The 57,671-nt window shown below is 51.2% G+C and carries 22 protein-coding genes and 3 CRISPR repeat arrays (1 of these 25 running past the window's edge); all 22 genes read right to left on the bottom strand.

What is annotated here, in order from left to right:
* Positions 1-883: 883 nt before the first annotated feature.
* Positions 884-2,602 (bottom strand): H(+)/Cl(-) exchange transporter ClcA, encoded by a 1,719-nt coding sequence (locus LKE88_RS12970; RefSeq protein ID WP_105325918.1) that lies wholly within the window; start codon positions 2,600-2,602, stop codon positions 884-886.
* A complete protein-coding gene (locus LKE88_RS12965; RefSeq protein WP_118287189.1) occupies positions 2,599-3,876 on the bottom strand; it encodes a diaminopimelate decarboxylase in 1,278 nt (425 codons plus the stop codon). Before LKE88_RS12965 ends, LKE88_RS12970 begins: the two co-directional genes overlap by 4 nt.
* 1,744 nt (positions 3,877-5,620) lie before the next feature.
* Positions 5,621-6,274 carry a putative 7-carboxy-7-deazaguanine synthase QueE gene (gene queE, locus LKE88_RS12960; RefSeq protein WP_231086390.1) on the bottom strand — a complete coding sequence of 218 codons (654 nt, stop codon included), beginning with the start codon at positions 6,272-6,274 and terminating at the stop codon, positions 5,621-5,623.
* Positions 6,264-6,590 carry a 6-carboxytetrahydropterin synthase QueD gene (gene queD / locus LKE88_RS12955; RefSeq protein ID WP_105325921.1) on the bottom strand — a complete coding sequence of 109 codons (327 nt, stop codon included), beginning with the start codon at positions 6,588-6,590 and terminating at the stop codon, positions 6,264-6,266. The genes queE and queD overlap by 11 nt, the downstream gene beginning before the upstream one ends.
* Positions 6,565-7,290: a 7-cyano-7-deazaguanine synthase QueC gene (gene queC / locus LKE88_RS12950; protein WP_105325922.1), complete on the bottom strand. Its 726-nt coding sequence runs from the start codon at positions 7,288-7,290 to the stop codon at positions 6,565-6,567. Before queC ends, queD begins: the two co-directional genes overlap by 26 nt.
* Entirely contained in the window at positions 7,283-7,747 is a 465-nt protein-coding gene (queF, locus tag LKE88_RS12945; RefSeq protein ID WP_105325923.1) for a preQ(1) synthase, read from the bottom strand. Before queF ends, queC begins: the two co-directional genes overlap by 8 nt.
* 227 nt (positions 7,748-7,974) lie before the next feature.
* A complete protein-coding gene (locus LKE88_RS12940) occupies positions 7,975-8,571 on the bottom strand; it encodes a class I SAM-dependent methyltransferase (RefSeq protein ID WP_105325924.1) in 597 nt (198 codons plus the stop codon).
* The gene (locus LKE88_RS12935; protein ID WP_105325925.1) at positions 8,568-9,098 is read right to left on the bottom strand and encodes a hypothetical protein; all 531 of its coding nucleotides are present in this window, start codon (positions 9,096-9,098) and stop codon (positions 8,568-8,570) included. The genes LKE88_RS12940 and LKE88_RS12935 overlap by 4 nt, the downstream gene beginning before the upstream one ends.
* Positions 9,099-9,163: 65 nt before the next feature.
* Positions 9,164-10,751: a CRISPR direct-repeat array (repeat unit 35 nt; unit sequence ATTTCCGTCCCCTTTCGGGGAATCATTTAGAAAAT).
* A gap of 220 nt (positions 10,752-10,971) precedes the next feature.
* A complete protein-coding gene (gene cas2, locus LKE88_RS12930; protein ID WP_105325926.1) occupies positions 10,972-11,253 on the bottom strand; it encodes a CRISPR-associated endonuclease Cas2 in 282 nt (93 codons plus the stop codon).
* Entirely contained in the window at positions 11,253-12,245 is a 993-nt protein-coding gene (gene cas1 / locus LKE88_RS12925) for a CRISPR-associated endonuclease Cas1 (RefSeq protein WP_105325927.1), read from the bottom strand. Before cas1 ends, cas2 begins: the two co-directional genes overlap by 1 nt.
* Before the next feature lie 24 nt (positions 12,246-12,269).
* Entirely contained in the window at positions 12,270-13,595 is a 1,326-nt protein-coding gene (csm6, locus tag LKE88_RS12920; protein ID WP_105325928.1) for a type III-A CRISPR-associated CARF protein Csm6, read from the bottom strand.
* The gene (gene cas6, locus LKE88_RS12915) at positions 13,592-14,365 is read right to left on the bottom strand and encodes a CRISPR system precrRNA processing endoribonuclease RAMP protein Cas6 (protein WP_231086389.1); all 774 of its coding nucleotides are present in this window, start codon (positions 14,363-14,365) and stop codon (positions 13,592-13,594) included. The genes csm6 and cas6 overlap by 4 nt, the downstream gene beginning before the upstream one ends.
* Positions 14,358-15,572: a type III-A CRISPR-associated RAMP protein Csm5 gene (gene csm5, locus LKE88_RS12910; RefSeq protein WP_231086383.1), complete on the bottom strand. Its 1,215-nt coding sequence runs from the start codon at positions 15,570-15,572 to the stop codon at positions 14,358-14,360. Before csm5 ends, cas6 begins: the two co-directional genes overlap by 8 nt.
* Complete coding sequence (gene csm4, locus LKE88_RS12905; RefSeq protein ID WP_270441181.1) at positions 15,565-16,581, bottom strand: type III-A CRISPR-associated RAMP protein Csm4; 1,017 nt, start codon at positions 16,579-16,581, stop codon at positions 15,565-15,567. The genes csm5 and csm4 overlap by 8 nt, the downstream gene beginning before the upstream one ends.
* Positions 16,578-17,291 (bottom strand): type III-A CRISPR-associated RAMP protein Csm3, encoded by a 714-nt coding sequence (csm3, locus tag LKE88_RS12900; RefSeq protein WP_353937247.1) that lies wholly within the window; start codon positions 17,289-17,291, stop codon positions 16,578-16,580. The genes csm4 and csm3 overlap by 4 nt, the downstream gene beginning before the upstream one ends.
* A 40-nt stretch (positions 17,292-17,331) precedes the next feature.
* Positions 17,332-17,736: a type III-A CRISPR-associated protein Csm2 gene (csm2, locus tag LKE88_RS12895; protein WP_231086378.1), complete on the bottom strand. Its 405-nt coding sequence runs from the start codon at positions 17,734-17,736 to the stop codon at positions 17,332-17,334.
* 17 nt (positions 17,737-17,753) lie between these two features.
* Positions 17,754-20,291, bottom strand: coding sequence for a type III-A CRISPR-associated protein Cas10/Csm1 (gene cas10 / locus LKE88_RS12890; RefSeq protein ID WP_270441182.1), 2,538 nt, complete (start codon positions 20,289-20,291; stop codon positions 17,754-17,756).
* Between the two features lie 1,044 nt (positions 20,292-21,335).
* Positions 21,336-23,635: direct repeats of the CRISPR family, unit length 35 nt; unit sequence GTTTCCGTCCCCTTTCGGGGAATCATTTAGAAAAT.
* Between the two features lie 179 nt (positions 23,636-23,814).
* Positions 23,815-24,450: a CRISPR direct-repeat array (repeat unit 35 nt; unit sequence GTTTCCGTCCCCTTTCGGGGAATCATTTAGAAAAT).
* Positions 24,451-25,143: 693 nt separating this feature from the next.
* Positions 25,144-25,989 carry a type II restriction endonuclease gene (locus tag LKE88_RS12885; protein WP_270441184.1) on the bottom strand — a complete coding sequence of 282 codons (846 nt, stop codon included), beginning with the start codon at positions 25,987-25,989 and terminating at the stop codon, positions 25,144-25,146.
* Positions 25,976-26,773, bottom strand: coding sequence for a DNA-methyltransferase (locus tag LKE88_RS12880; protein WP_270441186.1), 798 nt, complete (start codon positions 26,771-26,773; stop codon positions 25,976-25,978). The genes LKE88_RS12885 and LKE88_RS12880 overlap by 14 nt, the downstream gene beginning before the upstream one ends.
* Before the next feature lie 12 nt (positions 26,774-26,785).
* Entirely contained in the window at positions 26,786-27,691 is a 906-nt protein-coding gene (locus LKE88_RS12875; protein ID WP_270441188.1) for a DNA adenine methylase, read from the bottom strand.
* A 3,023-nt stretch (positions 27,692-30,714) separates the two neighbouring features.
* Positions 30,715-31,146: a YbjN domain-containing protein gene (locus tag LKE88_RS12865; protein ID WP_118286965.1), complete on the bottom strand. Its 432-nt coding sequence runs from the start codon at positions 31,144-31,146 to the stop codon at positions 30,715-30,717.
* A 2-nt stretch (positions 31,147-31,148) separates the two neighbouring features.
* On the bottom strand, positions 31,149-57,671 hold the 3' portion of the coding sequence (locus LKE88_RS12860; protein ID WP_276803852.1) for a hypothetical protein. 3,825 nt of this gene lie beyond the right edge of the window; the window shows 26,523 of its 30,348 coding nt (coding positions 3,826-30,348); its start codon lies beyond the right edge, outside the window; the stop codon is at positions 31,149-31,151.

Here is a 57,671-nt window from a genome sequence, read left to right as displayed (position 1 = left end):
GATTACGAACGTCTCCTTCAAGCGTGAAGGAGATACCGACGTAGTCGGCAGAGGAAGTTTATCCAGCTTTTCTGCGGCCGCCGGCCGCTTGCCTTCTCCGCACAACAGCAGTCCAAGCGGGGAAGGTGGGGCGCGGAGCGCCTCGGATGGGGCCTGCACTACCATTCTTCTAGAACTAGCCTTTTGCAAGCAACGAAAGCATTCCTGTATTCAGCTTTCTGCCTCATTACCGACTGAAATCAATTAGCAAAAATTGATTTCGGTCCTGTGATTGCGAAGCAATCACAAATGAGGAAGTCGCCACGCCGCGTTCCTCGCAAGTCTGGTGGGTCGTCTACAGTTCCTTGGAACGCGGGGTGGCGAAAGGTGCTCTACGCCCCACCGCCCCGGAGGGGTGCATACACACGTACCATTCTTGCGCAACGTGACTGCCTCTCCGTAGTGTCCGAGCGACAAGATGCCCCGCCAACCAAGATTCCAAGAGACGGGGTTCTGTGGCGCGAGGATACGACAGGAGAGCAGCGCAAACGCACTATGGTGACTGCAACAACTTTGCCAGTACTAGCATTTAACCTCTCGCCTTTAGGGGAGAGGAAAGCATCACTACCTCTTTTAAAGGTAGTGATGCAGGAGAGTGGATACCCCGAGCCAGCACACTTCAGGTTCGCTGACCGCACCAACTGGTGGCTATGTTTTCAAAAATAGTCAGCGCTCCGTCGCTTTTTTGAAAATATACCCCAAAGAGAACGGAAAGGCAAACATTGCGAACAAGCACTCCAATTGCACCCATTTTAGTAACGCCCCACCCCACCCTCTCCCTTCAAAAAAAACGACTTGCGCCCTCTCCCGAGTTCGCAAGTCGTTTTCATATTCTTCTTTGTTTTTACTTCTTCTTTTCTTCCTTCGCCGCTTTTCCACCCTTACCATTCTTCCCTGCTTCAAGCGTTACTGGAGGTACCGGGGATTCTGCAGCGGCTTTCTTCTCTCCGCTTTCCTCCCCCAGCTTCCCAGCCCACTCAGGCCGTTCTTCCACCCGTGCGCGGAACAATCGTGCCAGTTCCCGCAGTTTGGCGTGGTTGGGGATGAGATACACATAGTCGCCGGCTAGTAACCGTGTATCTCTCTGGGGAATCAGGTCCTGGTCGCCCCGGCGGACGCTGACTACCAGCGCTCTGCCCGGGAAGCGGATTTCTGCCAGGGTCTTGCCCTCCACCGGGGACCCGCCTTCTACCGCTTCTTCCAGCAGGTTCTGCTGGGCGGGGGCCACCAGGTTGTTCTTGTTCCGCTCGTGCTTGTCGATGATTTTCTCCAGCATGGCGTCAAAGATCGGGGTGTCGTGGCAGAGTTCGCCGGCTGCATAGGCAAACAGGGACACGATGCCCAGGGGCACCAGGTGATAGAACCGTCCTGTCAGTTCCAACAGCAGCAAAATGGCGGTAACGGGGGCCCGGACGCAGCCGGTAAAGAACCCGGCCATGGCAAAGACCACCATGTGGAGCCGGTATTCGGGAGGCAGCCAGCCCATTTCCATGGCTACGTTGCCGTAGATGGCACCGCAGACAGCGCCCAGTACCAGCATGGGCTGGAGGCTGCCGCCGGGGGCTCCGGACCCGGTACTGAACAGGGTGAACACAAACTTGCCCACCAGCAGCACCAGGAGAATGGCCAACGTTCCCTTCAGCTCCACCATATCCTCGATGATATTATCCCCGGCGCCCAGCACTTCAGGCAGGAGATAGGTCAGGGGAATAGTTAGCAGCAGGGGGAATGCCAGTTTCATCCAATGGTAGCGGAAAATGGGCAGGCCGTAAAAGCGCCCCATGTTCATGCTGCCCTTGTTGAAGGCCACCCCCATGAGCCCGGTAAAAAGCCCCAGCCCGATCAGGAGCGGCAGGTATTCCACCGGCATAATGGGCATTTTGGGAATCAGGAACACCGTTTCCCAGCCAAACACCGAATGCACCAGCACCGTGGCCACAATACAGGCCATCAGGGTGGGCACCATCACCATGGCGGACATATTCTTGTGGATGGTTTCCATGGTGAACATGACCCCCGCCATAGGGGCGTTAAAGGCCGCAGCCAGCCCTGCCCCGGCACCGCTGCTGATCAGCGCCCGCTCCTCCAGATTGGTGTTATTGAGGAGGCGGCTAATGCCCTGGCCGGACATGGCCCCAATCTGTACCGAAGGCCCTTCCCGGCCCATGGACAGCCCGGCACCAATACCCAGGGACGTATCCACCAGTTTGACAAAGATGACCCGGGCCCAGTGGGGACTTTTGGTCAGTCCCAGCACAATGCCCCGGACCTGGGGAATGCCGCTGCCGCCTGCCATAGGCGCCCAGCGGACCAGGCCGCCCATGATGATGGCCAGCACCACCAGGGCCCCTACCCATAATAAGACGTACGCGGGAGGCACGTTCTGCAGAAATTCCACCATGGAATCCCGCCGTTCAGCCACAAAACCCAGCCCCAAACGCAGGAGAGTGATCAATAAGCCGGCCGCCACTCCCACCAAAATGCCCTCGAAGGCCAGACGCAGCTTCAGACCGGGTATGTGCAGCATACCCTGCAGCGTCTTTTCCCGCTCGCTTTTATTCACTCGTACTTCTTCAGATCGTCGAACAGGCCGGTGAAGTCCAACGTAGCAAAGTAATCTTGAGGAGTCTCGGCACGGCGCATCATTTCAATGCTGCCGTCTTCCTTCAGCAGGAATTCCGCACACCACAGCTTGCCGTTGTAGTTGTAACCCATGGCGGAACCGTGGGCCCCGGCATCGTGGATGAACAGATAGTCGCCCTTTTCCAGTTTGGGCAGCGGACGGTCCACCGCGAACTTGTCGTTGTTTTCGCACAGACCGCCGGTCACATCGTATACCGTATCGCAGGGTGCGTCTTCCTTGCCCAGCACCGTAATGTGATGGTAAGCCCCGTACATGGCAGGCCGCATCAGGTTGGCTGCGCAGGCATCCACCCCGGCGTATTCCTTATAGATATGTTTGAAATGCAGCACCTTGGTGATCAAAGCGCCGTAAGGGCCCGTCACAAAACGGCCCATTTCGGTGAACAGGGCCACATTGCCCATGCCAGCCGGAACCAGCACCTCGTTGTACACCTTCTCCACCCCGGCACCAATGGCCAGAATGTCGTTGGGTTCCTGTTCCGGACGGTAAGGAATGCCCACGCCGCCGGACAGATTGATGAATTCCACGGCCACGCCGGTTTCTTCCTTCAGGTCCACAGCCAGCTGGAACAACTGCCGGGCCAGTTCCGGATAGTAGTCGTTGGTCACCGTGTTGCTGGCCAGGAACGCATGGATACCGAAATGCTTGGCACCCTTTTCCTTCAGGATCTTGAAAGCGTCCCGAATCTGTTCCCGGGTCATACCATATTTGGCGTCCCCAGGATTGTCCATGATCCCGTTGCCCAGGCTGAACACCCCGCCCGGGTTAAACCGGCAGCAGATGGTTTCCGGAATGCTGCCAGCCACCTGTTCCAGGAAGTCAATCATGGTAAAGTCATCCAGGTTGATGATAACCCCCAGATCACTGGCCAATTTCATATCTTTTACTGGCGTATCGTTGGAAGAAAACATAATATCATGCTTCTTGAAACCACATACATCGGACATAATCAATTCCGTGTAGGAAGAACAATCCGTACCGCAGCCCTCTTCCTGGAGAATCTCCAGCAGCTTCGGCAGCGGTGTAGCCTTCACCGCAAAATATTCCTTGAAACCCTTGTTCCAGGCAAAAGCCTGACGAATCTTCCGAGCCGTCTCCCGGATACCCTTCTCATCATACAAATAAAACGGAGTGTCATAGGTCTTGGCAATCTCCAGGACCTTTTCTTTCGTTACAAAAGGAACTTTCTTCATTATACGAATATACCCCCCTCAGGTTTATATGTGTATTGTACACTGTATTTTATTTTACCATTATCGGGGGAGAGAATGAAAGAGTTTTTTCCCGAAGAGAATGTGTATTGGAGGAAATGAGACAGATCTTACACATTTTGTGAACGAGAAGGAGTTTTTCTAGGTGAAAGTACGTAAGTTAGGGCGAACAAGGGGGAATAGAGTATGGGAATAAGGAGGAAAACCTACACTTTTCTGCGAAAAGTGTAGAGGTGTTTTTAAGAATATATAGAGCCCGCCTAGGCGGGCTTGGAAACCCCTATCGGCACCTGTGGTGCCGCTTTCCCCAAATGGGGAAAGGCCTGTCCCCTTTTGGGGCTAGTGCGGACCGTTATGTAGTCCAACTACAGAAAAATTGCCTACGGCAATTTTTTGCTGTAGAAAACTCTGTACCGGATTTTTGGTCGACGTTCTCAACGGGTGTAGTGCTGGCCTAGGCAACCTGATTTTGAACCCCATCCGCCTTCCTAGCGTCAGGCACCTTCCTCTTTACCAGTGCACGCCAAGCAGTGCACTGGTAAGTGGAAGGCATATGCGGCGCTAGCGCCGCGAAAAAGCGGTAATTAAACTTCTATCGGCACCTACCGGTGCCACTTCCTACAGCGGTTCGCCGTATTCCATTCGCCATCGCCTTGCAGGCTTGGCTCCTGGACGGCTGTCGCATGGGCCTTATTGACCAAACATCCTTTGGATGCCTGTGGGGATGTTTGGATGCGGCCGCAACGCTTACAGGAAGCGTTCTATGCCGCTGCTGTTCAAGTTCTAGATGTGGTTAGATGTAGAATTTTTTTACCTATCATAATTCTTTTCTCAAAACCCGTTTAGCACATGACTCGTATGGGCCTAAGGCCGGCCCCTTCAAGCGTGAAGGGGCTGTCAGCCCAGAGGGATGACTGAGGAAGTTCACCCATATTTTGCGGCCGCCGGCCGCTTGCCTTCTCCGCCCAACAGTGGTCCAAGGCGGGGAAGGTGCCGGCAACTCGCCGGCGGATGGGGTCTTGTACGACCAAGGTTCTTGCACTAGAGTATTGTAAGAAACGGGAACGTCACCTCAAGTTATCTGCCTCGTTGCGGCATTTTCCAAGCCCCCTTGGAAGATGCCCTGTGATGAGCGCAGCGAAGCACCAACGAGGAAGTCGCCACCGTGCGTTCCTCGCAAGTGTAGTGGGTCGTCCACAATTCCTTGGAACGCACAGTGGCGGAAGGTCCCCTCGCCCCCGCTACCCCGGAGGGGTGCATACACACGTACCAAACTTGCGCAATGTAACTGCCACTCCGCAGTGTCCTGGAGTCTTCATCGTCGTCCTGATAGGCCCTTGCGGGTCCCGCTTTTGGTAAGGTGTCGGCACTTCAGAGGCCCATGCCCAATGTAAGGACACGATAGAGGGGCAGCGCAAACGCACTAGGGTAGCTGCAACAAATTTGCCAGTACTAGCCTGATTACAGCTTGTGGTACACCGTTTCTGCGGGGTGTGTTTTCAAAAACAGTCAGCGCTCCGTCGCGTTTTTGAAAATATACCTTAAAGAGAACGGAAAGGCCAACATTGCGAACACCATCCCAGTCCCCGAATGGGCCTGCACCCATTTAAGTAGCGCCCCGCACCAACCCAATTCAGAATGCCCGAAGGGCCCCTTCTTCTCATCAAAAAACCAGGCTTTCGTCCAATCCGAAAGCCTGGTTTTCCCATTTTACATCATATTCCCACTACACCCCGCGCATGGCCGGGTCCCAAATCACCTTATGCAGCTGTACCTGGACGCACACATTGGCCAACTTGTGCTCCCGGACGAACTCCACCAGTTCCTTGGGCTCTATCTCCCCATACACCGGGGACAGGTACACTTTGGCGGTAAAGGGGTACTGTTCCAGTACCTTGACCATATCCGCCAAATCTTCCTGGCTGCCCACCACGAACTTCACCACGTCGTCTGCGTTCAGCTGGGACAGGTTGCCCATGAGCATCTTTTCCCGGGCGCCGGAGGACGGGGATTTCACATCCATGGTATAGAACAGCCCGGCAGGCCGCGCCCGCAGCAGGGGCACGGCGCCGTTGGTCTCGATATTCACCTCGTACCCTTCCTGGCTGAGGATGCCGCACAGCTCCTCCAGGGGCTGGAGCAAAGGCTCGCCGCCAGTAAGGGTCACTTTCTTCCAGGGGTAGCTGTGGATCCGGTCCAGCAGCTCCGCCAGGTTCAGCACCTCCGCCGCGTCCTTCACGTTCCAGGAGTAGGCCGTATCGCAGTAGCTGCAGCGCAGGTTGCAGCCGGCAAAGCGCACAAACACCGCCATATAGCCGGTGCGCTTCCCCTCCCCTTCCACGGAGTCAAAAATCTCTACCAGGGGAAACTCAGTCTTCATAAATCGCCACGTTCCCTTCCGATTCCTGGACGGAAACCCGGGTGCAGTAGGGAACCCGGTCGTGGATCCATTTGGCGATGTTTTCCGCCGTAGGGTTGATTTTCACCACATCGTTGATGAACGCATGGTCCAGGGCCATGACCACTTCCTTGATCTTGCCAAAATCCACCACCATGCCGTTTTCGTCCAGCTCTTCCCGCTGACAGGTCACATCAATGATCCAGTTGTGGCCGTGCAGGTGGGTGCATTTGCTGGTATAGTTCAGGTCCAGTCGGTGTGCGCCGCTGACTTCAATTCTTTTTGTTACTGTGTACATCATATTCCTCCAAAGCTGGGTCCGGGACCCCGTTGGCCGCAAAAGCCCTGGCCCGGTCGATACAGGTGCCGCAGGTGCCGCAGGGACGGTCGCCGCCCTCGTAGCAGCTCCAGGTGAGTTCATAGGGGGTCTTCAGTTCCAGGCCCCGTTTCACCACCCCGGCCTTATTCAGCCCCGCAAAGGGCGCTTCCAAATGACATTGGTTGTAGGTGCCGATGGAAATGGCCTTCCCCATGGCAGCCACAAACTCCTCGCTGCAGTCCGCATAGGCGTTCCCTGCTGCATCGTCCGCATGAGCCCCCAGGTAAATGGCCACGTCATCGTTTTCGTACAGGCTCATAGCCAGACTGGCCACCGCCGACAGCATCAGCCCATTCCGGAAAGGCACGTAGGTAGAAACCTTCCCCTCCCCGTTTTCCGCAATCTGCTGGTCGTAGCTCTTATGGACAATCTCCTCCGTGGAGCCCTGGAGCAGGGAGCAGTTGGAATACTGGAAAATCCCGGACAGATCCAGCTCATAATGGGGCAAACCATAGTACTCCGCCACCTTCCGGGCCGCTTCCAGTTCCTTTACGTGCTTCTGGCCGTAGAAAATGGAAACCGTGGACACGTTTTCCTTCCCGAACGTCTCCACCGCCACCGACACACAGGTGGTAGAATCCACCCCGCCGCTGGAAAGCACCAGTGCTTTCTTACTCATGGATGAAAGCCTCCATTCTCCGCTTGGCCATATCCTGGTAGTCCGGCTGGGCATACACCGCAAAGGGCAGAATGCTGATGCCGCCCCGGGGATTAAAGTACCCCGCCACCTCCAGATATTTGGGGTGCAGCAAGTTCACCAGGTCGTTTTTGATGATATTCACACAGTCCTCGTGAAAATCCCCGTTGTTCCGGAAAGAGAACAGGTACAATTTGAGAGACTTGCTTTCCACCAACGCATGGTCCGGAATATAGCTGATCACAATCCGGCCAAAATCCGGCTGCCCCGTCTTCGGGCACAGACTGGTAAATTCAGGACAATTCAGTTTCACCATATAAGGCGCTTCCTCGTGCTTGTTGGGGAAGCATTCCAGTACGCCGGGATTGTAGGTGTTGGCATAAACAGTCTTGCCGCTGCCCAGTTCCGTAATCCCTGCCAATTCTTCTTTCGTTCTCATAATAACCTCCTAAAAACATTCCCCTTAGGGTTGTCAATATCCTATTATATAACATCTTGCCTCGAACGTCTAACCGTAAAAACAAACAAAAGCCCAGGGCAGCACGCCCTGGACTGGCAATCCACGCCCCTTGTGAAAAGGGGCGACATAACGGATAATAATTATCCGTTAGTTCAATAATAATTTCAACCCACGCTCCTTTTGATTGGAGCGACTGTAAAGCATCCTTACTTTTTCGCCAGCACATTCACCCAGCAAAATCCCTGCCGCTGCAGCAGGTCCCCGCTTTCCCACAGCTCCAGCAAGTTCAGCCCACTTCCCTGCACCAACTGCCGGATCTCCTGGGGGGAATAATTGGCAAAATACCGGCCTTCCCCGTCCATCCCTGTTACGATACCACATTTCAGGGAAAAATAAAATATACCTTCCGGCGCCAGACAGTCCCCCACCCTGCCCAGGAACTTCCGGCATTCCCCTTTCGTCAGGTGGAGCAGCACCGCATTGGCCCAAATGCCATCATACAGTTGCTCCCCCTGCCAGTCCTGGAGCCGTTGGCATACCACCCGGACCCCTGCGTGCTGCCCAGCCAGCCGGCACAGCACCTCCGAGGCCTCCAGCCCCTCAGCCGCAAAACCCCGTTGCCGGAAAACCGCCAGATCCCGGCCGCTGCCTGCCCCCAGGTCCATAATGCGCCCACCCGGCTGGACAAGCCCCAGGAACCGGTCCCGGTTGGCAGCCATATCTACCCCCACCGTCCGGGCATAGTAGCTTTCCCCCTGGGCATTGTAGTAAGCAATGGTCCTGTCGTTTTCCCAGCTCATCATTTCCCCCTGGCCCAGGCCGCTTCCACTTCACCCCAGCGCTGCTCCACTTCCAGCAGCAGCTGCTGCACATTCCCCTGCCGCACCAGCTGAAACAAAGCCTCCGTCAGCACAATACCCTTGCTGCTGCCCACAAACCGCTTTTCAAAAAACCGCACCGGCACCGCTTCCCCGTTTACAATGTGGAAAGCGTCAAGAACATTGTTGAACCCGTACTGCACCACCACCTGCAGCAGCGCCTCCTGGTTGATTTTGCCCGCATTGAACTCCTCACAGCTGCGAAACACCGTACTGGAACGACTGGTGAACTGCCGAGGCGCCCTGGCCGTGTGGATACACAAGTACCAGGCATAGGGCACCGCCAACTCTTCCAGCGAGACCCGTTTCTGCCCCCGCTGCGCCAGCTCCAGCAGACACCGCGCCAAAGCAAATTTGTAGGTAGCAGAATGCTGCCCGTAGAGAACAATAGCAGCCCAGCAGGCCTGCACCCGGGGGAACTGCTGCTGTAAAACCTTTAGCTCACTGGTCATCGTGACGCCTCCAAGGGAAAAAGCTAAAAAAATTGTCTTTGCTATAGGAAGCTCATATAGCAAAAATTTCCGTCCCCTTTCGGGGAATCATTTAGAAAATTCATTTCACCCGGTATGTAGATATGTTACAGCGTGTGGACCAATTTCCGTCCCCTTTCGGGGAATCATTTAGAAAATGCTACTATATCAGTGTAGCGAGGCCACGAGGTCACGCTGGGATTTCCGTCCCCTTTCGGGGAATCATTTAGAAAATAAATTGTAGGGACCAAGGATTAAATTATCTATACCCTGAAGATTTCCGTCCCCTTTCGGGGAATCATTTAGAAAATCTATCAGAATGAAAAGGAGGAGTATAAAAATGAAAAAAATTATTTCCGTCCCCTTTCGGGGAATCATTTAGAAAATTATGATAAGAGCATCAAAGAGTTACCGCAAGGCAAATTTCCGTCCCCTTTCGGGGAATCATTTAGAAAATCATATCGGTTGACACTAAAGAGGTTTCCGTCCCCTTAATTTCCGTCCCCTTTCGGGGAATCATTTAGAAAATAGTTTTTATCTAGTTCATGGCTGACTTTGACACTACTATAATTTCCGTCCCCTTTCGGGGAATCATTTAGAAAATTAGTATGAGCACCAAACGTCATATTACCACGTGGAGCGGTACGCAATTTCCGTCCCCTTTCGGGGAATCATTTAGAAAATGAATTACAAGAAAACTTTGAGCACCTCAAAAAACTTTATGGATTTCCGTCCCCTTTCGGGGAATCATTTAGAAAATCCAAAAAGATTGCAGCTTGTTATGCTTTGTATCTGTACATTTCCGTCCCCTTTCGGGGAATCATTTAGAAAATCATGGTGCGAATTGGCTACAACCATGGGCTTTATGCATTTCCGTCCCCTTTCGGGGAATCATTTAGAAAATAATGAAAAAGATTATTAGAGGATTAAAGTACGACATTTCCGTCCCCTTTCGGGGAATCATTTAGAAAATCAAAATCATCCAAAGGGTATATGATTAAGTCAACAAAAGATTTCCGTCCCCTTTCGGGGAATCATTTAGAAAATCTTACGAGTGACAGCCGTAAAAGGAATAAGTCTTAAGATTTCCGTCCCCTTTCGGGGAATCATTTAGAAAATGACGATATTCATATAGATGAACGAGTGACCACACGTTTGCGATTTCCGTCCCCTTTCGGGGAATCATTTAGAAAATAGAAAAACCACCAGAGACACGGGGAAAACGGTGGACATTTCCGTCCCCTTTCGGGGAATCATTTAGAAAATAATAGCAAAATTGAGTATCTGTAAAAAAGGAGAAATGAATTACATTTCCGTCCCCTTTCGGGGAATCATTTAGAAAATTATATAATCAAATATGGGTATCCATTGGGTATCCATAATTTCCGTCCCCTTTCGGGGAATCATTTAGAAAATCCAGTATGTCGAAGATGAAGATGGTCAGATGATTTAAATTTCCGTCCCCTTTCGGGGAATCATTTAGAAAATGAATCATGGAAATTACGAAAATCGCTGAAATGCTCAGGAATTTCCGTCCCCTTTCGGGGAATCATTTAGAAAATTAATTGATATTGATAATCATTCCGTTATTTCTGCCAGAATTTCCGTCCCCTTTCGGGGAATCATTTAGAAAATCCTAGCCCCTGGAAGCCGCTTTCTGCCTGGCTGAAAACAGGGAAAAACGGCGCTGTTGGTAAAATTGGAGGAAATGGGTGCACATAGCAGCGGTAAAATACCTGCAAAGCCAGACCCCATGCGGTCCGGCGCTGTTTTACTATCAAGTGCAGAACAACTGCTTTTTAGTATAACAGGACTTACTGTCGTCCGTAAAGAGAATTTTGCTTATTCTCTTAGCTTACAAAATCACGCAGTCTTCTTCTTTCCGTTCGCCCAGTCCCCAGGTGTAGACATTCACAATAGAATCAAGAATATAGATACGCAAGGAATCTGTTGCAGGGTCGATTATACGATGGCTTTCATCAATTAATCGATCATACTTTTTGCGTCCTAAAAGTGCCTCAAAAGCAGATTTCTGCACTCTCACGCCGTACCGTTCCAAACACTTTACCATTTTATTCCGTTTCTTGTTATCTACGATGTCATAGATAATCAGGACGATACATTCTTTTTCTCTCATCAGAAAATCTCCAGGGGTTTATATAAGGCAAAATCTTCATTTTTAAGTGCTGCTGCATAAGCCCTGCACTGCTGGGCAATGGATTCCCGGTAACTATGAGCCCCTTCAATATATTGATTGTTCGAGCAAAGTTTTTTGTGATACGCCTGAAGGAAGATTTTTCGTCCTTCTGCATTCAAAAAACAACCCTCTTCTATCGTGTCAAAACAGTCCAGATTCACCATATGCTTTCTCACTAAACTCAGCACCAACGAATCCACCAAAGGAGCTCTCCATTCTTCAATCAAGTCGGAAACCAAGGCTGGATGGCCTTTAGCCAGGGCATGGCAGAAGCCTACATAGGGATGCAGACCTTGGCCTACAACTGAACTAAGAATCTCATTAAAGAGCATACTATAGCCCATGCTCAGCATAGAATTGAAAGGATCTCTTGGTGGATGTTTGGTACGCTTGGAAAACGCAAATTCCTCGGGAACAATCTGCCCCAACGCATCGAAATATACCCTACTGATGATTCCTTCATAACCCATCAGTTCTTGCACATTTTCGGTTCTGAAAATACGTCCCCGCAGCGTAACGATATTATGAATCTGCGATTCCAATAATCCTTCAGCTACATTTCGCTGATATCGACGCAATATCGTTAACTGGTTATGTGTCTTGGCAGCTATGACTTTTTTAGCCAGCTCAAAATAGAAACTTCCATTTAACAATAGTTCAAACTGTTTCTGCTGCTTAAAAATATCCACCTGCTGGGTATTCACCAATGTACCAAAATATTGTCCTTTTCCAGAAAGCCAGGTAATAGGAATTCCGCGCTGAATTAAATCAGTGAGTAAATTGGAGGAAATTTGGACATGATCTACCACAGTAACATCTTCCACCTTTTCCAAGGGAACTTCCATCAAGACTTCGTTATTCCGCCCAATGCTTACATGGCCGCCTATGCGCCGAATAAAAGCGCCGCCTTCAGTTACATACAGAGACGTCATCCCGTTGCCTCCTCTAAAAAATGATTATACCTGAGCTTTCAGCAGTTCTTCCAGTTTTTGGTTCAGCTGATCATACACCATTTCTTTAGGCACCCGGTAATGATCCCCCAGAACAAAATAAAAAACCGCCTGAATGTCCTGATAGATTTCCTGCATGGATTTTCCCACTGCAGCTTTCACATCAGCATCGGTCAGTGGCTGAATCTGATGGGCTTGTTTATTGCGGATTTTGCTTTCTACGTTCCGCAAGGTCTGCAACGTTTTCTTGATAGCCTCCGGTACTTCCTCTCGGGTCTGCAGGAACAGTTCCAGATAATAATAGGACAAATTCTGCCCATCCCGCAGGGGATAAGGTAAGGTATCCTTAAGCTTCTGGTAATATTCCGGAAAATTCTCTTTGATTTCAGAAAGCTGCATTTTATCGTAGTTTTTCTTGCCGGTGAATTTTTCCAATGGAATCTGGAGCTTTTTGGTAATATAAAAACAGAGCAGTTCATAGAGAAATGGGCTCAGCTTGACAAAGAAGTCCTGCTTATAGTCCTGTTTCAGGCGAATTTCCATGACCCACAGGTATTCCCGCAGCTTAATGGCAGCTTTGTCCCGTACCTGGGGAAAGAGAAATTCCTCATAGGCAGGATACTGACTCAAGGTTTTCTCTGCTGCCTCGTAATCCAGGTTGGAGCGTTCATAGGCGTGCTGCACCAGGTCCAGTACTTCCTGGGACAGGATATCCCGGTTTTTATTAGCCAGTTCCACGGCATTCTTGTAGCTGTAGGCCTGGACCAGTTCCACCAGTTCCCGGGCCACCTGCCGGTATTTGATAAAGCGCAGTTTGGGTTCTGTACAGCGATTTTCACATTCTTCGGGGAGATTGTCCAAATTCCCTTCGATAATGTCTTCTACCGGAGTAGTATCCAACAAATGCTCAGTATTGCGGTTGGAGCCTTTTTGGGGAGAAGAAACCTGGATGGCCTTGGCCTTGTCATATTCAATGGCCAGAACAGCCAAAATCATCTTCATCTGGGGAGTACCGGAGCTGGTATTCAGCAGGATTTCTGCCTCCGGATAGGCATCCACCAGGCGGTAGAACTCATCGGTCATCCGGTACAAAGAATCCAGTTTGTGAACGTCCACAATATCGGTTTTGATCAGTTCAAGCTCACAATCCGGTTTTACCGCTAGGATAGGCTTGGTGTACCATTGGCGTGCTTCTTCCTTCTCGGTCATTTCCTTGCTCAGAAAGAGCACGGCCTTATCCGGCTGGTACCAGCGGACAATATGAAGGATGGCTCCATCCCGCAAATCCCGGATGGGGTCCGTATCTCCTACAGCTGAGTATAAAATTTTCATCGCCACAGCTCCATTTCTACCTGGGTGCCGCCCATGCCCAGGGCTGTTTTGATACCCACGCCGGAAAATTGGGCGTAGTCAGCCAGAAGGGCTGCAAGCCGGCGTAAGATGATATTATTTTTTAAAACTACGGTATAATTGCCCCGAAAGGCCTGGACCCGGGTGCCCTCCAGGGCAAAGGGATGCAGCTTCAGGTCATAGCTGCCTACAAAGAGATTTTTTACCAGCTCCTGTACAGCATCCGGAGCATCGATGACCTCACTGTCGCTAAAGTAGTTCCACCGCTGGAGCAGGCTGTGAAACAGCAGTTCCAGCTCCGGATAAAGGGCGTAGGTGCCATTGGTTTTAAAGGTGGTGGAGGTCAGAAAAGCAAAATGAAGTTTTCGGTAAGTTGCCTCGCCCCCCAGATAGGTATTGGCCAGGGTGTCATAATCTGCTTCTCTGCAGCATTTCCGCTGGGTAATCTCCACGGTTACGCCCTTTTGTTTCAGGCGAAAGGTATCCGGCAAATTCCAGGCGGGTTCCAGCAGTCTTTGGGCTGCCTCCTGGTTCAGGCTGGAAAGCCGCCACTTCAGGGTGTGTTCCTGCCTGTCCACATAAAGGTATTGGCTGTAGGGCCGCAGGTTCTCCAGGTGCAATTGAGAGGCATAGGCGGGTTCAATAGCTTCCATCAGAACTCCCTGAAGCAGGCTGCCGGCAGATTGGGTCAGTTTGGTTTGTTCCTTGGGCTGAAGCGTCAACTCAATAGTGGTTAAGGGTTTGCTAAACACGGGAAATTCTCACTCCCCCCATCAATACCAGCCGGTTTGACAGCCTGGTGCCCTTAAGCAGCCGGGGAGAAATGGTCCGGTCCGCCTCCAGGTGTTTATGCTTCCAAAACTCCTTATTCAGCACGGCCCGTACCACCGGGACCGTTTCCCGGGGAGAATCGGCTAATGCCAGAACAAAGGTCTTGTGCAGAAAGCCATTATTGCGGCCTAAATAGGCATTACCCTTGGCCAGTTCTGCAAAGAGGCTCTTCTGATTGGGAAAGGCTTCTTGCAGTACTTTGTTCAAATATTGGTAGAATTCCTGCAAAATCTGTTCCACCTCAGCAATGGAATGGATGCCAATCCGCTCCAGCATACTTTTTTCCAATGTCAAGGAAAATTCAAATTGGGTTCCCGGCATAATGGCTTCAAAGAAGATTGGCAAGGCTTTTTCTCCCCGCTGCCCCAGGTCCACCTTTTGCAAAAGGGCTGTGGGGCTTTTTCCCTGGTCGGCCCCTGCCTTGTCCCTTACCAACAGGGCATCCCCGCAGCGCAGGCCGCGCAGGGCATCGTTTAAGGGAGCATTTTTTTCGTCACAGCCCAGCACACACAGGAGCTCCCTTTCAATCTGCGCAGCTATTTTCTCCAGCTCTCTGATGCAGGACTTCTCTCCCCTTCCATCACGACTAGCGCTGGCCCTTTCCAATTGAGGCACAATTTTTTGGATTTCCTGCCAATGGGCTTTTCTGCGGCTTTCCCACTTTTCCTGCCGAATCAAATGAAAGAGGATGGCCGTCCGCAGCAGCCCTTTCAGGGAACTGCCGGGAATATACACCGTACCATCGGCCTGATGCAGGCAGGGAATAATATCATTGACATTTTTCCTAATCCCCGATTTTTTTAAATCCACCTGGACCTCCATGGAGGTCCGAATGGCCTTTCCCAACTGTACCGGGTTCACATTCCGCGAGCCCATAGTTTTTTCCAACCATTCAAACGGCGTTTCTGAGGAATTTTCCTGCAGGTACCGCTCAAAGAATGGCAGGAGTTTCTTTCCATACAGGTATTTGAACCATTCTTTTTGGTTCAGCAGGTATATCTTTCCCCGGCTGCGGTCATACAAATATTCTTTGGAATTCAGCGTATGTCCTGCACCGATGCTGACAGGGGTCAGCACCTGCAGCCGCAGGGTACTTTGTTCTAAAAAATCATTTCTGCTGTTATGCATCGTGCACCCCCACAAACAGCCCTAAACCATTCCTATAAACAGGGTGAGCTAAGCCAGGAACCTGGAACTGAAGCATCCGGCCTGTCAGCGGCTGTGGAAAACAGGAGCCTTCCACAAGAGTATAGTAGCTGTTCCGTTTTACAGCATTCGCCAGCTGGGCAGAGCTGACGAAACCGCTGCGTTTGCGAAGCTTATACGTTCCTTCTGCCAATTGGGAAATGGTCTTTTGGTCAGGGGCCAAAGCTGCAATAGTCATATAATAATCACCTTGCTGCTCAATAAGCATATCTAACAATGCCTGGGTATCCTCAAAAAGGCAGGGATAGGCTGGGTCCATTTCTTCCTTATCAGCAGCCAATTCGAATTTGCCGCAGCCGCTGCTTCTTTCACCGCCAATGCCGGAATAACCCAAAAGTTCCAACAGCTGGTCAAACTGGTCTTCTAAGCTTTCCTGTCCTTCCTCAAAGCCTGCAAGGAAATACAGGCCGGCGCCGGGAGCAAAAGTGTAGGCGCCGACAAAATAGGGCAGACCCGGTTCCAGCCTGCGGTTCAATTTTGCCACTGTTTCAAATTGGCCAAAATTGGGCTGTTCCAGGATAGCATTTTCCGTCTTTTCGCTGTTTTTCTTTTCCAGCAGCGAGGCCCGCACGTACCGGACCTTCTTCAGGGCTTTTCTGCGGGTAGCCTCTGCCTTGGTGGCTTGATAGCTGTGGGTTTCCAGCTTTTTGTTTTCCAGCCGCAAAGGCCGGGGCAGATAGTATTCCCACTGGCCGGTTTCCTTTTCCCGGTCGAAAAACGGAAACAGACTGGAAAGAACCATTTTCCCCTGCTCCACGGCCGCAAGGAGCGTCTGCAGCAGTTCCGGGGCCTGGGCAGCTTCATTACACAGGGCGCTGAAAAAACTGTCAGAGGAAAAGGATAGCTCCACATTTTCCAGCGTTCCACCTTCTGCCGTGTTGCCAAAATGGACGGGCGTTAGAAAGTGTAACGAATATACGTAGTACCTCATGGTTCAACGCTGCCTTCCAGCCCTGCAAAAACATTTTGGCAGACTTCTTCCAGGCTGCTGTTTTTCATACCTACAAATTGGGGCTGCAATTGGGAGAAGGCAATGCGGCCGTAGCCCCGGGAACCATGTCCGCCCAGATAGTCATAGGTCAAAAGCTCCAAGCCTTCCTTCAGGGTTTCCAGATCGGTCTGGAGTTCCGCTTCATCATCACTTTCCACGTTGTACACCAATTTAAACGCAAATTCCATGCCTGCCGGTACCCGTTCAATTTGGCGGGGCATGGCGGCGCCGGAAAGCCGGTTAATGGTATTTTCGTACTTGACTTCCCCCATGTAGGTATCCGTGTCCAAACTGGTAAAAAGCTCCTGGCTATTTTCAGTGACAAACAGATCGTAGAATTGCAGGCGGGCCGGTCGTACCTTATCCTTTCCTGCCATACCAAAAAGACGGGCAATGACTTTGTCATCCTCCTCCACACTATTTAAGATATAACCTTCCACTCTATTTTTGGCCAAAAGGGTTCTCAGCTTGCCTTTCAGGGAACTGCCGGGAATAATGGGCGCATGGGTCAGGGGGTCCCGAACAAAGGGACTGTCCACGGCACCAATGGGAGCATAGTCCGAGCCTGCGCCAATATGCAAGCCAGTTTTGACTGTTAAAATTCCGTTAATCACAATTTTTCCTTTTAATGCTGCCTGATTTCCTTCCATCATAAAGCCTCCTCTAAGCTATTTTTGCATTTACCAGTTCTTAGTCAGCGCCGCCATAATATTTGTGGAAGGCCACCAAAGCTTCAATGTATTTGCACAGTTCATCAAATTTTTTGTAGTCCTTGCCCACGCCATCGATTTTGGAGATCAAATCGCTCTGTTTTACAAAATCGTCCACGAATTTATCCCGGCCTTGTTCCCGGCCTGCCTGATACAGCAGATTGGCTTTCAGCATCTTGACCTCCAGTGCTGCATCAGGTTTCAATTCTGTGTTTTTCTGTGCTCCTTTGGCAATCAGCACTTCGTTGCGGATGGCATTTACGGAGGTCAGAAATTTACGGATTTGAGAGGTTTTCAGGCCTATGTGTCCCCATCTATCTTTTTTCAACTTATTGATAACGCTCTCCGCTTGATCAACGATATTGGTTGCTTCTTTTTCGCTCATGGCACTCTTCTCCTCACTTAGATTCCCTGATTATCCCGCAGGTAATAAATCGCCAAATGCAGGGCTGTCAGCAGTTCCTTCCGGTCCGTTTCGTTCTTCACCCACTGGTACAATTGCTGCGTGACTTGGTTGTACAGGTCCAGTTGCTGCTGGTACTTTTCCCGGTCTTTTTGCTTGGGTGGCTGCAGCCGCGCCAGTGTGTACAAAAAGCGGGCCAGATTGATCTTGTTTTCACCAGTATCCAAACCTTCCAATAGACCTTTAAGTTTGTACAACATGGTTTTTCCCACAGGAAGCCCTTTGGTATTTTTCCCGGTTAAGTTGAAAGCTTCTTCCAAGAAGTTCAGCTTTTCCCCGCATACTCCTTGGGTAAAGCTGCTCCACTTATGCAAATGCTGGCATTGCAGCTGATTTCCGTGATTGTTGGTATCTATGCCAAATAACGCCACTGCGTCCTTTCCCGGCACCTTCTTGGCCATATCCTCCAATTCTCCAGCAATAGCAGCCATGCTATGGACTGGATAGGACGGGGAGAAAAAGGCAATGCCAGCAGAAAGGGTTAGTTTTCCCTGGGTAAAGACCCGGAAAGCTTCCCGGATTTCTACGGCCAATTCCAGCACTTCCTGCCAGGCTCCTACAATAAATACATCGTCACCGCCGGAATAGATAATATGAACAGCCCGGGGGCCGGACTCTTTTTCCTGCCAGATGGAAAAGGGTTCCAGGGCAAAACCACCCTGCCCTGTTAGTTCACCCTGAGCCAGTTTATTCACGCCGGCCTTGAAAAACAGGGATAAATCCCTGGATAGATCCGCATAACGGGACAGGGTGGCATATCTGGTTTCATCACCTTTTTTATCACTGATATAACCGCTGATAAAGGCTGCGCCCAGGTTGTCCACATCCGCCCGCAGGACGGCAATCCGGTGAATGCCCTTCCCCTCGGCATCAGCACTGCAATCGGCCAGCTGGGAAAAATCCAACACCTGGTTATGGGGGCCCTGGCATACATAATCGGCCACCCAGAGCCGCTGCTTGACAAATTCGCCGGTAACAGCCTTATTTTTCCCATAGATTCTCAATATTTCATGGTTCTTGGCAAAAGCTGCAAGAGCCTTTTCTGACACCACATAGATTGCCGCTTTGCCTTCTTTGGCATACATAGGAACGCCATCAAAAGCGGCATCCACCAGGCCTTGGGCAATGACAAAACAGGTATCTTTGCTGCCTACCAGTTGGCTGCCCAATCGGAACAAACCTGCACACATTGGGCAGGCTTCCTGGCCGGAGCCTTCTTCCCCATAGGGTTCCAGCTCGGCAGTGGAGGTATGACAGATGGCGCATTCCCGGGTGGCATCCTGCACCGTATTCAGCGAACTGTTTTCATCAAACAAGGCCTGCAGGGTTTCCGTATCGTAGCGCTGGATCTTACTCTTGCTCACGGCACGGCTGGTCCGGGCAAATACATTGCGCTGGGTATCAGAGTGAAGCAGGTCTTCTGCAGAGCAGGGAGCCATCCCCATGGCCAGGTACAAACGGGTGCCCAGCTGCTCCAGCAGCCATTGGTTCACGTTTTTCTGGTGTGCTTTTACCCCAGTTCTAGCTGCAGGGGTGTTAGGCAGCAGGGCATAAAAGTGACCGCCGCCGCTGTACAGCAGGTTTACCCGGGAAAGGCCCAGGGATTCCAGCAGCGTATCGATAACATTTTCCATGAGGATTTCCAAATAGAAGGACCGTCCGCGCAGGGATTTCAGGGCCCCTTTGGACGGGATTGTGTAGATAAAATCCTGAATGCCGGACAGGTCCCCAGATACCAGCAGGAAGGCCTCTTCCTGGCGGAACACTTTGTTTTTCTCGAAGCAAAGTTCTTTAACGTTGGTTTTTCCGTTGGCGGCAAAATAAGCTGCCATACAGGCGGCAACCCCTGCGGTGACCTTGGAATGCATATAGAGGGAAATATCCCCCAGCTCGGCCTCGTTGGTACTGGAGGGCGCATAAGCGGTCACATCTTCATAAATCCGCAGCAGTTCGTTGCAGGCCATTTCATTGAGCTTTTTCTGCTGAAAATTTTGTTTTAGGACATTGACCAGTTCCTGATACTTATCGCTGGAAGCCTGCAGTTCTTCTTTGACAGGATAATTAAACTTTTCTTCTTCATTAAGCCCCCGCAAGTAGTATTTGGCAAAGGGCTTTTGGAGAGTACCGCCAAAAGCAGAGAAAACAGAATGGAGCGGCAGGGTTTTATCAAAGCCCGTGCCCTCCCCTTCTTCCAGTTCTCTCCGGTCCACCCCAGAAGCAATATTATCGGCTTCATACACAATATAGGCCAAATCATCATTTTTTAATTTGGCACGATTGAGTTCCCTGCCATGATGGTACCGGACGCAGTGCAGCAGCGCCTCCGTGTCTGCCGTGCCAGCCTCCAGATAGGGCTTTAAAAATTCCGCCCCTCTCTGGGAATGCGTCCCTGTCAGCGCATTGGCACGATAGACCAATTTCCCCACATCATGCAGCAGAGCACCCTTAACCAGAGTGTCATACCCACCTTGTGACATATAACTCCTCCTCACCACTTGAGATATTCCAATCTTACGATTATTTAATTTCTTTTGCTTAGACCGAGTTTTTGCCTATAAAAATAAATAATAAAACAATCCTTGCCATTTACTGCCTTGCTGAGATTTCATTCCGCAGTTGCAGGCTTGTTTTAGGGAAAATCGATTTTTTGGCAATGGCCTAATGCACATGGTTTTATTTTACCATAGGGCTTGTACAAAAATCATCCCCTGATGGAACTTTTATTAAAGATTGTTTTTGGAAGTTCTAAATTCGAATGCTGGAAAACATAAAACAGCAGGCTGTACCATTGCTTATTGTTAAGAATGGTACAACCTGCTGTTTTCGTTTGGATATTAGATTGGTCCGTCCCCTTACGGGGAATCATTTAGAAAATAAGAATTTATACGTTTAGTTGGGAGGCACTACCTTGAATAGCGTTTCCGTCCCCTTGCGGGGAATCATTTAGAAAATTCGATTGCGTATTTGCTAATAATGGGTGCTATTGTGAGAAGTTTCCGTCCCCTTTCGGGGATAATTTTTAGTAACGCCTTAGGTTTTACGTGCTGCAAAAACTGGGCACGTGCAAAAAAGATTCCGTCCCCTTACGGGGAATCATTTGGAAAATCAACACTATAGACAAGTCTATCACTTGCAAAAAATGTCAGTTTCCGTCCCCTTTCGGGGAATCATTTAGAAAATGGCACACAATAAAAAGGAGTGTTTGACAATGTACAAGTTTCCGTCCCCTTACGGGGAATCATTTAGAAAATAAGAATTTATACGTTTAGTTGGGAGGCACTACCTTGAATAGCGTTTCCGTCCCCTTGCGGGGAATCATTTAGAAAATTCGATTGCGTATTTGCTAATAATGGGTGCTATTGTGAGAAGTTTCCGTCCCCTTTCGGGGATAATTTTTAGTAACGCCTTAGGTTTTACGTGCTGCAAAAACTGGGCACGTGCAAAAAAGATTCCGTCCCCTTACGGGGAATCATTTGGAAAATCAACACTATAGACAAGTCTATCACTTGCAAAAAATGTCAGTTTCCGTCCCCTTTCGGGGAATCATTTAGAAAATGGCACACAATAAAAAGGAGTGTTTGACAATGTACAAGTTTCCGTCCCCTTACGGGGAATCCTTTAGAAAATTGATTGAGAAAATCACATTAACAAGAGAAATTTTACACGAGTTTCCGTCCCCTTACGGGGATTCATTAAATAATACTATCAAAAAGGGCTTTGTGATTAACTTTTCTTGTGAAACGCTGTTTCCGCCCCCTTGCGGGGAATCATTTAGAAATGAATTATTGGAATGGTGTATAGATAATGGTTGGATTGAAAAGTTTCCGTCCCCTTACGGGGAATCATTTAGAAAATTTTTTCGAAGAATGGGAAGGGGAAGCATGGGACTTGTAAATTACGTTTCCGTCCCCTTTCGGGGAATCATTTAGAAAATCCCCAAAAGCCAGTACAACAACTACGGCGGCTATAATTACCGGTTTCCGTCCCCTTTCGGGGAATCATTTAGAAAATCAATTTTACTTACTTAGCTATGAGCGGTCTTGTCCCGACTGAGTTTCCGTCCCCTTTCGGGGAATCATTTAGAAAATCGCAGAACTGGATGGTATTCAATCGTATCAAGTTTGGGTTTCCGTCCCCTTTCGGGGAATCATTTAGAAAATATTGAAATGAAAAACATGCAATTAGAATTTGCATTTTGCCAAAGTTTCCGTCCCCTTTCGGGGAATCATTTAGAAAATTTCTGCAATGAATGGAAGAACCTTCAGGAATACAAGGCGTTTCCGTCCCCTTTCGGGGAATCATTTAGAAAATACATTTATTTCCCATGGAATATTGATTACCGTGGCCGATGCTAGTTTCCGTCCCCTTTCGGGGAATCATTTAGAAAATGCCGACTAAATTTTATTTTGAAAAAGGGAGTGTTTTAAATGTTTCCGTCCCCTTTCGGGGAATCATTTAGAAAATCAAATGGTTTTAACAAATTCTTTTGAAAATCGTGTTGTTTGTGGTTTCCGTCCCCTTTCGGGGAATCATTTAGAAAATAGTTTAAAAACGGGAAAGTGTACTTGTACGGCGTACAGCGTGTTTCCGTCCCCTTTCGGGGAATCATTTAGAAAATGATAAAAAAAAGATTGAAGAGGTGTTAAAGGGGGCTTCTTATTGTGTTTCCGTCCCCTTTCGGGGAATCATTTAGAAAATGACGGCGGACGAATGGAAAAAGGAAAGGAAGTAAAAAAAATGGTTTCCGTCCCCTTTCGGGGAATCATTTAGAAAATCAAACAGTAATCATCATTAAACGCCAACAGGAGGCGATAGTTTCCGTCCCCTTTCGGGGAATCATTTAGAAAATAAAATGCACTCCTGAAGATGGGAGAAGGACTGAAAGAACAGAAAGTTTCCGTCCCCTTTCGGGGAATCATTTAGAAAATTTGAACATTGAGGAATTATTAACCAACATCTTTATGGCATTGAGTTTCCGTCCCCTTTCGGGGAATCATTTAGAAAATGGCGTCCTATCGTGACCATGCACTCACGAGGTACCTTTCAGGTTTCCGTCCCCTTTCGGGGAATCATTTAGAAAATCAGCTGGACGAAGTTTGAGGACCCAGAAATTGTAAAAATTGGGTTTCCGTCCCCTTTCGGGGAATCATTTAGAAAATAGTAGTTGTGTTTGAGTATCACGGAAATGCCGGTGCCCCTGTTTCCGTCCCCTTTCGGGGAATCATTTAGAAAATATAATCATGAAAACCATTAAAGGACTTAAGCATATGCGTTTCCGTCCCCTTTCGGGGAATCATTTAGAAAATAAAGGAAATGGGCTGGTGGAACAACGGCTATTCCCGGTTTCCGTCCCCTTTCGGGGAATCATTTAGAAAATGACATGCGGTCCCGCTAAGGTACCCCAGGTAACATCAACAGGTTTCCGTCCCCTTTCGGGGAATCATTTAGAAAATTATGTGAAGAATAAATGTGACTATAAACAGTCTGGACTCTTTGTTTCCGTCCCCTTTCGGGGAATCATTTAGAAAATGCACATCAAATTGATTATATTGATTATTCCGTTTTTGGTTTCCGTCCCCTTTCGGGGAATCATTTAGAAAATCTGAAGGATAAATCAATTAATATCCAATGGATACCCATGTTTCCGTCCCCTTTCGGGGAATCATTTAGAAAATCAAATTTCCCGACAATGAAACGACCGGCGCCGGAATTATGTTTCCGTCCCCTTTCGGGGAATCATTTAGAAAATTGCAAGATGGTATCCCGTGTTGTCCAACCCGGGCAATGTTTCCGTCCCCTTTCGGGGAATCATTTAGAAAATCCTAGCCCCTGGAAGCCGCTTTCTGCCTAGCTGAAAACAGGGAAAAACGGCGCTGTTGGAAAAATTGGAGAAAACGGGTGCACATAGCAGCGGTAAAATGCCTGCAAAGCCAGCCCCCATGCGGCCCGGCGCTGTTTTGGTTTTGGAAGAGCTGAAACAACAATATATAGAGATGGCCAAGGTTTCCGCCCCTTGCGGGGAATCATTTAGAAAATGGGAACCAATCCAGCGTATACAAGGTTATCCCGTTTGCGTAGTTTCCGTCCCCTTTCGGGGAATCATTTAGTAAATTCGGAACTGGGAAGAACTGGCACTCCGGCTGCGGTGTTCGTTTCCGTCCCCTTTCGGGGAATCATTTAGAAAATACGGCGACTATAAAACGCACATCATAGACAAAGATACACCGTTTCCGTCCCCTTACGGGGAATCATTTAGAAAATCAGATGAACCGTTTGATAATGACACGGCGTTTGAATGTTTTCGTCCCCTTTCGGGGAATCATTTAGAAAATTGTTCCTGTTTCTGTACGATTATTAGTTTATCAAATTGTTGCCAGTTTTCGTCCCCTTTCGGGGAATCATTTAGAAAATTTACATATCCCTTGGGACGGCAATAAGCTGGCTGACCAAGTGTTTTCGTCCCCTTTCGGGGAATCATTTAGAAAATTCCTAGAATCAGAGAAGCTGAAAGACTCCTGAGGGAAAAGAATGTTTTCGTCCCCTTTCGGGGAATCATTTAGAAAATAAGGGATCACATTCGGTATTAGCATTCCTTTCGGAAGTTTTCGTCCCCTTTCGGGGAATCATTTAGAAAATCCTAGCCCCTGGAAGCCGCTTTCTGCCTAGCTGAAAACAGGGAAAAACGGCGCTGTTGGAAAAATTGGAGAAAATGGGTGCACAGGGCAGCGTCAAAATGCCTGCAAGCCCTGATTCCATGCGGCCCGGCGCTGTTTTGGGGTGATGAAATACAGTACTACTATAAGTATAACGAAAAAGATGTGTGCGTGTAAAGGGAAACATTTTATAGGTAAGTGCAGAGGCTAGTGCGGCCGATTCCTCCTGGAGTCGCTTTGCTGGCCGCTATCACATGGATCATATTAACCAATTCTCTGCGCCTTATGGCCTTGATAAATCGTATAATATTACCATTCTCTTTTATAACTGATTATGATGATAAATAAGGCAAAAAGTAATTGCATGGCTCAATTGCTTGCGTAAATTCGCCATGCCCGCCTTTATCCCCCACCTAAGAGGTGGGGAACTTCTTGCGGATTAGGTAAATTTCTTGATGCCATGGAAGAAGCAGACTTTGAAAATTATGTGTATACCAAATTTACTGCCATTGTAGAAAACAGTAAAAACCAACCCTATGAATAATAAAAATCCCTCTTAGCAAAATGACATTCTGTTAAGAGGGATTTTTTATTTTTTCATGATTTTCCACTTTATTATGCGGTTTTACTTTTTATTTTATAGCAATATACCTATTTCATATGGAATAATGAAATTTTACCTGAACAACTTTTCCAATGCCCCATTTTCCATATCTGTAATATTATAAAGATTTTTCATGGTGTCGAAGGTTTCTTTTAGGTTTCTGCGGGCACTCTTCCAACCAGCACCATCGGTTACCCAAACAAATTCGACGCCTTTGGTCTTCTGCACTTCTTCTGCTATCATTTTATAGCTTCTGGATGTTTCATTTAACTTCGAACCACCACTGGCATAGAAATTTGTTTCAATCACATATATCGTTGATTTTGTTTTAACAACAAAATCCCAGCGTTTCGTTGAGGTTCCTTCTGCAGAAATTGCTGAAAGGTCAGCTCCCCACTTATTCTCGATTTCGGAAAGATACATTTCCTTATAGTATTCAGCACCCGTGTTTTTGATAAAACTTTCGACCAAATCTTCCATTTGGTGCCCGCCGCGATTTTTGCGTCCATTACTATCGAGCCCGGTTTCTACCCCCAGAACATAATCAACGAGGTTATGTACCTTTTGCCCTGCAATCAGGTTTAAAAGGCCGGTTTTCTTCATAAACACCAAATATTGATCAACCGAATAATTCATGTGCTTAAAGTCATAATTAAATGCCCCATCTTTATCTTGTGCATAAATTTCTGATGCACGAACGGCCAGCAAAATAGGAATACATTTAATAATTTCCGGGTATTTCTTCAGCATTTCCTCGAATTCAACTTCAATATTTTTTGACCCAATGAGGGCGTTCATAATATTGAGTTCAATTTTGATAGCGTCTACATTTTCATATACCTTTTCAAAATCCACATAGTAGCCGTACCCGTTTATGCTGGGCCGCATCTTTTGCAGCCAAGTGTCAAAATCTCTCATACTCCATTCTCCTCATCAATCGACGTTTAGAAAGCTCAATGTATTCTTGAACATTATCTATGCCTATATATTTTCGTTCCAGCATTTTAGCTGCAACACCCGTGGTAGAACTGCCACAGAAAGGATCTAATATAAGGTCATTTTTCTTCGTAGACGCAAGTATAATTTTTTCCAGAATATAAAGTGGTTTTTGAGTCGGATGTTTCCCTTCCGTTTTCTCTTTATTGGAAATTAGGGCCCCAGTCCAAACGTCTTTCATTTGTTTGCCGGCATTCATCTCTTTCATCAACGGATAGTTGAAATAATGCCTGGCCCCTTTGTCCTTCTTCTGTGCCCACAAAATCGTCTCTGTGCTATGGGTAAAACACCTACAGGCTAAATTGGGCGGTGGGTTGGTTTTCTGCCAGGTTATATTGTTTATAATTTTAAACCCTTCCTGTTCAAGGGCTACACCCACGCTGTAGATATTATGCAGGCTGCCGCTAATCCAAATGGTTCCATTCAGGGTTAATGCACTTTTGCAAAGCCGAATCCATCTGCGGTTGAATGCGTGCTTTTCTTCAAAAGAAGATATTTTATCCCAATCGCCCTTATTAACAGAAACTACTTTACCACCTTGGCAAGAGATTCCATTATTACTCAAAAAATAGGGTGGATCTGCAAATATCATATCGACTGTCCCTGGTTCGATTTTTTCAAGGGTAGAGAATGTATCACCAAGAATAAGCATTTCATTCTCTGTCTGGTAAAATGGTTCGATGTGTTCAGTAAAGATATTTTTCATACTTAGGCCACCTTAATAATTAGTTATAATAACCTCTTTTCCTTTTCTTTTAGAGGCGTCTCGATTTATCATCCGTGCAGCGTCAACATTTTCAATATGAAACCCCTCATAAAGCTTATGCACTAATTCTACGTCATTATTGCTCAGCATCACTTTTATGCCCTTGGCATCCAACTGTTTGAAAAGCCTTGCCAGGCGGCAATGCGCATCATAATTGAAACCTTCCTTCGTATAATCGGTGAAATTTGCCGTTGTGCTTTCTGGAATGTAGGGTGAGTCAAAATACACAAAATCTCCGGGTTCCACATCCTTGCAAGCCTCTTCAAAATCCCCCTTTCTAATTTCAACCTTGTTTTCATTAAGATACTGGCTAATATTCTTTAAATTCTCTTTATCCATGGAATTTCCATTCACTTTGTTATTATAAGGAACATTGAATAGGCCTTTTGAATTTACCCGATACAACCCATTAAAACAATGTTTATTAATCCAGATCATTAACGCCGCGCATTCAATATCCAGAGCCTGTAACTTAATTTTTTCATTGTATTTTTCCCGCATCTGCAAATAATATTCCTTATAACAATTACGAGCCTCCTCACAATCCCGCGCATTGGCATAATGACAAGTGTCAGAACACTCAAGAGCATCCCCGCAATAATAGGAATCATACTCTTCAATTTTACTGATCACTGCTTCTGCATTTGCTTTCAGTTGGGAATAGACGTTGAGTAATTGTTCATTCACGTCATTAATTACCGCTATATGTGGCTGAACATCTAATAGGAGCGCCCCTCCACCTATAAACGGCTCATAATACCGATTGTACTCTTTAGGCATGCGTTCTTCTAGTTTTTCAAGCAGCTGCTTTTTCCCACCAGCCCATTTTACGAACGGCTTTATTTTTAATTTACACATACTTAACCTTTCCTGTTAATGCATTTATATCAAGCGAACATGAATTCATTGCCTTATGGGTAATCTTTCAAGCTACTATACCCTATTATAAAGATTTAGAGCGAAACTGTAAATAATATGATAAAATTGCTCTCCTTTCCGTGTTTTTATGGATTTTTCCCATTCGATCTCTTATTTTTCCCTTTTATATTAGATTTTGAATCTTTAATATTTTTTTGAGTGAATTGTTCCAATTTTATAGGCATAATAAGTTGCAGGCAATTTGCAAACAACTTATTTCAAGCATAAATTGAAAAATCCATAGAAGATCTCTTCTGATAGAATGTAAGCGTCCAAACCAACACTCGGAGGAGAGAGATTTCTATAGATTTAGTATATTTTACCACAGATGCTCCTAAAAAGGAAAACAGCTTGCATTTGAGGGCGCGATCTCATCCAGATTCGTTGCAAAGACAATTCCCCCTATAAAATCGCTAAAGAGCTGGGCTGTGCACCAAATACTGTCCGCAAGGAAATCAAACGTGGTACGGTGCTTCTCTATGGAGGGAGTGGCAAACGGTACAAGGCCAAGGCGGGTCAGCAGACCTATGAGAGGAATCGTGCTGTCTGTTGCCGCCGCTATGACCGGTTTAAGAAGGATGCGTTCATCCAGTTGGCGAAACCGACCAGCGGCATTGAGCAGCTGCGCCTGAGCTTAAAATAACGGGCTGCCGCACTCCCCTGCCCCGCTTTCAGTAAGCTGGCAGCGTATCTTTCCAAAGCTTTTATACACACTTTGTATTTTTCTCAATTTAGTTATATTATTTTAACGAATATTTTCCCAATAATAAATTAAATTCCTCTTTTCAAGGACATATGCTGACAGAAGTTTAGAAATTCTGTTCGAAACTGTTTACCTGCCATACAATGGCCCTGGCCAGACCAGCTTTCAGCCGGGCTGCAAAGAACGCAGCAGTCTGGAATAGAGTGCCCTTCCGCCATGCGCTGTGGTCCTGCTTTAGACGCAAAAGCTGCCTCAAGGCCCGTTATTTCCCCTGTGAGGCCTCTGCGCCTTACCTGGGATATGGAAGTGGCCCAGGCAGAAAGCCCGGCTTAGACGGCCGCTGGCTGCGTCTCAGACGGTCACTGTACCCTGCGAAACCCTGGCAAAAGGATCCCCACAGCGCCGCCCCCATTTACCCGAATATGCCCTTGTCCAGAAAATAACGGGGGTATATCCGGCAAATACGAATGCCTCTATTACGCCCAAATTTGATTTCTGAGAGGCTTTTTGTATATAAGGCATATCCGTGTAAGCAAACCGGGGTTTAAAACCGTTAAAAACGATTTTTGAGCCGATTGAAAATTGACCACCTTCGCAGCAAACAGCGTCCCGTTACAAAATCGAGTTATCCACAGGCTGCGCTGTCACCCCCTAGTAAGTTACTATCGCCTAAGTAGGTTTACAATCACCTATCAAGAACTATCGCTCTGCAACTAGTAGTGTAGTACCACGATCCATCGCTCAACTAGGTTTTAAAGCTTTGACTTGACTTAAATTAGCTTAACTTGACTTAACTTATATTGGGTTGCCACTTGGTTGTCAATTGGTTGTCAATTGGTTGTCAGGAAAGACTGGAGACAAACGACGAAACATGAAATATGCAATATAACGATATTTTATCATATAAAATTTGCTAGTTTGAATTTATTTCTTTATTATATATTGTTGGAAAAGAACAAACTGTGTAGGTGAAGGGGCGGCGCAGTTGAACATCCCCATTGCCGCTTTGCGGCCTTTCCCCAGAGGGGACATGTTGGTCCCCTTTTGAGGCTAGTGCGGCGAGGACGGTAGCTGAACCAGGTCAAAGTTTCCAACGAAATTACTTTTAGCTGCAGAAAACTCTGTACCGGATTTTTGGTCGATGTTCTCAACGGGTGTAGTGCGGACATCCTACTTTTGAACCCCATCCGCCGGTGATTTCACCGCCACCTTCCCCTTTACCTGTTCGCATAGCGAACAGGTAAGGAGAAGGCATATGCGGCGCTAGCGCCGCGAAAACCGAATTGAACTTCTATCGGCGCCTTGCGGCGCCACTTCCTTCACGTTTGAAGGAAGCTTCCATAGCAATTACTGGTCATTTTTATTTCAGCACTTTAGATTTTACTCGACCAGTGGTGGACTGGAAGCCTACCACAAGCGTGTAGTAGGTGTCAGCCGCTAGGCTGACGGAGGAAGTTCACCCCAGCATTTGCGGCGTTAGCCGCATGCCTTCTCCACCCAACAACAGTCCAAGGTGGGGAAGGTGCCTGACGCCAGGAAGGCGGTTGGGGCCTGCAGAAACAGACTTCTAGAACTAGCCGATTGCAAACAACGAAAGTATTCCTGCATTCAGTTGTCTGCCTCGTTGCGGCAGTTTCCAAGTTTTCTTGGAAACTGCCCTGTGATGAGCAGAGCGAATCACCAACGAGGAAGTCGCCACCGTGCGTTCCTGGCAAGCGTGGTGAGTCAACTGCGGTCCATTGGAACGCAGGGTGGCGGAAGGTTCCCTCGCTCCCCCGCCGCTTCGGCGGGGCGAATACACACAAAACAAACTTGAGCAATGTAACTGCCACTCCGTAGTGTCCTGGAGTCTTCATCGTCGTCCTGATAGGCCCTTGCGGGTCCCGGTTTTTGTAAGGTGTCGGCACTTCAGTGGCCCATGCCCAAAGTAAGGATACGATAGAGTGGCAGCGCAAATCCACCCAAAGTATCTGCAACAAATTTGCCAGTACTAGCCTGATTACAGCTTGTGGTACACCGTTTCTGCGGGCTGTGTTTTCAAAAACAATCAGCGCTCCGTCGCGTTTTTGAAAATATACCCCAAAGAGAACGGAAAGGCAAACATTGCGAACACCATCAAGGATTCCCGAATGGGCCCGCACCCATATTAGTAGTGGTCCGCACCACCCAATCCAACCTCAAAGAGAACAAAATTTCAATACAAAACAGGCGGCCTCACGGCCGCCTGTTTCGCTTATTGCACTTTTCCTACAATATTCTCTTACTTCCAAATCAATTTCATGAACTTGGGATATGCTTCTTTCAAATGTTGATCCAGGCTTTGGAACAGGCCATAGACCAGGCCGCCATCTACTTTGTCGTCGGGAAGCAGGACGCTGACGTCCAGTACCAGGTTGCCGGCGTCGTCCAGGTAGTACTTGAAGGCTTTGTACTGGCGGTTGTACTGGTTGATCAGTTTCAGCAGGTCAGCTTCGTTTTCTTTCTTCTGGGCTTTGGGGGTTACCAGCAGGCGGATGATGCCATAGACGCTTTTGTCCAGGATCAGGATCACGGGGATCCGGGCTTCTTCCAGGGCCAGGTGGGAGCGGAACACGACGGTGTCCACGGGGTCTTTGGCGATTTCCTCACGGGTAAAGTCCTTCAGTTTTGCTTTGTCCAGATAGGCTTGAAAATTCTCTGCTTTCTTGTTCATTGTTAGTCCTTCTTTCCGTTTTGGTTTTGTTCTTCTTGCTCTTGGTCTTGCTCTTTGTCTTGCTCTACTACTATATCAACTCTGGCAGGTTCCATATCCATGGAAACTGCAGCGGTGACATCCATCAGGTCGTACCGGTCAGCCAGGGAGATTTCGGGGTGCAGGTACACGGTCCAGAAGTTGCTGCTGTCCTGATCCTGCATCAGACCCATGACTTCCACGACGCTGTAGCGCTGCGGGTACACGTAATTGTGTTCTCTCAGTTCTACCAGGTTGCCGTTGCTGTACTGGGTGTTGCCCTGGGCGTCGAAGTGGAGATACATCCACTTGCCATCCTTGCCGTACACGTTTCCGGTGTCCAGCCACCGATCCAGCTGGGAAGCGGGGTCGTTGAGCAGCACGTTGTTCCAGTAGGTGCTGTCCATGGTTTCATCAGGGATGGGCAGGGTGCCGTAGACCTGGGTCTTCATGACGCCGTTGCTGAAGTACACTTTATCCAGTACGTACAGTTTTTCGATGTCCAGTTTGCCCTTGGTGGCGGTAATGCTGCCATTGCGCAGCCACAGCTGTTTGAACCGGGCGCCTACGCTGGTCTGAATATCGTCCATTTGCAGGTATTCCACAGGCTGGTCGTCCCGGGCGCCTTTCACGTCGAAGACGATGTAACCGTCGCTGTCCTGACGTTGGGTGATCTTGTCTACGCCAATGTCGGAACCGGACAGGTCTACTTCCTGGCCTGCGTTGACGTTGCCTACGTCCATGGTCTTTTCGGGATTCCGAACGAACAGGGCCACAGGTTTGCCGTCCACAGTATCCAGGTACAGGTTGCCGTCCTTCACTTCCACGCCCACCTTCTGCAGGGCTTTCAGGCTGTAGAGGTCTACATCGCCGCTGCCGCTGTGGTTGATGGAAATGTTGCCGGCAGGGGCTTGTACATAGCCCTGGTCGCCGTTAGGCTGCCGGTTGTGGTCGGTAATGTCGCCGGTACCGGTGGTGGTCAGGTCCACGCTGCCTTCCGTGGCGCTGGCGGTGATGCCGGTGCCTGCGGTCAGGTGGTCACCGGTCTGGGTGACATTGCCGCCGGCTGCCTGGAGCAGGGTTTCAGTGCCGCTGTCCACGCTGCCTTTCAGGTCCACATTGCCGCTCTGGGCATCCAGGGTAGCGGCAGTACCGCTTTGGATATCGCCGGTGTAGTTCACATTGCCCTGGGTCTGGGTTTCAAAGGTGGCTGCGCCCTTGGTGTCGGTCTTACCAGTTACGGTAATGTTGCCGACAGCGGTCTGTACCAGAGCGTCTTTGCCGCTCTTGATGGCTTCCGGTCCGTAGGCTTCGGTGCTGGTCAGGTCAATGCTGCCGGTGCCGGTGGAGACTTTTACGTCCCCAGCGCCGGTGGTTTCCAGCTGGCCTTTCACGTCCACATTCCCTTCCTGGGCGCTTGCCACGGTAGTGCCGGTGGCAGAAGTGGCTTTGCCCTGGATGGCAATGTCGCCTACGGTGTTCTGCACGGTGGTGGTATTGCCGCCGGTGAGGAGTGTATCCGCACCTTCCTTGCCTGCCGTGATGGTGCCGTGGTCGGTGGTAATGGACAGGTCCTTGCCGGCCGTAGCGTTGCCGTCAAGCACGATGTTGCCTTGGCTATCATCCGCGCCGCTGTCGCTGGCCTTGATGGTAGCGTTGCCTGCGGTACCGGTGAGGTCGCCGGTGAAGTTCACGTTACCGTTTTCAGCCGCAATGCTGGCTGCATTGGAGCCGGTAACATTTCCGGTTACGGTGACGTTGCCCTTATTGGCATCTACGCCGTCCTTCTCGCTAGCCAAAATGGCTGCATCGCCGCCATTTGCGGTGAGGTCGCCCTTCAGGTCTACGGAGCCTTCAGCTGCGCTGAGCTCTGCGTCAGTACCGGCCAGTACATCACCGGTTACGGCCACATCGCCCTGGGTGGTGGTTTCTACCAGTACGCCGACTGCGCTGTCGATGGCCTTGTCTTTGCCCGCATTATCCAGGGTAATATCCCCGGTCTTGGTGGTTACGCTGACCTTGCCGCCATCATTGGTGACCAGTTCACCGGTTACGCCGATGTTGCCCTGGTTGGTGGTTTTCACCGTCAGGTCGGAACCGGAGGTAATGGTCACAGGAACAGCTGCGGCCTGAGGATCCGTGGTGGCTGCCGTACCCACCGCAATGTCGCCATTGTTGGTGGAGATGGTGGCCGTGGTTCCAGCAACCACATCCCCTGCTACGGTGATATCGCCATCGCCGTCATCATCGTAGGCAGTATCTGCTGCGGCAATGACTACCGCTGCATCACTGTTGACTACAGGGTTGCCAACTTCGCCCTTGGTAAGGGTTACCTGGCCTTCCCCGGTGGTTACCCGTACATCGCCGTTGCCGCCTTTAGCGGTAATCAGCTCACCAGTAGCCGCCACATCGCCGGAAGTAATGGCTTCCAGGGTGGTGCCGGATTGGGAAGTGGCCGTGCCTTTATAGGTCACATTGCCGTTATCGGTGCCCAGGTTGATGGTGGTGCCGGCATTCAGGTCGCCGGTGACAGCCACGTTGCCGTCGCCCTGGGGCTTGTACACGTCGCCTTCTTCGCCGTCCTTCACCAGTTCATAAGCGTGAACTGCTACGGACTGTGCTGCCGTGATGTCGCCGGTAATTTCCACATCGCCGACGTCGTTAGCAGTAGTTCCCAGATCCGTTGCCGTTACCAGGGCGTTGCCGCCGCTGGTGATGACCGGAGCATTGCTGCTGTCCTTATTCAGGGTTGCCTTGCCTTCGGTGGCTTTGACAACTATGTCGCCGGTGCCGGTGGTAACCAGTTGGCCGGTGACAGCCACATCGCCGCCTTTGTCCAAGGTTTCTACCGTGGTGCCGTCCTTGGAGGTGACGGTACCGGTTACGGTCACGTCGCCCTGGGTGGTGGTTGTGATAGCTGCCGTGGTGCCGGCGGTGATGGTTCTGGGCTCTCCAGCCTTGCCTACCGCAATGTCGCCCTTGTTGGTGGTAACCTGCACAGCGCCGTCCTTAGCGGTTACATCACCGTTCAGGTTGATGCTGCCGTCCTTGTCTGCGCCTGCTGCGTAGGTGTCAGCCGTGGCTTTAATGGTCGCATCGCCTGCACTGCTGATGACATTCTTTTCGTCGCCCACCTGGTTCAGGGTCACAAGGCCCTTGGTGGCGGTGACGTTTACATCGCCTTCTGCTGCGGTGGTCTCCAAGAGGCCCGTTACGGTGACATTGCCGCCGTTCTCCAGGGTCTGTACCGTAGTGCCGTTAGGCGAGGTTACGGTACCGTACACGGTCACGTCGCCTTCCTGGGACTGGACAGCTGCGGTATTGCCCGCGGTGATGGTGTTCGGGGCCTTCTCAGCACCTACATTGACAGCGCCTTTCTTGATATCCACAAGTACTTTGCCGGCGGCTATAATGTCGTCGCTTACCGTGATAGCGCCTTCAGTGCTGGCCTGTACCGTAGCGTCTGCGCCGCTGTTAATGACAGGGGTAACCGCTTCATTGCTCTGCAGGGTAATGCTGCCGGTATCCGTGGTGACGCTGACGGAGCCAGGAGTCTTGCTGCCAGTTACGGCAGGATCCGTAATCAGCTGGCCCTTGACGGTGATATCGCCGTTGGTATCGGTATTCACCGCTACCCCGGTGGCACCCGTGAGGATGCTTTGTTGCGTGGCATCGCCCACCGTAATGTTGCCATTCTTGGTGGTAACCAGTACGTCTGCAGCAGAGGAGGTGACGTTCCCTTCTACCAGGATGTCGCCTACCTCGTTCTCACCCGTGCTGCTGTCGGAAGTCTCCAGCTTGGCCTGGCCGTTCTTGGCCAGCAGGTCGCCCTTCAGGGTGACGTTGCCGTCAGCTGCTTCCAGAGCTGCCGTGGTAGCGCCGGTGACGTTGCCAGTGACGCTGACACTGCCGTCTTCGGTCTGTACCAGAGCAGCCTGACTGCTGCTCACTACATCCACGCCGTCCTTGGTCTTGGTCAGGGTGATGTCCCCGTCCTTGGTCAGGACTTTCACATCGCCTTTATTGGTGTTTTCAGTGTCCGCCGTTACCAGCTTGCCGGTGACTTCAATATCGCCGGAGGTCAGGGCCTGGAGGGTGGTGCCGGTTTCGGAAGTGGCCGTACCGGTGAAGGTAATCTTGCCGGTGTCGGACTTCAGGCTTACCGCCTGGTCAGCAGTTACGTCACCATTTACGGTGAGGGTACCCGTGCTGGCCACCGGTTTGCCGTTTTCACCCAGGGTGTAGGAGCGCAGCACAGCGTCGCCGCCGTTGCTCTTGACTACAGGCTTACCAGTAACTCCGCTGGTGAGGCCCACCTTGCCCTGGGTTTCCACCAGAACATCGCCGCTGGTGGCACTTAGAGCGCCGTAGACGTCAATGGCTCCGGTGGTGCTGGAGATGGTGGTATCGGTACCGGTCAGGGTGTAGCCCGTCTTGGTAGTACCATCGCCCACCTTGATGTTGCTGTTATTGCTCTTTACTGCCAGTTCGTCAGCAGCCGTTACGTTGCCCTGGATATCGAGGATATCCTTAGTCGGGTCTGCTGCTGCGCCCTTAATCTGTACCAGTACATCGCCCTTGCTGTCGATGGCCGTGGCAGTGGTATCACCCTCTGCCGCCGTCAGGCTGAGCTTGCCGGTATTGGTCAGGACTCTGACATCTCCGTCTTCTGCCGTGGTGGACAGTTTGCCAGTAACCCCAAGGGTACCGCTGTCCTTGACTTCCACGGTGGTGCCTTCTGCCGACTGTACGTTGCCGGTAACGCTGACATCGCCGGTGTAGGTGCCAATATCGGCGGTCTTGGCTGCAATCACATTGCCGGTGATGGCCACATCGCCTTCGCCTGCGTAAACCGGTGCTTCAACCGTGCCCGTATTGGTGTAGGCGTGAACCACTGCGTCGCTGGTGCTGTTAATGGCATCAGCTTTGCCGTTATCCAGGGTAATGGTGCCGTTGTCTGCCAGTACCTGTACATCGCCGGTATCCACTTTGCCGTCAGCCACATCTGCCGTGGTCAGCTGGCCCTTCACCGTAATATCGCCGTCAGTAATGGTGTGTACCGTGGTGCCATTCTGGGAAGTGGCCGTACCGTACAGCGTAATGTCGCCGTTGGTGTTCTCAATCACCGTGGTGGTGGCTGCCGTAATGGCAACATCCTTGCCGCCTTCGCCTGCTTCATTAGCAGCTGTACCAGCGGTAATGGTACCGTTGGAAGCGGAGATGATCACATTGGCCTTGTCGGAAGTGACATTGCCCTGGATATTTACGTTGCCCAGTTCATCAGCCGGATCAACGTCTGCTTCCGCATCCGTTGCTGCGATCTTGGCCGTGCCGTTCTTGGCTTCCAAATTACCCTTCAGGTCTACAGAACCATTTGCTGCGCTGAGTTCGGCCGAGGTAGCGGCGGTAACATCGTCGGTGACGTCCACATTGCCCTTCAGGCTTTGGACAGCCACGGACCCGCTGCTTTCCACAGGCTGGTCGTAGACAACTCCCTGCTGACCCTCAGCGGCTGCTATAGCCGTGGGATTCAGGGTGATGTTGCCGTCAGCGGTCTTGATGAGCACATTGCCGGTATTAACTACGTCGTCCTTGTCATCGGCATCCTTCGTCATCACTTCGCCGTGGATGGCAATATTACCGGACTTGGTGGCTTCTATCGTGGTATCGTTCTGGGAGGTGCTCAGGCCGTACAGGGTAATGTCGCCATTTTCGGTCTGGAGGGTTGTGGTGCTCTGGGACTGGAGGGTAACGGCTTTCGTGTCAGAGCCAACATGGATGTCGCCCTCTCCGGTCGCTTTAATATTGATGCTTTCGGCATTCACATTGTCATTGATGAACTGGTCATTTCCGGCATTCAGTTCGACCTTGCCGTTAATGGATTTAACTTCACCATTGTTTACCAGGTCATGCCCTGCCGTCATGGTAATATTGCCGTCAGCAGTCACATCTTCTTCATTCGTGATATCGCCATTCGTCTTATTCTCAGCCGTCAGGGTAATGGTGCCCTTGGAACCTATGGCACTCAAGGCCCCTTTATTGGTAATCCCCATGTTGGTGGAGGTCATCGCAATATTGCCAGCCGCAGTCTTAATTTCTTCAGTACTGGAGTTGGTAATCTGGTTGCCTGCAGTAAGGGTAATGCCCGTGCCGGCCTCAATGCCAGCGCTGTTGGTGATGGCACCGGTGTCTGCCTTAGTGGACGTGGCATTCAGGGTTACTGTGCTAGTTTCAGACTTCACCTTGCCCGTATTGGCAATGTTGCCGCCAGTAGAATCCATGGTAACAGCCGTTTTGCCCGTTACCGTGCTACTGTTGGTAATATTTCCGCCAGCATCCAGGTCCACTTTACCAGAGGTAGCCTTCTCATCACCGGCCGTCACAGCACCGGCATTGGTCAGGGTAGTGTCTGCACTTTCTACTACATTGGTATAAGCCTTCACCGTAGAAGCGTTGTTGATGCTGCCATTCAGAAGGCCGTTGGCAGTCTGGTTGACAGAGCCTGCCGTAGATTCCACAGCTCCATGGGTTGCAATGGCCCCATCGCTCAGGGTTTCCATGGTAATGGTACCGCCTGCGGTGGTGGTGCCGTTTACGTCAATGCCTTTCACACCTTGGCTATTGCCAGTGTTCACGCCCAGGTCGATGGTGCCGTTTGCACTCAGGCTGCCGTCGATGTCGATATCGCCGACGCCAGAATAGTCGTGCTTGTCGCTGGTGCCGTTATCCACGTAGGTATGTACCGTGAGGGAGCCGTCACTGTCGACTACCTTATCAGCAGTATTGCCAGTACCATTGTTCAGGCTGATATTGCCCATGGGGGTCAGGACGCTGATATTGCCCTTGCCGTCCTCGGTGGTAACCAGCTTGCCGGTAACGTCGATGTTGCCCTGGCTCGTGGTCTGGACGGTCAGATTGGAACCTGCTTCCAGAGTAACCGCTGCGCCAGTTGCACCCACCGTAATGTCGCCATTATCAGTGGAAATCTCGGCGGTGGTGGCGGCTTTTACGTCGCCTTGAATCGTAACGTTGCCATCAGTATCTGTATCATAAGCATCGTCAGCTGCGGTAATGGTTACAGAACCATCACTGCTGACTACAGGGTTGGCGCTTCCTTTGGTCAAGCTTACCGCACCCTGCTCAGTGGTAACGTTGATATTGCCCTTGCCGCCCTCGGTGGTAACCAGCTTGCCGGTAACGTCGATGTTGCCCTGGCTCGTGGTCTGGACGGTCAGATTGGAACCTGCTTCCAGGGTAACCGCTGCGCCAGTTGCCCCCACCGTAATGTCACCATTATCGGTAGAAATCTCGGCGGTAGTAATGGCTTTTACATCGCCGTTGACATTGATGTTGCCCAGGTTGTCCACACCATCTTTGTCAGATGCCGTAACACTGACGCTGTTGGCGCTGTCGATGACGTAGTCGGCAGCAGGAGTTGTAGTACCTGCTACGCTGCCGTACTTGTTCAGGGTAACCTTGCCTTCGGTGGCGGTGACGGTAACCGTACCATAATCTGCACCGGTGGTCTTCAGGTTACCATTGACGGTAACGTCGCCAGTGGTGTTGGTGGCTACGTTCAGGGCAGTGCCAGCCTTGACGGCACTGTAGTTGGTCTCGCTGGTACCTACTTGAATGTCGCCCCGATCGGTATGGATATCTACAGAAGTAGCACCGATCACATTGCCTACAATATCGATGTCGCCGAGAGTAGCATCATCCGTATCGCCAGCATCAGAAGCCGTAATGCTGACTGCTGCACCGCTGTTGATGACGTCATCACCCGTTGCAGTAGTCTTATTCAGGCTGACTTTGCCTTCCGCAGCGCTAACAGTTACGTCGCCGACCTCAGAGCCGTTGACGGCTGCGGTGGTCAGGCTGCCGTTGACGGTAACGTTGCCTTGTTTGGTGGTCTTCACATCCAGAGTGGTGCCTGCGCTGACGGCGCTGGGTACGCCATCCGGAGTTCCAGTACCCACGGTAATATCGCCGTAGTTGGTGGTGATGGCTACAGAGGTCTTGCCCGTTACGTCGCCTTTAATCGTAACGTTGCCATCAGTATCTTCATCATATACCGTATCGGCTGCGGTAATGGTTACAGAACCATCGCTGCTGACTACAGGGTTGGTGCCGCCTTTGGTCAAGCTTACCGCACCCTGCTCAGTGGTAACGCTGATATTGCCCTTGCCGCCTGTGGTGGTAAGCAGTTCGCCGGTTACGTCGATATTGCCGCTTTCGGTAGCTTCCACCGTCAGGTCGGAACCAGCTTCCAGGGTAACCGCTGCGCCAGTTGCCCCCACCGTAACGTCACCATTATCGGTGGAAACCTTAGCTGTGGTAATGGCTTTTACATCGCCGTTGACGGTGATGTTGCCGTCATCAGTTCCGCCCACATCAGTCTTTGCATCAATGGCCTGCACGGAGACGCTCTTGGCACTGTCGATAACGTAGTCGGCAACAGTAGCTGTAGTACCTGCTACATTGCCGTACTTGTTCAGGGTAACCTTGCCTTCGGTGGCTTTGACGGTAACTGTACCATAATCTGCACCGGTGGTCTTCAGGTTACCATTGACGGTAACGTCACCAGTTCCTGCGGTGGAAATTTCCAGGGCTTTTACAGCCTTGACTGCACCAGGAGTTGCCTCAGCCGTACCAACGGTAATATCGCCGTTGGTGGTAGTAATGGTCACGCCGTCGGTGTCAGAAACTACATTGCCTTTGACCGTGATGTTGCCATCATCGTTAGATTCAGCTGCTTCTGCTTCATCGTAGGCTTGGATCTTGGCCAGACCGTTGTTGGCCGTCAGGTTGCCAGTCAGGTTTACATGACCTTCCTTGCCGTCCAGGGTTGCGGTGGTAGCACCAATCACGTTGCCCGTTACATCGATGTCGCCTGCGCCCGTCTGTACCAGAGCAGCCTTGCTGCTGTTTACTACATCCTTGTCATCGCCTGTGCCGTAGTTCAGGACGATGTCGCCTGCGGCGGTCTTCACGTTAACATCGCCAGTGGTGATACCTTCAACCGTAGCATCATCTGCCGTTACCAGTTTGCCGGTTACATTGATGTCACCGCTCTTGGTGGCTTCTACCGTCAGGCCAGAGCCAGAAGTAATGGTTACAGGAGCTGCTGTGGTCGTGCTCGGAGCCGTAGCTGCTGCCGTACCTACCGTAATGTTACCTTGGTCAGTAGAAATCTCGGCCGTGGTGGCGGCTTTTACGTTGCCGTTGACGGTGATGTCGCCGACGCCATCAACTCCATTCTCACTGCTGTCGGAAGCGGTAACGCTTACGCTGTTGGCACTGTTGATGACTTCGGTTGCAGGATCACTACTATAAGCCTTATTGCCAGCCGTAGTCAGGGTTACATTGCCGTCGGTGGCGCTGACGCTAATCGTACCTGTCTTTGCATCTAGCGTTGCCAGGTTGCCGTTGACAGTGATGTTACCAGCCATCGTAGTGGAAACGTCTAGGGTGGTGCCTGCCTGTACTGCGGTGGCTACTCCGCCATCGCCCGAAGTGCCCAGGGTAATATCGCCTTGGTCCGTGTTGATGGTCACAGAGGTGTTACCGAGCACGTTGCCTTTCACCAGAATGTCGCCAAGGCCAGCTGTTCCACCCTTGGAGTTTTCGGAAGCGTTGATGATGACGCTGTTACCGCTTGTCACCACATCAGTTACCTTGCCGCCGGCTGCGGTTTTGCCGGCTGCGGTCAGGCTGACATTGCCATTGGCTGCGCTGACGGTTACTGTGCCTTTAGTTGCATCCATGGTGCCCAGACTGCCGTTAACGGTTATGTTACCAGCTGTGGTAACGGTAACCTCCAGGGCAGTATTTGCGAATACTGCGCTGTAATTATCAGTGGTGTCAGTGCCCAGCGTGATGTCACCTTTGTCGGTAGTAATCAGCACATCGGCCTTGTCAGAATCAACATCGCCTTTCACCAGGATGTCGCCTGCAAGAGGATCAGTATGCGTACCAGTAGTGTAATCTCCGCTATTGGAAGCTTGCAGCTTGGCCTGTCCGTCTTTGGCAGTCAGGTCGCCAGTCAGGGTGAGTGCGCCATTGGTGGCGGTGACAGCAGCTCCCTTGGCAGCAATAACGTTGCCAGTGATTGCTACATCGCCCAGCACATCATCATCAGCTATGTCGTCGGAAGCGGTGATGCTCACGCTGTTGGCACTGTTGATAACTTCGGTTGCAACAGGAGTGTTTTCAGCCAAGGTCGTGCCGGCCTGGGTCAGGCTTACGCTGCCATTTTCAGCGCTGACGGTAACGGTGCCACTGGTGGAATCCGTAGTTTGCAGGTTGCCGTATACGTCAATGCTGCCGGCGGTGGTAGTGGTGATTTCCAGTGCCTTTGCAGCTTTGACTGCGCTTGCAGTTGTAGTAGCTTCGCCAATTTGAATGTTGCCTTGGGTTGCGTTAATGGTCACGCCGTTGGTTGCAGAGAGAACGTTGCCTTTGACGGTGATATTGCCGACACCAACAGTTCCGTCCTCACTGCTGTCGGAAGCGGCAATCTTGGCCAAGCCGTTGTTGGCGGTCAGGTCGCCAGTCAGGCTTACATGACCTTTCTGGCCGTCCAGGGTTGCGGTGGTGGCACCAATCACGTTGCCCGTCACATCGATGTTGCCTTCACTGGTCTGTACCAGAGCAGCCTTACTGCTGTTTACTACATCATTACCCGTGTTGGTCAGAGTGATATTGCCCTTGGCTGCCAGTACCTGTACATCGCCGACTTTTGCATCGTTATCGTTACCATCCTGGTCCTTAGTTTCCAAAGTACCGTTAACAGTAATATCACCGCTGGTAATGGTTTTTACCGTGGTACCAGTCTGGGAAGTAGCTGTACCGTACAGCGTAATGTCGCCGTTGGTATCCGCAATATTCGTGGTGGTGGCTGCCGTAATGGCAACAGCACCAGTACTAGGAGTATTCGTCCCCAGCGCAATGTCGCCATTGCTGGTGGAAATTTCCACGCCTGCTTTTGCAGAGGTGACGTTGCCTTTGACGGTGATGTCGCCTACCGTGTCAGCGTTCTGCGGATTATCAGCTTCGCTGTCGGAAGCGCTAATCTTGGCCAGACCGTTGTTAGCAGTCAGGTCTCCAGTCAGGCTTACGCTGCCATTGGTGGATTCCAGCGTTGCGGTGGTGGCACCAATGACGTTGCCGTTGACGGTGATATTACCGAGATCACTATCATCATCCGTATTGCTGTCGGAAGCCTTGATGCTGACGCTGTTGGCACTGTTGACGACTTCCGTTGCAGAGCCAGCCTTGGTCAGGGTTACATTGCCTTCGGTAGCGCTGACGCTAACCGTACCTGTCTTTGCATCTGTAGTTGCCAGACTGCCGTTGACGGTGATGTCACCAGCCTTTGTAGTGGAAACGCCCAGGGTAGTGCCGGCCTTAACTGCGGTGGCTGCCTCATTGGTACCCAGGGTAATATCGCCTTGGTCCGTAGAGATGGCCACAGCGGTTGCACCGGTGACATTGCCTTTCACCAGAATGTCGCCTACATTTTCATCAGCCGCACCGCTGTCGGAAGCGCTAATGCTGACGTCTTTGGCACTCTTAATGACTTCGTCTGCAGAACCGCTCTTGGTCAGAGTTACATTGCCTTCAGTTGCCTGTACGGTAACAGTGCTGGCATCAGCACCAGTGGTAACCAATTGACCTGTAACAGCAACGTCGCCGTCAGTCAGTGTCTTTACAGCCAGGCCAGTGCCGGCCTGTACATTAGAAGCAGTGGTTCCGCCAATGGTGACGTTGCCAGTGCTTGCTGCAATGTCCACAGCTGTACCAGCCGTTACATTTCCGTCAATGTTGATGTCGCCTTTACTGGTGGCAACATCATCAGCCTTGTACGCATGAACGGTCACTGCGCCTGCAGCATTGAGGCTGTCGTTGATGTCGATGTCGCCTTCCGTATCACTAGCAGTCGGGTTATCTACATTGATTGCCGTAATGACGATATCTTTGCCGCTGTCGATGACGTAGTCTGCAGAAGTTGCAGTACCTGCTACACTGCCGTACTTGTTCAGGATAACCTTGCCTTCGGTGGATTTGACGGTAACCGTACCATAATCTGCACCGGTGGTCTTCAGGTTACCATTGACAGTTACATCGCCAGTTCCTGCGGTGGAGATTTCCAGTGCCTTTGCAGCTTTGACTGCACCAGGAGTTGCCTCAGCCGTACCAACGGTAATATCGCCGTTGGTGGTGGTAATAGTCACGCCGTCGGTGGCAGACATTACATCACCCACAACCGTGATGTTGCCATCGTTGGTATCATCATTTGCTTCCGCCGCATCGTAGCCCTGGATCTTGGCCAGGCCGCCCTTGGCCGTCAGGTTGCCGGTCAAGTTTACATGACCTTCCTTAACGTCCAGAGTTGCGGTGGTGGCCCCAATCACGTTGCCCGTTACATCGATGTCGCCCGCTCCAGTCTGTACCAGAGCAGCCTTGCTGCTGTTTACTACATCCTTGTCACTGCCTGTGCCGTAGTTCAGGACGATATCGCCTGCGGCGGTCTTCACTTCAACATCGCCAGTGGTGGTACCTTCAACCGTATTATCATCTGCCGTTACCAGTTTGCCGGTTACATTGATGTCACCGCTCTTGGTGGCTTCTACCGTCAGGCCAGAACCGGAGGTAATGGTTACAGGAGCTGCAGCAGCACCTTGCGGAACGGCTGCCGTACCTACCGTAATGTCGCCTTGGTCAGTAGAAATCGTGGCCGTGGTGGCGGCTTTTACGTTGCCGTTGACGGTGATGTCGCCGACGCCCTCAACTCCATCATCACTGCTGTCGGAAGCGGCAATCTTGGCCAGACCATTGTTTGCCGTCAGGTTGCCCGTCAGGCTTACGCTGCCGTTGGTGGATTCCAGCGTTGCGGTGGTGGCACCAATGACGTTGCCGTCGACGGTGATATTGCCAGCATAATCGGTTGAGGTTCCGCTTTCTTCCTCATCAGAAGCCGTAATGCTGACCGCTGCACCGCTGTTTACTACATCGTTTACACCTTCGCCGCCCTTATTCAGGGTAACCTTACCTTCGGCAGCGCTGACGGTTACGTCGCCTACCGTGGAGTTGTTGACGGCTGCGGTGGTCAGACTGCCATAGACAGTTACGTTACCAACCTTGGTAGTGGAAACGCCCAGGGTGGTACCTGCGCTGACTGCGCTGGGTACGCTACTGGTGCCCACATCGATGCTGCCTTGGTCCGTAGAGATGACCACAGAGGTTGCACCAATCACGTTGCCGGTGATGGCGATGTCGCCTTTGTCTTCTTCATCCCCTTCAGTATCACTGTCGGAAGCCGTAATGCTGACACCTGCACCGCTGTTAACGACGTTATCACCTGTTGCAGCATTCTTATTCAGCGTAACTTTGCCTTCCGTAGCTTTGACTGTTACGTCACCAACCGTGGAGTTGTTGACGGCTGCGGTCTTCAAGCTGCCGTTGACGGTTACGTTACCAACCTTGGTAGTGGAAACGCCCAAGGTGGTGCCTGCGCTGACTGCGCTAGCTACTTCATCAGTACCCAAGGTAATGCTGCCTTGGTCCGTAGAGATGGCCACAGAGGTTGCACCAATCACGTTGCCGGTGATGGCGATGTCGCCTTTGTCTTCTTCATCCCCTTCAGTATCACTGTCGGAAGCCGTAATGCTGACACCTGCACCGCTGTTAACGACGTTATCACCTGTTGCAGCATTCTTATTCAGCGTAACTTTGCCTTCCGTAGCTTTGACTGTTACGTCACCAACCGTGGATCCGTTGACAGCTGCGGTCTTCAAGCTGCCGTTGACGGTTACGTTACCAACCTTGGTAGTGGAAACGCCCAGGGTGGTACCTGCGCTGACTGCGCTGGGTACGCTACTGGTGCCCACATCGATGTTGCCTTGGTCCGTAGAGATGTCCACAGAGGTTGCACCAATCACGTTGCCGGTGATGGCGATGTCGCCTTTGTCTTCTTCATCCCCTTCAGTATCACTGTCGGAAGCCGTAATGCTGACACCTGCACCGCTGTTAACGACGTTATCACCTGTTGCAGCATTCTTATTCAGCGTAACTTTGCCTTCCGTAGCTTTGACTGTTACGTCGCCTACCGTGGATCCGTTGACAGCTGCGGTCTTCAAGCTACCGTTGACGGTTACGTTACCAGCCGTGGTTGTGGAAACACCCAGAGTAGTACCTGCCTGTACTGCACTGTAGTTGGTACCATCGGTGCCCAGTTTGATGTCGCCTTGGTCCGTAGAGATGACCACGGAGGTATCCCCGATCACATCGCCTGCGATGGTAATGTTGCCCTTGGCAGCATCATCCGTTTCGCTATCCGTTGCGGTAATGCTGACGCTGCTGCCGCTGTTCACTACATCGGTTGCACTGCTAGCCTTGGTCAGGGAGACATTGCCTTCCGTGGCTTTCACGGTGAGAGCGCCTGCACTGGTGCCTGCGGTTTCCAGGATGCCGTTGACGTTCACATTGCCTTGGGCCGTGGTGGTAACATCCAGGGCGGTGGCTGCGCTGACTTCAGCAGGAGTTGTGCTGGAGCCGATGGTAATATCGCCATAATTGGTGGTGATCAGGACTGCATCCTTTTCCGAGGAGACGCCGCCCAAAATGGACACATCCCCTGCGGCAATCTCATCACCAGTCTTGTATTCACTGCTGGCAGCCTGGATGGTAGCTTTGCCGTTAGACATCAAAGCCGTCTGAGAAGCAGATACCTTTACATAGCCGCTGGTGGCATTCAGTTCTGCCGTATTGGCTGCTTGTACCGCTCCAGTACCACCCGTTACGGTAATATCGCCTTCGGTGGTGGTCTTCACGGTGACGGCGCCGGCACTGGACACAGCATTGGTAACGTTCGCATTCCCCAGGGAAATATCGCCCTTGGCCGTTTGTACCAGCACATCGCTATTGCTGTTCTGGGTCGTGGTCTGCAGGGAGCCGTTGACAGTAATATTGGCTGCATCCGTTGTGTTGTTGGTCTGCACCTTGGTGCCCGTTCCGGATACGATATTGCCCGTTACGTTAATAGCACTGTCGGTGGAGGTAATGGTTGCCGTGGTAGCACCGCTGACAACGTTGCCCGTATTTCCATTAGTACCCAGGGTAATGACCCCGGTGGTATTGGTGACGCTGACGGCCCCGCCTGCGGAGTTGACTGCACTGTCTACGGTGATGGCACCGGTGGCCGTGCTCAGAGAAGCATCGCCTGTAACACCATTAGAAGCTTTGGTGCCGGTGCTCTCTACGGCCCCATGGACCGTAATGCCCCCGGCCGTTGTCGTGGACAGGCTAGCGTCTTCCACAGCGGAAATATTGGCCTCATTGCCAGAACCTGCAACACCCACGGTAATGGAGCCGTTGGAGGTGGAAATGGTCACGTCCTTGGCACCCTTTACATCGCTGCCGATAATGATGTCGCCAACCTTATCACCTTCCACACCATCTGCGTCCTTATCGCTGTTGGATACGGTAACGTCGCCGCTGCTGTTGATGCTGTCGGGATAGTCAGTGGTTTTAACGAAGTTAATCTTGCTGTTTTGGGTCTGGACCAGAACATCGCCGACCTTGGCAACGCCGTCTGCCCCATCTTGGTCCGCAGTGGAGACCGTACCGTTGATGGTAATATCACCGCTGGTGTTGGCCTTTACGGTAGTGCCAGTCTGGGATGTGGCAGTACCGGTAAGGGTGATGGCGCCAATGTTGCTTTCGATGTTTGTAGTGGTGCCGCCGGTGATGGTAACAGCACCGGAACTACCAATGGTGATGTTGCCAGCGTTCTCACTGTCAGTGCCGTTGGTCAGGATCTGTACTGCTTGGGCGGCAGTAACATTGCCGTTCAGGGTGATATCGCCCTCGCCGGCCTTGTCTGCACCAGTTCCGGTATAGCCCTGGACGGTTACGTTGCCCTGGGAGCTCTTCAGCACATCCGTATTGCCATCAGCAACTGTCAGGGAAATATCGCCCTGGGTGCGGACAACTGTATCACCGGTAGCGTTTGCACCGGTAAGCAGGGCGCCATTCAGCGTAATGTCGCCGGTGTTGGACGTAATGGAAGCATACGTACTATTGGCAAGATACGTGCCGTACAGGGTAATGGCACCAGCCTCACTATGTTGATCGATCTTAGCGCCGGAGATAACAAAGGAATTCGTGTTCACAGGAGCCCGCAGTACGGCCCTGCTCATTTTCTTCTGCACCGGTACATTTACAGAAATGGTACCAGTGCCGGTGGTGCCCATTTCTAAGTCGCCGCCTACGGTGGCGTTGCCCGACATCACGATATTGTAGTTTTTGCCTGCGGTGACGGTGGCATTGCCAGAGGTCGTATGCAGGGCTAAGCTGGAAGTGCCGTCCACAGTCATGCCGCCAGCCAGGGTGATGTTGCCTTTTTGGGTAGTGACGCTGATGCCGGAAGTGCTTGCAGTTGCGCCGGTGGTTTGCAGGCCGCCGGTGACGCTGATGTCGCCGCTGGTGGACTGAATGGTGGTGCCGGAGGCAGAGGACGCGGTGCCGTACAGGGTGATATCACCCGTTCCCGTGCTGACATTGGTCGTGCTGCCCGTGGAAGAAACGCCGTAGGGAGTAACGGTTCCATTGTTGCTGCCGATGGTGATAGTGCCTTCGCCAGTGGTGGTTACCCCAACAGCCCCTGCGCCCTGCACGTCTCCCTGGACGCTGATGGTGCCGCCTTGGGCAGTGACATTGACAGCGCCTGCGCTGACGATGGAATCTTTACCCTTATCATTAGAATCGGCCGCCAGGGTAATATTGTCGCCGGTGGTGGAGACGTTAACCGCCCCAGCTTTGTCGCTAGCGGTATTGGTGGTGCTGAGTTTGCCCGTTACCGTGATGGTACCATCAGACGAGGTTTGCACGGTGGTGCCAGTTGCGGAATCCACATTGCCGGCAATGGACAGATCGCCCACAGTAGAAGTGATTTGGGCCGCTTTAGCCGCCTTCACATCCCCGGTGATGGTAATGTCGCCCAGAGTTTTGAGAGTGCCGTCAGTGGTATTGTAGGCACCCGTATAGGTAGTGGTAATAAATGCCGTGCCCGTGGTGTCAATAACCGCAGGGGTCTCTCCAGCTTCGTTCTGTTTCCCTTTCAGGGTAATGCTGCCCTTGGGCGTAGAAACTTCTACGTTGCCGAGGTCCGTACCCGTACCGGTGGTGGTCAGTGCGCCGGTGACGTTGACATCCCCTTCGCTCAGCACTTTTACGGTAGTGCCGGACTTGGAGGAGCCGGTGCCGTCCAGGGTAATATTGCCTGTGGTGGTTTCGATGGCTACCGTGGAGCCGGAAGAAGCAACATCATCTACGGTAATATCCCCGTTGGTGGCGCTGATGGAAACAGCATCCACTGCCTGCACCTTACCATTCAGGGTGATATTACCTTTGCTATCTGTTGCGTCTCCATTATAGCTATTCGTAATGGTGGCGCCGCCCACACTGTTGATGACGTAGTCACTGCCTTGTTCCGGGTTCAGGGTGATATTGCCGCCGGTGGTTTCGATGAGAATATCTTTATTTTCACTTTCCGCCGTGGTGGAAACCACACCGTGGATGTCAATATCGCCGCTAGTCTTAATGGTGGTATTGGTATCGGACCCGGCAGTACCGTAGACGGTGACTTTCCCGCCGTTGCTGCTGGAAATGTCCGTGGTGGCGCCTTTTACGGTGTACTTTTGGCTGCTGGTGCCCACGGTGATAGCGCCGGTGGTGGTATTGACCTTCAGGGTGCCCTTTACGTCAGCGTTGCCCTGGATGTTGATGTCACCTGCGCCCGCTGCGTTGACCGTAGCTGCGCCGCCGCTGGTAGAAATAACCTGATCTTTTTCAATGGTGGCAGTGGCAGTTGCCTGGGACAGGTTGATAGCACTGCCGTTGGTTTGAACCAGGACATCATCGCCGGTATTTAGGCCGGTAGAAGCAACTTTCCCTTTTACCGTAATGGTGCCGCCAGCGCCTGTGGTTTCCACGGTGGTGTCGCCAGAGGACGTCGCTACGCCGTTAATTTCGATGGCACCCGTGGTGGTATGAATGTTGGTGCTGCTGCCGCCAGACATGGTGTAGGGGGTGGACTCGCCGCCCACGGTAATTTTGCCGGTGGTGGTAGTTACTTCCAGTGCACCCTTCACGTCAGCGTTGCCTTGGATGTTAATGGCACCGCCTGCTGCATTCACTGTAGCTGCACCTTGGGCCGTGGAGAGAACATTTTGGCCAGCATCGCCAGCCGTGGTCTGGCTCAGGTTAATAGCTGCGCCATTGGTCTGAACCAGAATGGGATTGTCAGTATTGGTTGTGCCATTAGTGGCCAGACTGCCGCTCACGGTAATTACGCCGCCTACAGCAGCAGACTTCAGCGTAACGCCCGTAGCTGCACTTGCATCGCCAGTGTAGCCAAGAGTACCACTGTTGGTTTCCAGGTCGATGGCTTTGCCGGCCTTAATGTCACCAGTGATGCTGAGAGCATAGCCGCCGGAAGCCGTTTCACCCGTAAAGGTCTTGACCGTAACGTTGCCGTTGGTGCTGGAAAGAACAGGATTAGTATCGTCGTTGGTGGCCAGCGTAATAGCATTCAGGGTCTGTACCAGAGTGTTGCCCGTTGCACCATTGGAATTCACGGTGCCGTAAACATTGATGCCCCCGGTGCCGCTGGTAATGCTGGTGCTGCCGCCGGTGATGTCATAGCCAGTTTGGTTGCTGGTGCCAATGGTGATATTGCCGCTGGTAGTAGTTACTGCCAAAGCTCCGCCGACGTGTGCATCGCCTTGGATGCTGGTAGCTGCTGCGCCGGAGCTTACCGTTGCGTCGCCGCTGGCAGTGGTGAGAACATCGTTAACTTCTCCGGTGGAGGCCTTGGTCAGAGTAATGGTATCACTGGAACCGCCTGCGGTCTGAACGGTGATCTTATTCGTCGCTGCATCGCCAGTGGTCTTCAGGTTACCGGTGACAGCAATGGTACCGCCGGTTGCCGTGCTCTGCACCGTGGTGCCCGTTGCGGACGCAACAGTACCGTGGATTTCAATGTCCCCGCTGGTGGTAGTGATAGCGGCCGTGCTGTCGGAACTGGAAAGGTTGTAGGCAGTGTCTCCGCCAACAGTAACCTTGCCTTGCGTCGAAACTACTTTCAAAGCACCTACTGCACTGGCATCCCCCTGGATGCTGATAGCACTGGTGTTGTCGCCCGTTACTTCAACCGTAGCATCGCCTGCACTGTTGATGACCTTGCCATCATTAATGTCAGCATTTTGATTCAGGGTGATGGCGCCGCTTTCCGAAGAAACCTGCAGATCAACGACACCCGTGTCTCCATCAGCTGTCGTAGTCTGCAAACCACCGTTGACGGTAATAATACCACTGGTGGTAGTTACCTTCGTGCTGTTGGTGGATTTGGCCAGGCCGTTGATTTCGACGGCACCCGTGGTGGTATGAATATTGGTAGTACCGCCGGACATGGTGTAGAGATTGGACGCACCGCCTACCGTAAGTTTGCCGGTAGTGGCAACTACTTCCAGTGCACCGCCAACGGTGGCGTTGCCTTGGATGCTGGTGGCTGCCGCGCCGGAGCTAACGGTTGCATCGCCGCTGGTGGTGGTGAGAACGTCGGTGTTCCCACTGGTGGCTTTGTTCAGGGTGATGGTGTCACCGGAACCGCCTGCGGTCTGAACGGTGATCTTATCCGTTGCTTCACCGCCAGTGGTCTTCAGGTTACCGGTTACAGCAATGGTACCAGCTGTGGTCGTGGTAACGCCCAGGGTAGTACCGGCAGAAGCATTGCCAGTGATATTGATATTGCCGTTTGTGGAGCCAATGGCTACAGCGCCGCTGGTAGAGGACACGCTGCCAACTTCGCCCTGTGCTGCGCCAGCCACGGTGATGTTGCCGTTCTTGGTATCATTTGCAGCGCTGGAAGTAGCGGTGATGGTGGCCTTACCAGTACCGGCAGACAAGCCGCCTTTCAGATTTACGTTACCTTGGGTGGCACTCAGAGTAGCTGCACCAGTACCGGAAACGGTGCCGGTTACGGTCACGTTGCCGCTGTTGGAATAGTCGGATGCACTATCCGTAACCCCCGTACCTACAGCGCTAACTACAGCGTTACCGCCGCTGGCAGTCATGCCGCCAACGAGTCTGGCATAGCCTTTGGCCGTGCTCAGTTCTGCAGCCTTGGCTGCACTGATGCCGCCGCCCAATACATCTACATTACCAGAAGTCGTTGCCCTTACATAAGCATTGCCCTTGCTGTCTACAGCAGCTGTTGTCAGGTTTGCATTCCCCAGGGTAATATCGCCTTTGGTAGTTTGCACCGTTACATCGCCGCTGGTATTGCTCTTTACAGAGCCCGTAACTTTGATGTCGGCATCGGTTTCGGAATTGCTGGTTTGTACCGTGGTCCCTGTGCTGGAAGCAACATTGCCGTAAACGGTGATGCCGCTATTGCTAGAGCTAATCTCTGCGGTAGTACCAGCCGTCACATCGGCCGTAGCATCTGTTTTACCAATGGTGATTGCACCGGTAGTATCCGTTACGCTGACGGAACCCTTCGTGGAGCTTACAGCCCCGTCAACTTCAATCGTACCGTGATTCGTGCTGATGGAAGTATTCCCATTATCACCAGTGCTCTTTACAGAGCCCGTAACTTTGATGTTGGCGTCAGAAGCGGAGTTGTTGGTGGAAACCGTGGTTCCCGTGCCGGATTCTACGTTGCCATACACGGTGATACCGCTATTGGTGGAGGTAATCCCTGCGGTGGTTGCGCCTTTAACGGTAATAGCATCGCTGCCGTCTTTGCCCAGGGTGATTGTGCCGGTGGTCGTACCAACTTCAACAGAGCCTTTGGCAGAGCTGACGCCGCCGTCTACAGTAATATTTCCGGTTGTCGCAGTTTTGATAGATACATTGTCAGCATCGGCCGTACTGTTGCTGGCAACACCACCATGAATGGTAATAGCACCGTTGGTGGTCCCGATAGTAACTCCTTTAGTTGCCGTAACATTGGCAGCAGTTTGATCCGTACCAATGGTAATTGCACCACCAGTGGAATTCATAGCGATAGATGTTCCTGCTTCAACCGCACCAACGTTATTGATATTGCCTGCCGAGTCTTGCGTAATCGCCCCAGTTGTTGCTTTGACAGTGGAACTGTTGGTAATGCTGGTCACAGCATCCTGATCAATACCAGTGGCTTGCACAGCGCCCGTATTGAGCAGGGTAGTTTTTGCGTTTTGCGTTAAAGCCCCGCCTGCCGTAACGGTAGTATCGTTTTGGATGCCCGCACCGGTGGAAGTCATGCCGATGGTGGTTCCAGCTTGAACAGTGTTTTTATTCCAGATCTTGCCGACTGCGTCCTGGTCAATGGCGCCTGTTGCCGTAACGGTAGAATCATTGGTCAGGGTAGTTTTGGCGTTTTGGGTAATGTTGGTTCCCGCAGAAACAGCGCCGGTATTTTCGATACTGCCGTTCCCTTTGGTCGCCGTATCCATGGAGATGGAGCCGGTGGTAGCGGTTACGATATCGTTGGTGATGTTTGTGCCCGCGGTCAGGGTAATGTCGCCAGTAGAACTGCTGACAGTGACATTCGTATTGCTGTTATCAATGGCGGTATAAGCCCCCATAGTAACGCCCGTGCCTGCAGTAACGTTGGCATCGTTTTGGATATCTGCACCCGTCGAGGTCATGTCGATGGTGGTGCCAGCTTTGACAACACCTACGTTATTGATTTTGCCTGCGGCATCCTGGTCAATGGCGCCAGTAGTGGCTGTAACAGTGGAACTGTTGGTAATGGTTGAGCCAGCATCCTGGTCAATACCAGTGGCTTGTACAGCGCCCGTATTGGTCAGGGTGGTATGTGCATCCTGGGTAAGGGTTGTACCAGCCGTGACGGTAGTATCATTTTTGATATCCGCACCGGTAGAGGTCATCTTAACGGTGGTTTTACCATCAACAGCAGCCTCGTTCCACAGCTTGCCTCCAGCTTTCTGTTCAATGGCACCTTTAGAAGCTGTGACAGCTTTCACGTTGGTCAGGGTCGTACCAGCAGTTTCCGTTACGTTCAAACCTGCGCTGACAATGTCGGAGTTGGAAATAGCGCCAGCAGAACCGTTCGTGGCACTCATGCTTACAGAGCTATTATCGCCAATAGCCTGAACCGCACCGTTATTGGTGATGCCATTATTGGTTGCGGTCATGGACACGGAACCAGCATTAGCCGTAACAGCGTCGTTGGTGATGCTGGTTCCGGCGGTCAGGGTAATGTCGCCGCTTGTACTGCTAACGACGAGGCTGCTATTGCTGTTGTCAATGGCCGTGCCAGCATTCATGGTGATACCCGTGCCTGCAGTAACGTTGGCATCGTTCTGGATATCCGCACTTGTGGAGGTCATTTCGACAGTGGTTCCAGCTTGAACGGTGTTTTTATTCCAAATTTTGCTGACCGCATCCTGATCAACTTTACCGTTCGTTGCCTTTACGGTAGAATCATTGGTCAGGGTTGTTTTGGCGTTTTGGATAACGTTGGTTCCCGCAGAAACAGCACCGGTATTTTCGATACTGCCGTTCCCTTTGGTCGCCGTATCCATGGAGATGGAGCCGGTGGTAGCGGTTACGATATCGTTGGTGATGTTTGTGCCCGCGGTCAGGGTAATGTCGCCAGTAGAACTGCTGACGGTAACATTCCCACCATTGTTATTATCAATAGCTGCACCGGCATTCATGGTGATGCCACTGGCTGCAGTAACGTTGGCATCGTTCTGGATGCCCGCACTGGTGGAAGTCATGCCGATGGTGGTTCCAGCGTCAACTGTACCTACGTTGTGGATTGCACCTGACGAGTCTTGCGTAATTGCCCCTGTTGTTGCCTTAATAGTCGAATTATTGGTAATGCTGGTAACAGCATCCTGATCAATACCAGTGGCTTGGACAGCGCCCGTATTGGTCAGGGTGGTATGTGCATCCTGGGTAAGGGTTGTACCGGCCGTGACGGTAGTATCATTTTGGATTTCCGCACCGGTAGAGGTCATCTTAACGGTGGTTCCAGCGCTGACAGCTTTCTCGTTCCACAGCTTGCCTCCAGCTTTCTGTTCAATGGCACCAGCAGTTGCCGTAACAGCACCTGTGTTGGTCAGGGTGGTACCAGCAGTTTCCGTTACGTCCTTACCTGCGCTGACAATATCCGAGTTGGAGATTGCACCAGCATCAGTATTCGTAGCAGTCATGCTTACAGAGCTATTATCGCCAATAGCCTGAATAGCACCAGTATTGGTGATGCCTGCATTGGTTGCAGTCATGGACACGGAACCAGCATTAGCCGTAACTGCAGTATTAGAGATAGATGTACCGGCATTCATGGTAACGCTTGTACCAGCGCTGATGGCTTCGGAGTTGGAGATGGCGCCAGCAGAACCGTTCGTGGCGCTCATGCTTACAGAACTGGAAGCACCGGTTGCCGTAACAGCACCAGTATTGGTAATACCTTTGTCCGTTGCGGTCATGGAGATGGAGCCGCCAGTAGCTTCAACGGTAGAACCGTTGGAAATGCTGGTGCCTGCATTAATGGTGATGCCGGTAGCTGCTTGGACAGCGCCGGTATTGGTCAGGGAAGTATATGCATTCTGGGTAAGGGTTGTCCCCGCTTTAACGGTAGTATCATTTTGGATGGCGTCTCCCGTTGAGGTCATATCAACGGTGGTTTTACCATCAACAGCCAGTTTATTCCAAATCTTGCCCACAGCATCCTGGTCAATGGCGCCAGCAGTTGCCGTAACAGCACCTGTGTTGGTCAGGGTGGTTTTTGCATTCTGGGTAATGTTCGTCCCTGCGGTCACAGCACCGGTATTTTCGATGCTGCCAGTACCGTTGGTTGCCGTATCCATAGATACAGCGCCGCCTGCATTAACAATATCATTTTTGATGTCTGTACCGGCAGTCAGACTGATGCCGCCGCTGGTACTGCTGACGGTGAGGTTGCTATTGCTGTTGTCAATAGCCGTCTTGGCAGACATGGTGATATTGCCCGTGCCTGCAGTAACGTTGGCATCGTTCTGGATATCTGCACCCGTCGAGGTCATGTCGATAGTGGTTCCAGCTTGAACAGTGTTTTTATTCCAGATCTTGCCGACTGCGTCCTGGTCAATGGCGCCTGTTGCCGTAACGGTAGAATCATTGGTCAGGGTAGTTTTGGCGTTTTGGGTAATGTTGGTTCCCGCAGTAACAGCACCAGTATTCTCGATGGTAGTGCCGCTTTCGCTGGTTGCCGTATTCATAGAGATAGAACCGGCAGTTGCGGTTACGATATCGTTGATGATGCTGGTGCCAGCCTTCAATTCAATATTGCCCTCTGCACTGCTGACGGTGAGGTTGCTATTGCTGTTATCAATGGCGGCGCCGGCATTCATGGTGATGCCTGTGCCTGCTGTAACGTTGGCATCGTTTTGGATGCCCGCACCAGTGGAAGTCATGCCGATGGTGGTGCCAGCGTCAACTTTACCTACGTTGTGGATAGCACCTGCCGAGTCTTGCGTAATCGCCCCTGTTGTTGCTTTGACAGTGGAACTGTTGGTAATGCTGGTAACAGCATCCTGATCAATACCAGTGGCTTGGACAGCGCCCGTATTGGTCAGGGTGGTATGTGCATCCTGGGTAAGGGTTGTACCGGCCGTGACGGTAGTATCATTTTGGATATCCGCACCGGTAGAGGTCATCTTAACGGTAGTTTTACCATCAACAGCAGCCTCGTTCCACAGCTTGTCTCCAGCTTTCTGTTCAATGGCACCTTTAGAAGCTGTGACAGCTTTCACGTTGGTCAGGGTCGTACCAGCAGTTTCCGTTACGTTCAAGCCTGCGCTGACAATGCCGGAGTTGGAGATGGCACCGTTAACATTATTGGTGGCGGTCATGCTTATAGATCTGGAATCACCAATAGCCTTAACATCGCCATTATTGGTAATGCCATTATTCGTTGCGGTCATGGACACAGAGCCAGCAGATGCAGTTACCGCATCGTTGGTGATGCTGGTACCGGCGGTCAGGTTAATGTCGCCGCTTGTGCTGCTAACGACGAGGCTGCTATTGCTGTTGTCAATGGCCGTGCCAGCATTCATGGTGATACCCGTGCCTGCAGTAACGTTGGCATCGTTTTGGATATCTGCACCCGTCGAGGTCATGTCGATGGTGGTTCCAGCTTTGACAGCACCTACGTTATTGATTTTGCCTGCGGCATCCTGGTCAATGGCGCCAGTAGTGGCTGTAACAGTGGAACTGTTGGTAATGGTTGAGCCAGCATCCTGATCAATACCAGTGGCTTGGACAGCGCCCGTGTTGGTCAGGGTAGTATTGGCGTTTTGCGTTAAAGCCCCGCCTGCCGTAACGGTAGTATCGTTCTGGATATCTGCACCGGTGGAGGTCATGTCGATGGTGGTGCCAGCTTGGACGGCTACCTTGTTCCACAGCTTGCCACCAGCATCTTGATCAATAGCGCCAGCAGTAGCTGTGACGGCTTTCTCGTTGGTCAGGGTGGTACCAGCATTTTCCGTTACGTTCAAGCCTGCGCTGACAATGTCGGAGTTGGAAATAGCGCCAGCAGAACCGCTCGTGGCACTCATGCTTACAGAGCTATTATCGCCAATAGCCTGAACAGCACCAGTATTGGTGATGCCTGCATTGGTTGCGGTCATGGACACAGAACCAGCATTACCCGTAACGGCAGCATTTTTGATGCTGGTACCAGCATTCATGGTAACGCTCGTACCTGCGCTGACGGCAGCTTTGTTTTCGATAGCACCGCTCGTTTCGTTCGTGGCACTCATGCTTACAGAGCTGGAAGTACCGGTTGCCGTAACAGCACCGGTATTGGTGATGCCTGCATTGGTTGCAGTCATGCCGATGGAGCCGCCAGTAGCTTCAACGGTAGAACCGTTGGAAATGCTGGTGCCTGCATTCATGGTGATGCCGGTGGCAGCTTTGACGGCTGCGCTGTTGGTCAGGGTAGTTTTGGCTTTTTCCGTTAACGTGGTGCCTGCGGTAACAGCACCAGAGTTTTCGATGGTAGTGCCATTATCGCTAGTTGCTGTATCCATGGAAACAGCGCCGCCTGCAGTTACGGCAGCATTTTTGATGCTGGTGCCAGCGGTTTCCGTTACGTCCTTGCCAGCGCTGACAGTGCCGGTGTTAGAGATGGCACCGTTAGTGCCATTGGTGGCACTCAGGATTACGGAGCTATTATCACCAGTTGCTGTAACAGCGCCGTTATTGGTGATACCGTTATTCGTTGCGGTCATGGACACGGAACCAGCATTAGCCGTAACAGCGTCGTTGGTGATGCTGGTCCCGGCGGTCAGGTTAATGTCGCCGCTTGTACTGCTAACGACGAGGCTGCTATTGCTGTTGTCAATGGCCGTGCCAGCATTCATAGTAATGCCCGTGCCTGCAGTAACGTTGGCATCGTTTTGGATGCCCGCACTGGTGGAGGTCATGCCGATGGTGGTTCCAGCGTT

Origin of the sequence: Acidaminococcus hominis (assembly GCF_022484025.1) — a bacterium.
In the GTDB taxonomy this organism is placed as follows: Bacteria; Bacillota; Negativicutes; order Acidaminococcales; family Acidaminococcaceae; genus Acidaminococcus; species Acidaminococcus hominis.
Note: the sequence above shows the minus strand (reverse complement) of the source record. Positions and strands in the feature narration are given on the sequence as shown.

Coding starts and splice junctions, on each gene's coding strand:
- LKE88_RS12940 (WP_105325924.1), bottom strand. CDS start 8,571: ATGATGAGCTGGGAAAACGACAGGACCATTGCTTACTACAATGCCCAG.
- queD (WP_105325921.1), bottom strand. CDS start 6,590: ATGTACACAGTAACAAAAAGAATTGAAGTCAGCGGCGCACACCGACTG.
- LKE88_RS12875 (WP_270441188.1), bottom strand. CDS start 27,691: ATGTGTAAATTAAAAATAAAGCCGTTCGTAAAATGGGCTGGTGGGAAA.
- cas10 (WP_270441182.1), bottom strand. CDS start 20,291: ATGTCACAAGGTGGGTATGACACTCTGGTTAAGGGTGCTCTGCTGCAT.
- queE (WP_231086390.1), bottom strand. CDS start 6,274: ATGAAGACTGAGTTTCCCCTGGTAGAGATTTTTGACTCCGTGGAAGGG.
- csm5 (WP_231086383.1), bottom strand. CDS start 15,572: ATGCATAACAGCAGAAATGATTTTTTAGAACAAAGTACCCTGCGGCTG.
- LKE88_RS12880 (WP_270441186.1), bottom strand. CDS start 26,773: ATGAAAAATATCTTTACTGAACACATCGAACCATTTTACCAGACAGAG.
- csm2 (WP_231086378.1), bottom strand. CDS start 17,736: ATGAGCGAAAAAGAAGCAACCAATATCGTTGATCAAGCGGAGAGCGTT.
- csm6 (WP_105325928.1), bottom strand. CDS start 13,595: ATGAAAATTTTATACTCAGCTGTAGGAGATACGGACCCCATCCGGGAT.
- LKE88_RS12885 (WP_270441184.1), bottom strand. CDS start 25,989: ATGAGAGATTTTGACACTTGGCTGCAAAAGATGCGGCCCAGCATAAAC.
- csm4 (WP_270441181.1), bottom strand. CDS start 16,581: ATGAGGTACTACGTATATTCGTTACACTTTCTAACGCCCGTCCATTTT.
- cas1 (WP_105325927.1), bottom strand. CDS start 12,245: ATGACGTCTCTGTATGTAACTGAAGGCGGCGCTTTTATTCGGCGCATA.
- csm3 (WP_353937247.1), bottom strand. CDS start 17,291: ATGGAAGGAAATCAGGCAGCATTAAAAGGAAAAATTGTGATTAACGGA.
- queC (WP_105325922.1), bottom strand. CDS start 7,290: ATGAGTAAGAAAGCACTGGTGCTTTCCAGCGGCGGGGTGGATTCTACC.
- LKE88_RS12935 (WP_105325925.1), bottom strand. CDS start 9,098: ATGACCAGTGAGCTAAAGGTTTTACAGCAGCAGTTCCCCCGGGTGCAG.
- LKE88_RS12965 (WP_118287189.1), bottom strand. CDS start 3,876: ATGAAGAAAGTTCCTTTTGTAACGAAAGAAAAGGTCCTGGAGATTGCC.
- cas2 (WP_105325926.1), bottom strand. CDS start 11,253: ATGAGAGAAAAAGAATGTATCGTCCTGATTATCTATGACATCGTAGAT.
- queF (WP_105325923.1), bottom strand. CDS start 7,747: ATGAGAACGAAAGAAGAATTGGCAGGGATTACGGAACTGGGCAGCGGC.
- LKE88_RS12865 (WP_118286965.1), bottom strand. CDS start 31,146: ATGAACAAGAAAGCAGAGAATTTTCAAGCCTATCTGGACAAAGCAAAA.